This is a genomic window from Pseudomonas sp. NFACC04-2 (genome assembly GCF_900119265.1).
Lineage (GTDB): Bacteria > Pseudomonadota > Gammaproteobacteria > Pseudomonadales > Pseudomonadaceae > Aquipseudomonas > Aquipseudomonas fluorescens_AA.
Genome location: NZ_FPJC01000006.1, coordinates 110,992 through 168,239, shown reverse-complemented (window position 1 = coordinate 168,239; position 57,248 = coordinate 110,992). Strand labels below are relative to the sequence as shown.

General features: G+C 60.8%; 49 protein-coding genes and 2 pseudogenes (1 of these 51 running past the window's edge). 21 read left to right on the top strand and 30 right to left on the bottom strand.

What is annotated here, in order from left to right:
- The 8 genes from BT125_RS11120 to BT125_RS11085 all read left to right on the top strand — a co-directional run.
- On the top strand, positions 1-10 hold the final stretch of the coding sequence (locus tag BT125_RS11120) for a hypothetical protein (protein ID WP_072406878.1). Its footprint begins 230 nt before the window's first position; 10 of the gene's 240 nt are visible here — the last part of the coding sequence; its start codon lies off the left edge, out of view; the stop codon is at positions 8-10.
- Between the two features lie 129 nt (positions 11-139).
- A complete protein-coding gene (locus tag BT125_RS11115; protein ID WP_072406876.1) occupies positions 140-1,084 on the top strand; it encodes a fatty acid desaturase in 945 nt (314 codons plus the stop codon).
- A gap of 30 nt (positions 1,085-1,114) precedes the next feature.
- A complete protein-coding gene (locus BT125_RS11110; protein WP_072406874.1) occupies positions 1,115-2,146 on the top strand; it encodes an ABC transporter ATP-binding protein in 1,032 nt (343 codons plus the stop codon).
- The gene (locus BT125_RS11105) at positions 2,143-2,772 is read left to right on the top strand and encodes an ABC transporter permease (RefSeq protein WP_072406872.1); all 630 of its coding nucleotides are present in this window, start codon (positions 2,143-2,145) and stop codon (positions 2,770-2,772) included. The genes BT125_RS11110 and BT125_RS11105 overlap by 4 nt, the downstream gene beginning before the upstream one ends.
- Positions 2,772-3,455 carry an ABC transporter permease gene (locus BT125_RS11100; protein WP_072406870.1) on the top strand — a complete coding sequence of 228 codons (684 nt, stop codon included), beginning with the start codon at positions 2,772-2,774 and terminating at the stop codon, positions 3,453-3,455. Before BT125_RS11105 ends, BT125_RS11100 begins: the two co-directional genes overlap by 1 nt.
- 10 nt (positions 3,456-3,465) lie before the next feature.
- Entirely contained in the window at positions 3,466-4,410 is a 945-nt protein-coding gene (locus BT125_RS11095; protein WP_256573756.1) for an ABC transporter substrate-binding protein, read from the top strand.
- A gap of 36 nt (positions 4,411-4,446) precedes the next feature.
- Entirely contained in the window at positions 4,447-5,775 is a 1,329-nt protein-coding gene (locus BT125_RS11090) for an LLM class flavin-dependent oxidoreductase (protein WP_072406866.1), read from the top strand.
- A 35-nt stretch (positions 5,776-5,810) separates the two neighbouring features.
- The gene (locus tag BT125_RS11085; RefSeq protein WP_072406864.1) at positions 5,811-6,593 is read left to right on the top strand and encodes a phosphate/phosphite/phosphonate ABC transporter substrate-binding protein; all 783 of its coding nucleotides are present in this window, start codon (positions 5,811-5,813) and stop codon (positions 6,591-6,593) included.
- 36 nt (positions 6,594-6,629) lie between these two features.
- On the opposite strand, the gene BT125_RS30015 is transcribed toward BT125_RS11085, so the two are convergent.
- Together BT125_RS30015 and BT125_RS30010 are read right to left on the bottom strand one after the other, a co-directional pair.
- On the bottom strand, positions 6,630-7,397 hold the full coding sequence (locus BT125_RS30015) for a methyl-accepting chemotaxis protein (protein ID WP_371857799.1): 768 nt from the start codon (positions 7,395-7,397) through the stop codon (positions 6,630-6,632).
- Between the two features lie 93 nt (positions 7,398-7,490).
- A pseudogene (locus BT125_RS30010) lies at positions 7,491-8,492 on the bottom strand (cache domain-containing protein); the annotation flags it as partial.
- Between the two features lie 373 nt (positions 8,493-8,865).
- Here BT125_RS30010 and BT125_RS11075 point away from each other — a divergent pair.
- On the top strand, positions 8,866-9,909 hold the full coding sequence (locus BT125_RS11075; protein ID WP_072406861.1) for a GlxA family transcriptional regulator: 1,044 nt from the start codon (positions 8,866-8,868) through the stop codon (positions 9,907-9,909).
- Positions 9,910-9,997: 88 nt separating this feature from the next.
- On the opposite strand, the gene BT125_RS11070 is transcribed toward BT125_RS11075, so the two are convergent.
- Together BT125_RS11070 and BT125_RS11065 are read right to left on the bottom strand one after the other, a co-directional pair.
- Positions 9,998-10,411: a hypothetical protein gene (locus tag BT125_RS11070; protein ID WP_072406859.1), complete on the bottom strand. Its 414-nt coding sequence runs from the start codon at positions 10,409-10,411 to the stop codon at positions 9,998-10,000.
- Positions 10,412-10,701: 290 nt separating this feature from the next.
- Positions 10,702-11,904, bottom strand: a complete 1,203-nt coding sequence (locus tag BT125_RS11065; protein WP_072406857.1) for a YbfB/YjiJ family MFS transporter — start codon at positions 11,902-11,904, stop codon at positions 10,702-10,704.
- A 108-nt stretch (positions 11,905-12,012) separates the two neighbouring features.
- Between BT125_RS11065 and BT125_RS11060 the strand changes: the two genes are divergently transcribed.
- Positions 12,013-12,888, top strand: a complete 876-nt coding sequence (locus BT125_RS11060; protein ID WP_072406855.1) for a LysR family transcriptional regulator — start codon at positions 12,013-12,015, stop codon at positions 12,886-12,888.
- A gap of 92 nt (positions 12,889-12,980) precedes the next feature.
- Here the strand turns inward: BT125_RS11060 and BT125_RS11055 are convergent, their stop codons facing one another.
- On the bottom strand, positions 12,981-13,703 hold the full coding sequence (locus BT125_RS11055; RefSeq protein WP_072406853.1) for a pirin family protein: 723 nt from the start codon (positions 13,701-13,703) through the stop codon (positions 12,981-12,983).
- 309 nt (positions 13,704-14,012) lie between these two features.
- Between BT125_RS11055 and BT125_RS11050 the strand changes: the two genes are divergently transcribed.
- Positions 14,013-14,963 carry a GlxA family transcriptional regulator gene (locus tag BT125_RS11050; protein ID WP_072406851.1) on the top strand — a complete coding sequence of 317 codons (951 nt, stop codon included), beginning with the start codon at positions 14,013-14,015 and terminating at the stop codon, positions 14,961-14,963.
- A 184-nt stretch (positions 14,964-15,147) separates the two neighbouring features.
- Entirely contained in the window at positions 15,148-16,638 is a 1,491-nt protein-coding gene (locus BT125_RS11045; protein ID WP_072406849.1) for an ATP-binding protein, read from the top strand.
- Here BT125_RS11045 and BT125_RS11040 read toward each other — a convergent pair.
- Positions 16,585-19,389, bottom strand: coding sequence for an ATP-binding protein (locus tag BT125_RS11040; RefSeq protein WP_072406847.1), 2,805 nt, complete (start codon positions 19,387-19,389; stop codon positions 16,585-16,587). The two genes, BT125_RS11045 and BT125_RS11040, sit on opposite strands and share 54 nt — an antisense overlap.
- Positions 19,390-19,626: 237 nt before the next feature.
- Here BT125_RS11040 and BT125_RS11035 point away from each other — a divergent pair, with 237 nt between their 5' ends.
- The 7 genes from BT125_RS11035 (at position 19,627) to BT125_RS11005 (ending at position 26,404) form a co-directional block, all read left to right on the top strand.
- A complete protein-coding gene (locus BT125_RS11035) occupies positions 19,627-20,448 on the top strand; it encodes an alpha/beta fold hydrolase (RefSeq protein WP_072406845.1) in 822 nt (273 codons plus the stop codon).
- 183 nt (positions 20,449-20,631) lie between these two features.
- Positions 20,632-21,579 carry a LysR family transcriptional regulator gene (locus BT125_RS11030; protein WP_072406843.1) on the top strand — a complete coding sequence of 316 codons (948 nt, stop codon included), beginning with the start codon at positions 20,632-20,634 and terminating at the stop codon, positions 21,577-21,579.
- Positions 21,576-21,989 (top strand): DoxX family protein, encoded by a 414-nt coding sequence (locus tag BT125_RS11025; protein WP_072406841.1) that lies wholly within the window; start codon positions 21,576-21,578, stop codon positions 21,987-21,989. The genes BT125_RS11030 and BT125_RS11025 overlap by 4 nt, the downstream gene beginning before the upstream one ends.
- Complete coding sequence (locus tag BT125_RS11020; protein WP_072406839.1) at positions 21,982-22,617, top strand: antibiotic biosynthesis monooxygenase; 636 nt, start codon at positions 21,982-21,984, stop codon at positions 22,615-22,617. Before BT125_RS11025 ends, BT125_RS11020 begins: the two co-directional genes overlap by 8 nt.
- A gap of 118 nt (positions 22,618-22,735) precedes the next feature.
- Entirely contained in the window at positions 22,736-24,574 is a 1,839-nt protein-coding gene (locus tag BT125_RS11015) for an amidohydrolase (RefSeq protein ID WP_003203401.1), read from the top strand.
- Between the two features lie 147 nt (positions 24,575-24,721).
- Positions 24,722-25,351, top strand: coding sequence for an isochorismate family cysteine hydrolase YcaC (ycaC, locus tag BT125_RS11010; RefSeq protein WP_014337664.1), 630 nt, complete (start codon positions 24,722-24,724; stop codon positions 25,349-25,351).
- A gap of 174 nt (positions 25,352-25,525) precedes the next feature.
- The gene (locus tag BT125_RS11005; protein ID WP_072406837.1) at positions 25,526-26,404 is read left to right on the top strand and encodes a LysR family transcriptional regulator; all 879 of its coding nucleotides are present in this window, start codon (positions 25,526-25,528) and stop codon (positions 26,402-26,404) included.
- Positions 26,405-26,460: 56 nt separating this feature from the next.
- On the opposite strand, the gene BT125_RS11000 is transcribed toward BT125_RS11005, so the two are convergent.
- The 14 genes from BT125_RS11000 to BT125_RS10935 form a co-directional block, all read right to left on the bottom strand.
- A complete protein-coding gene (locus tag BT125_RS11000) occupies positions 26,461-26,937 on the bottom strand; it encodes a hemerythrin domain-containing protein (RefSeq protein WP_072406835.1) in 477 nt (158 codons plus the stop codon).
- 281 nt (positions 26,938-27,218) lie between these two features.
- Positions 27,219-28,682 (bottom strand): NADH-quinone oxidoreductase subunit NuoN, encoded by a 1,464-nt coding sequence (nuoN, locus tag BT125_RS10995; RefSeq protein WP_072406832.1) that lies wholly within the window; start codon positions 28,680-28,682, stop codon positions 27,219-27,221.
- Positions 28,683-28,689: 7 nt separating this feature from the next.
- The gene (gene nuoM, locus BT125_RS10990; RefSeq protein WP_060741543.1) at positions 28,690-30,222 is read right to left on the bottom strand and encodes an NADH-quinone oxidoreductase subunit M; all 1,533 of its coding nucleotides are present in this window, start codon (positions 30,220-30,222) and stop codon (positions 28,690-28,692) included.
- Between the two features lie 39 nt (positions 30,223-30,261).
- The gene (gene nuoL, locus BT125_RS10985) at positions 30,262-32,115 is read right to left on the bottom strand and encodes an NADH-quinone oxidoreductase subunit L (protein WP_072406830.1); all 1,854 of its coding nucleotides are present in this window, start codon (positions 32,113-32,115) and stop codon (positions 30,262-30,264) included.
- Entirely contained in the window at positions 32,112-32,420 is a 309-nt protein-coding gene (gene nuoK / locus BT125_RS10980; RefSeq protein WP_003180046.1) for an NADH-quinone oxidoreductase subunit NuoK, read from the bottom strand. Before nuoK ends, nuoL begins: the two co-directional genes overlap by 4 nt.
- 4 nt (positions 32,421-32,424) lie before the next feature.
- Complete coding sequence (gene nuoJ, locus BT125_RS10975; RefSeq protein WP_060741545.1) at positions 32,425-32,925, bottom strand: NADH-quinone oxidoreductase subunit J; 501 nt, start codon at positions 32,923-32,925, stop codon at positions 32,425-32,427.
- A 9-nt stretch (positions 32,926-32,934) separates the two neighbouring features.
- Complete coding sequence (nuoI, locus tag BT125_RS10970) at positions 32,935-33,483, bottom strand: NADH-quinone oxidoreductase subunit NuoI (RefSeq protein WP_003180051.1); 549 nt, start codon at positions 33,481-33,483, stop codon at positions 32,935-32,937.
- 11 nt (positions 33,484-33,494) lie between these two features.
- Positions 33,495-34,502, bottom strand: a complete 1,008-nt coding sequence (gene nuoH / locus BT125_RS10965) for an NADH-quinone oxidoreductase subunit NuoH (protein WP_025212983.1) — start codon at positions 34,500-34,502, stop codon at positions 33,495-33,497.
- The gene (nuoG, locus tag BT125_RS10960; RefSeq protein WP_072406829.1) at positions 34,499-37,213 is read right to left on the bottom strand and encodes an NADH-quinone oxidoreductase subunit NuoG; all 2,715 of its coding nucleotides are present in this window, start codon (positions 37,211-37,213) and stop codon (positions 34,499-34,501) included. Before nuoG ends, nuoH begins: the two co-directional genes overlap by 4 nt.
- 137 nt (positions 37,214-37,350) lie before the next feature.
- On the bottom strand, positions 37,351-38,709 hold the full coding sequence (gene nuoF / locus BT125_RS10955; protein WP_072406827.1) for an NADH-quinone oxidoreductase subunit NuoF: 1,359 nt from the start codon (positions 38,707-38,709) through the stop codon (positions 37,351-37,353).
- Positions 38,706-39,203, bottom strand: a complete 498-nt coding sequence (gene nuoE, locus BT125_RS10950; protein ID WP_072392829.1) for an NADH-quinone oxidoreductase subunit NuoE — start codon at positions 39,201-39,203, stop codon at positions 38,706-38,708. Before nuoE ends, nuoF begins: the two co-directional genes overlap by 4 nt.
- Before the next feature lie 2 nt (positions 39,204-39,205).
- Positions 39,206-40,990 (bottom strand): NADH-quinone oxidoreductase subunit C/D, encoded by a 1,785-nt coding sequence (gene nuoC, locus BT125_RS10945; RefSeq protein ID WP_003203370.1) that lies wholly within the window; start codon positions 40,988-40,990, stop codon positions 39,206-39,208.
- A 72-nt stretch (positions 40,991-41,062) separates the two neighbouring features.
- Positions 41,063-41,737: a NuoB/complex I 20 kDa subunit family protein gene (locus BT125_RS10940; RefSeq protein ID WP_030141322.1), complete on the bottom strand. Its 675-nt coding sequence runs from the start codon at positions 41,735-41,737 to the stop codon at positions 41,063-41,065.
- 10 nt (positions 41,738-41,747) lie between these two features.
- On the bottom strand, positions 41,748-42,161 hold the full coding sequence (locus tag BT125_RS10935) for an NADH-quinone oxidoreductase subunit A (RefSeq protein ID WP_003203367.1): 414 nt from the start codon (positions 42,159-42,161) through the stop codon (positions 41,748-41,750).
- Between the two features lie 651 nt (positions 42,162-42,812).
- Here BT125_RS10935 and BT125_RS30005 point away from each other — a divergent pair.
- A pseudogene (locus BT125_RS30005) lies at positions 42,813-43,832 on the top strand (methyl-accepting chemotaxis protein); the annotation flags it as partial.
- Positions 43,818-44,735, top strand: coding sequence for a methyl-accepting chemotaxis protein (locus BT125_RS30000; RefSeq protein WP_371857798.1), 918 nt, complete (start codon positions 43,818-43,820; stop codon positions 44,733-44,735). The pseudogene BT125_RS30005 and the gene BT125_RS30000, both read left to right, overlap by 15 nt.
- A 107-nt stretch (positions 44,736-44,842) precedes the next feature.
- Here BT125_RS30000 and aceA read toward each other — a convergent pair whose 3' ends face one another.
- The 10 genes from aceA to BT125_RS10880 all read right to left on the bottom strand — a co-directional run bounded on the left by aceA (position 44,843) and on the right by BT125_RS10880 (position 56,930).
- Positions 44,843-46,168 (bottom strand): isocitrate lyase, encoded by a 1,326-nt coding sequence (gene aceA / locus BT125_RS10925; RefSeq protein ID WP_014337679.1) that lies wholly within the window; start codon positions 46,166-46,168, stop codon positions 44,843-44,845.
- 456 nt (positions 46,169-46,624) lie between these two features.
- Entirely contained in the window at positions 46,625-47,386 is a 762-nt protein-coding gene (locus tag BT125_RS10920; RefSeq protein WP_072406823.1) for a secretin N-terminal domain-containing protein, read from the bottom strand.
- Between the two features lie 242 nt (positions 47,387-47,628).
- The gene (locus tag BT125_RS10915; RefSeq protein WP_072406821.1) at positions 47,629-48,054 is read right to left on the bottom strand and encodes a GNAT family N-acetyltransferase; all 426 of its coding nucleotides are present in this window, start codon (positions 48,052-48,054) and stop codon (positions 47,629-47,631) included.
- Positions 48,047-49,213 (bottom strand): ribosomal protein uL16 3-hydroxylase, encoded by a 1,167-nt coding sequence (locus BT125_RS10910; protein ID WP_072406820.1) that lies wholly within the window; start codon positions 49,211-49,213, stop codon positions 48,047-48,049. The genes BT125_RS10915 and BT125_RS10910 overlap by 8 nt, the downstream gene beginning before the upstream one ends.
- An 84-nt stretch (positions 49,214-49,297) precedes the next feature.
- The gene (gene purB / locus BT125_RS10905; protein ID WP_072406818.1) at positions 49,298-50,668 is read right to left on the bottom strand and encodes an adenylosuccinate lyase; all 1,371 of its coding nucleotides are present in this window, start codon (positions 50,666-50,668) and stop codon (positions 49,298-49,300) included.
- A gap of 168 nt (positions 50,669-50,836) precedes the next feature.
- Complete coding sequence (gene hflD / locus BT125_RS10900; protein ID WP_072406816.1) at positions 50,837-51,460, bottom strand: high frequency lysogenization protein HflD; 624 nt, start codon at positions 51,458-51,460, stop codon at positions 50,837-50,839.
- Positions 51,457-52,581 carry a tRNA 2-thiouridine(34) synthase MnmA gene (gene mnmA / locus BT125_RS10895; RefSeq protein ID WP_072406814.1) on the bottom strand — a complete coding sequence of 375 codons (1,125 nt, stop codon included), beginning with the start codon at positions 52,579-52,581 and terminating at the stop codon, positions 51,457-51,459. Before mnmA ends, hflD begins: the two co-directional genes overlap by 4 nt.
- 59 nt (positions 52,582-52,640) lie before the next feature.
- Positions 52,641-53,087 (bottom strand): NUDIX hydrolase, encoded by a 447-nt coding sequence (locus BT125_RS10890; protein ID WP_072406812.1) that lies wholly within the window; start codon positions 53,085-53,087, stop codon positions 52,641-52,643.
- A gap of 176 nt (positions 53,088-53,263) precedes the next feature.
- Complete coding sequence (locus tag BT125_RS10885) at positions 53,264-54,145, bottom strand: hypothetical protein (RefSeq protein ID WP_072406810.1); 882 nt, start codon at positions 54,143-54,145, stop codon at positions 53,264-53,266.
- Between the two features lie 559 nt (positions 54,146-54,704).
- Positions 54,705-56,930 (bottom strand): NADP-dependent isocitrate dehydrogenase, encoded by a 2,226-nt coding sequence (locus BT125_RS10880; RefSeq protein ID WP_072406808.1) that lies wholly within the window; start codon positions 56,928-56,930, stop codon positions 54,705-54,707.
- Positions 56,931-57,248 lie beyond the last annotated feature (318 nt).

Below are 57,248 nucleotides of genomic sequence, written 5' to 3'. Positions count from 1 at the left end.
CGCCATGTGACACAGCGCTGTTGGCACTTCCATACCGTAACGTCAGTCAGTCATCTCCAGGTAACACCCGTCCCGGGTGGTAGCTTGAAGTGTGAGTGATCGGGCGTCTGTTCAGCGCAGCCTATCGCGACTTACCACCATGCCAAATTATTTGGATGAAGCTCATCGAGCCGAAATCGTCAGGCTCAGCAGAACGTTGAGCAGCCAGACTGAATGGCCCACCTGGCTTTTACTGGTCGGCTTTTATCTGGCCTGGGCTCTTATTGTTTTTCACGGGCAGGCACTTGGCCAACTTATCAGCATTGTCTTGTTGGTTCCGCTGGTCGTGCTCTGGATGTCGATTCAGCATGAACTGATCCACGGTCATCCCACCCGATGGCCCATGATGAACAAAGCCTTGGGATTCCTGCCGTTTGCCGTCTGGTATCCCTACGACATCTACCGGGACACGCATTTGGCCCATCACAACGATGAAGTGCTGACTGTGCCCGGACAAGATCCAGAAAGTCGCTATGTCACCCGCATGTCCTGGGTGCAATCACCCCGTTATATGAAGGCCTTGTTGTGGGCGAACAAGACCTTGGGCGGGCGCCTGATCATCGGCGCGCCGTTGGCATTGATGACTCTTGCAAGTACCGCGTTCGGAGGATTGTTGCAGTCAGAGCGAAGCAGTTGGCGGATGTGGCTCATTCATCTCTTGAGCGTGGGGGTGTTGCTGGGATTGGTTGAACAATACAGCGCCATCAGCGCACTCCAGTACCTCTTGCTTGTGGCACTTCCAGCATTGTCCATTTCAATGGTCAGGTCGTTTTACGAGCATCGACCGTCAACGCTGCCAGAACACCGCACGGTGATCAATGAATCCTCAGGGCTTTTGAGTTGGCTCTTTCTTAACCTCAATCTTCACTTGGTCCATCACGATCTTCCCGGTTTGCCCTGGTTTTATTTGCCCCGGGTGTATAGAGCCAGGCGTGAACAATGGATCGCGCGAAACAATGGCTATGTCATCCGTGGCTACTTCCAGTTATTGCAGAGACATCTGGTCAATCCCGTGGATTGTCCTCGCCATCCTGCCAGGCACTAAAAATACTCAAGCCAATCTGGGCGTCGGAAAATGATACGTTTTGAAGCCATCAAGAAAACTCATAAAGGCAGCCCGCGAATGGCCGTGAGCGATTTAACGCTTCATGTCCGGAAGGGGGAGATCTGCGTATTTGTCGGACCAAGTGGCTGTGGCAAAACGACCATTTTGCGAATGATCAATAGACTGGACACCCAGGACAGTGGCCGTATCTGTGTCAATGGGGTGGCGACCGATGAGCTTGATGTCGTGACGCTTCGCCGTGGCATCGGTTTCATGATGCAAAGCTCAGCCTTATTTCCTCATCAAACCGTTGCAGAAAATATTGGCGCTGTTCCGCGGCTCCTGGGTTGGAACAAGCATCAGATCCGCCAGCGCGTGAGCGAGCTCATTTCCCTGGTCGGACTTCAGCCGGAATTTCTGGACAGGTACCCCAATCAACTGTCGGGCGGACAGCAAAGTCGTGTTGCCTTGGCGAGGGCATTGGCCTCGGACCCACCGGTTGTATTGATGGACGAACCCTTTGCCGCGCTTGATCCGGTGATCCGCGAGCGACTGCAGGACGAACTGGTTGCGCTGCAGAGGCGTTTGCATAAAACCATTATCCTGGTGACCCATGACATGGAAGAGGCCATCAAGATTGGTGATCGGATCGCCATCTTCGAGGGCGAAGGAAAGCTTGCTCAGTTCGATACACCTCACAATATCCTTGCCCATCCTGCCAGCGAGTTTGTGAAGAACTTCATCGGCAAGGATCCGCTGTTAAAAAGACTGTCGCTGATGAAGGTTTCTGATCTTCCTGTGGATGAAGTCAATTGCGAATTCAAACTTTTGCTGGATGATAAGTCCAATCCGCTGAAGTGGGTCAGCGAATCGGACTTGCCTGTCCCTGAACTTACCACGGTTTCGAATAATGACTCGTTGCATCACGCACTGGTTAAAATTCTAACGGCTCCGCTCGGTGTGGTTGTTCGAGTGGACGAGTCGGGCGGTTACGAAGGTTGCCTGTCGATTGCCAGCTTTCACAGCGCACTCAATGAGCGCCGCTTTGGAAGTGCGCAATGATTGACTGGTCCTGGATCGTTGAAAACTGCCAGCAGATCGGCCAGCTGTTATTTGACCATATTCAGCTAGTGACCTTGGGCTTGTGTATAGGAATGTTGTTAGCGGGCGCAATGGTGCTCTTGACGTTGTGGAAGCCAGGGTTGGCGCAGCCCATGATTTATGTCAGCGGAATACTTTTTACCATTCCGTCCCTGGCACTGTTCATTTTGATAATGCCCTTTACCGGTTTGTCCAAGACGACGGCGGTGATTGGTTTGAGCCTGTATGCCTTGCTCATTGTGTTACAGAACACTTTGGCGGGCCTTGCGAGCAACCCCCCGGACGTGCTGGAAGAAGCCCGCGCGCTAGGGTACACGCGAATGCAGAGATTTCTGGGGGTTGAACTTCCCCTGGCGCTGCCTTCGTTATTGGCAGGGCTGCGAACGACCGCAGTGACATTGGTCGGGCTGGTGACGGTTACTGCGTTAATTGGTCAAGGCGGATTGGGGCAGCTGTTCATTACCGGGTTGGCTCAAAGTTTCACTACGCCTGTGGCGGTCAGTTTGGTCCTGACGGTGATGTTGGCGTTATGTTTTGATTTTCTGTTTTATTCAATCAATAAATGGCTGGTCCCTTGGGTGCGCTAATGAACAGCATCGCAGATGTCTACCTCTGGTTTTCTCTTCCTGAAAACTGGTTCGGCGAAGACGGGATACTCAGTCGACTGGCGGAGCATATTTATTATGTGTCTTCGAGCCTGGCTATTGCTTGTGCGATAGCGTTGCCGCTCGGCGTACTCATGGCCAACTACCGCAAAGGCGCGCAAGTGGCGATAGGGTTGTTCAATATTGGGCGGGCATTGCCCTCCCTGGGTATTGTGATACTTGCAATCATGGTCATTGGTTATGAAACCAGCACGGTGATAATCGCCTTGGTCACCCTGAGCATCCCGCCGATATTGACCAATACCTATGTTGGCATCGATCAGGTGGATTCGTCTCTGAAGCATGCTGCCAAATCGATGGGGATGCGCAGATGGCAGATGTTTATTCAGTTGGAATTACCGTTGGCTTTTCCGCTGATCTTTTCTGGATTCCGATCAGCCCTGGTGCAACTTATTGCTACGGCCACCATCGCCGCCTATGCAGGGTTCGGCGGGCTGGGCAGGTTTCTCATTGACGGGCTTGGTCGAAATGATACCCCTCAAATCATTGGCGGTGCACTGCTGGTGTCGGCACTTGCGATAGTCAGCGAGTGGGTTTGTTCAATGATCGAAACATTCATGGTTCGAAAATGGCGAGCGGGGGATGTTGGACTGAGCGCTCCATGATCAGGGGCATATGAAAGTGCGTATTAATTCTGCAGAGGTACAAATCCAAATGAAAAACAAACAACGTTCGAAGACTCGTTCAGCGCACTCGGTTTCACTGTTGCTGGGATTAGGCTTGCTGGTGGGCAGCGCATTTGCCAGTGCCCAGTCCATCACCGTAGGCGGGGCCAATTTTTCCGAGCAGACGATTCTCGCAAATATCTATGCATCAGCTTTGAAAAAGGAAGGGATTGAGGTCAAGACCCGGCTCAATCTGGGGAACCGCCAGATCATCGCCAAGGCGTTGGAAAACGGGGATATCGACGTTGTACCCGAGTACATAGGATCACTGTTGAGTTTCTATGACGACAAGAGCGCCCTGACCAGCCAAAAGGAGATCGTCAGTGCCTTGCAACAGAAGTTGCCGGCGGGCCTCCAGTTGCTCGAACCTTCGGCCGCGGGCTCTATTACCGCTTGGGCCGTCACCCAGAAAACCGCAGAAAAGTACAACCTGCACACCTTGTCCGACCTGGCGCCCGTCTCCGGCGAACTCACGCTGGGTGGGCCTCCCGAAGTCACAACTGCCGCCTTAGGCCTGCCCGGGTTGAAGGCGGTCTACGGCATCAACTTCAAGAGCGTCAAATCGCTGGACATGGGCGGGCCCTTGTCGCGGCTGGCACTGAACTCAGGCGCTATCGACGTCGCCACGGTGGTCTCCACGCAAGGCATCCTGGCAAAAGAACCTTGGGTTGTGCTCGAGGACGACAAGCACCAGCAGCCCCTGCAAAACATTACGCCACTGGGGCGCAAGGCGTTGCTAACCCCAGAAGTCACCAAAGTGCTCAACGAGGTCTCTGCGAAACTGACCGATGACGACCTCAAGCAACTCAATCGCCTGGTTGATATCGATCACAAGGATCCCGCAAAAGTCGCGGCGCAGTGGGTCGCTGAAAATACCGTCAAGGCGGCCAACTGAACATGAATGCGATGTGGGTAAGGTCGCGGAGGCGTTATGTCCAATAAAAGTATGATTTTGAATTTGTTCTTTTTTAATCCCCAAGGGGATCATCGTTTTTCCTGGCGCCACCCACTGTCGCCGACCAAGGAAATATTGACGCTGGGCTACTACGTGAAACTGGTGCAGGCAGCCGAAGCGGCGAAGTTCGATGCGGTTTTTGTCGCGGATCACGTCGCGGTCTGGGACTCCGTCGCCAGTGGGTTGAGGCACTACGCCAACGCCCGCCTTGAACCGATTACGCTCTTGTCCGCATTGGCGGCTGTCACCGATCACATCGGGCTGATGGGCACCGCTTCAACGTCTTATAACGAGCCCTTCAATATTGCGCGATATTTCGCTTCGCTGGACTACCTCAGCGCAGGGCGAGCCAGCTGGAATATTGTGACGTCCTGGTTGGAAGAGGAGGCTTCGAATTTCGGATTGTCAGGCGTGACCAAACACGGCGATCGTTATCGGCGGGCGGAGGAGTTCATCCATGTCGCCAAGCAGCTTTGGGACTCCTGGGAGGAGGGGGCTCTTGAGTTTGACAAAGACAGCGGCGATTTTGCCGACCCGTCTAAAATTCACCCGATCCATCACAAAGGCGCACATTTCAACGTGCGTGGGCCGCTTAACGTGCCGCGTCCACCGCAAGGACATCCGGTCCTTGCCCAGGCGGGGTCTTCTGAAGCGGGCAAGGATCTGGCCGCCGCCCATGCGGACGTGCATTTCTGTTTTATCAATACGGTCGAAGAGGGGCTGGCCTACAGGGCCGATTTGAATCGCCGGCTCGAGTTGAAAGGCCGGCATTCCAGTGATCTGAAAATCATTACCGGGGTGCTTCCGGTGGTTCTGGAGAATGAGACCGAGGAGGCGCGACGTCGGCAACTGGAGGACAGCCTCATTATCGATGCCGTGGCGATTGATCTGGTCTCCAGCTACACCCGTCTTGATCTGACAGGCCTGTCGCCGGACAGCCCACTACCCGCGTTGCCGGATGAATCTGAGTTCGATGGCATTCGAACCGAGCTGGCCCTGCTCAAGAAGTACGACACCTCGTTGTCCATCCGTGAAATAGGGCGCCGGCTGGTCAAGAGTTCCAGTACCTGGCTGCTGATCGGAACGGCGGAGCATATTGCCGATAAGCTTTCAGCGTTGTACGAGTCGAATGCCGTCGATGGCTACAACCTCATGTTTCCGTTTTTGCCCACTGACTTCCAAACATTCACCCGTGGCGTGGTGCCTTTACTGCAAGCCAGAGGGGTTTTCCGCAAGGAATATGAACCCGGGACCCTGAGGGATCGCTTGGGTTTGAAGACGCCTGCCAATCGCTTCCTGCTGTGATCAGCGTCAATCACAATCCTCTGAATGGATTTCATATGATCAGCGATCTATCCATGTACCTCGCTCCCGCCAGGGTTTTACAGGCACAAGACGCCTGGCTCCAGCGCATCCTGGAGATTCTGGGTGAGCGCCGTGAGCAACAGCAGATCGTTGATCCCATGTCCCATTGGCTTTCCCCTGATCTGTTGTTATCCCAGACCTGCGGCTATCCCTTCGTCACGTCACTACGGGGAAAGGTGAGGCTGATAGGGCGTCCGAGCTATGAGCTTGCTCATAGCTCGGGGGGTGACCATTGCAGTTTGCTGCTGTGTAGAGCTGATTCGCCCGTGACTGATCTGGCGGGCTTGCAGGGCAGCCATGGACTGATCAACGCCCGGGATTCCAACTCTGGAATGAATTTATTGCGCCACACGTTGGCGGGGATCAGCGACCGTGGTTTTTTCTCGAAACTCACCTTCACCGGATCCCACAGGGAGAGCATGCGAAGACTGAAAAAGGGCGAGGGCGATTTGGCTTCCATCGACAGCGTCACCTACGACTATCTGGCGAGAGATAACAGTGCCGAGATCGACGGTCTTAGAATCCTGGTGCGAAGTGTGCGCAGTCCCTGCCTGCCTTACATAACGTCGATTCGTCGAACGGCGACGCAAGCAGACTTTATCAGGAGCGCAATGAACGAAGCCTTGGGCCAGCTTCCTGAGATTTCCCGTGACCTGGCGATCAGGGAAGTCCTGCCGGCCAGTGAGGCTGACTATGAGTGTCTTCTGGAGTACGAGCGCAGTGCGGCCAATCGCGGCTTTTCGTTTGTATCATCCTGAGCCGCGAGCCGTCCCTGGCTCGCCACCTCAAACAGGCTAGAACCTGAAGCGCCCAACCAAGCCCTTGAGCTGCCCGGAAATATCCGTCAAGCGTCCTGAGCCGGTCTGTGCCGAGTGAGCGAACTCCTCGACCAACTGGGCATCGGCATGAATCTGCGCGATGTGCCGGTTGATGTCTTCGGCCACCTGGTGCTGCTCCTCCGCCGCCGTGGCGATCTGGGTGTTCTGGTCGCGAATCGAGTCCACCGAATTGCGGATCTTGTCGAAGCTGTCACGGGCCTGTTGAATGCGCTCGACGCTGGTGTGCGACACCTGCAGGCTGCTTTGCATCTGCTGGGTGACTTCCTGGGTGCGCCGTGCGAGGTTGCCCAACAGGCTGTCGATTTCGCCGGTGGAGTCGGCGGTGCGCCGTGCCAGCGCCCGTACCTCGTCGGCCACCACGGCGAACCCACGACCTTGATCGCCGGCCCGTGCGGCTTCGATCGCGGCGTTGAGGGCCAACAGGTTGGTCTGTTCGGCAATCGAGCGAATGGTGTCGAGGATAGTGTTGATGTTCTTGCTGTCTTGCTCCAACGCCTGCATGGTCTGGGTCGATTTCTGCAGGTCTTCGCTCAGTTTCAGCACGCTGCCGGTGGCTTCGCCGATGTGATGCTGGCCGTCGTGTACATCGCGGTAGCCTTCGTCCGCACTGGAGGCGGCCTGGCTGCAAGAGCGGGCCACTTCGTTGGCGGTGGCAACCATTTCGTTGAACGCGGTGCTCACCAATTCCACGGCCTGGCGCTGGCGCCCGGCCGCATCGTTCATGTTCTGGGCCACGTGGCTGGTATCGGCCGCGGCGGTTTGCAGGTCGGAAGAGGCGCTGCCGATGCGTTGCATCAGTTGCGCGATCATGCCCAGGAACTGGTTGAACCAGCCCGCCAGGGTGGCCGTTTCGTCCTTGCCTTGCACGATGAGTTTGCGGGTGAGGTCGCCTTCACCTTCGGCGATTTCCTGCAGACCGTTGGCAACACCGCGAATCGGCCGCACGATCACGCTGGCGAAACTGGCGCCCACCACGGCGAAGACCACGGCCAGCGCGGCGGCGATGGCGGCGATCAGCCAAGTCAGGCTCGAGGCCTCGGACATCACTTCATCGCGCTTGATCAGGCCGATGAAGCGCCAGCCCAACCCTTTGGAGCTGACCACGTTGGCCATGTAGGGCACGCCGTCGATCTCGATTTGAGTCACGCCATCGCTGCTTTTGGCCAGCTCGGCATAGTGGGGGCCAAGGTCGGCCAGCGGCTTGAAGTTGTGCTTGGCATCGGCGGCGTCCACCAGGACGTTGCCGTTGGCTTCCACCAGCATCAGGTAGCCGCTGTCGCCCAGCTTGATGTTCTTGACCAGTTCAGTGAGCTGCTTGAGCGATACGTCCAGGCCAACCACCCCCACCAGCTTGCCGGCGGCGTCTGAAACCGTATGTACGATGCCGATCAATGAGACATCATCCGGCGCCCAATAATAGGCATCCGTACGCACGGTGGTACCCGGCGCGGCGATGGCGGCCTTGTACCATGGGCGCACCCGCGGGTCGTAGTTGGATATCTTGGGATCGTCAGGCCAACTGGCATAGCCGCCGTCGGCCAGGCCCAGGGAAAGATAGGCGGTGGTCGGGTGGCTCTTGGCGAATCTGTCGAAGATCTCCAAAAGCTGTTTGTTGATCTCGGGGAGAGGAATTTGTGCGGCGTCGGCACCGGAGTAGTTTTTCAGATCCTTGGCTGCGACGATCCGTGGATCCTTGGCGAAGAATTCGACGTTCTGGCTGATGCCATCGAAGAACTGCTTCATGCCGTTGTCGATCTGGCGGATTTCACGGCCGCTGCTGTCCAGGAAGTTGGCCTTTGCGGCGTCGCGCAGGTTCATTACGACAAGCACCGCTACCAGGATAACCGGGAGGCAGGCGATGGCCGCGAACGCCCATGTCAGCTTCTGTTTGATGTTCATGACTTCTCCCGCGGAATATTTTAAGTGTTGGAACGGCGGAAACAGCAGTGGTTGGCGTTGCGAGTCTCTGGAAGGGAAAAGCGCCCATGCCTACTGCCAGTGTATCGACCAAAGTCGTAGGCACTTGAGGCTTGCCATTTTGGCGCGGGACGATCGGTAGAGGGCGTAGGCGCGATTGCAGCCGACTTGACTAGTCTGGAAGATAGCGTGGTTTGCTCTGCGCCTTCGCCCTGCGGCTCAGGCACCCACGTGCAGCAAATCCTCATCGTCTTTAATGTATTAACGAGGCCCTATGCCAAGCGCATTCGAGAGCGTACTCAAAAACAAGAACATGGCTTATCGACCGCTCGGAGCGGCGCCCGCCAGCCAGGCGCCGATCCGTGTCGCGTTTGTATTGATGGACAACTTCTCGATGATGTCCTTCACCGGTGCGGTGGATGCGCTGGTGACCGCCAACCTGATGAGCGACATGCCCCTCTATGAGGTGCTGACGGTGGGGGTTTCAGGTGGGCAGGTGACGAGCGACCTGGGCATTGTCATCTCGACGGACATCGAACTGGCGCAGATGCCGGAAAACCAGGACGTGCTGATTGTCGCCGGGGGCTTTCGCGTGAAGTTGCAAGGCCATCCCTTGCTGCGCCGCAAGCTGCGCGCCAATGCGACGTCCGGGGCGATCCTGGGCGGGTTGTGGAACGGTGTCTTCTTCGTTGCCGATGCCAATTTGTTGGATGGTTTCGAATGCGCTGTCCACCCGGAAAGCCGAGCCATGATGGTGGAGGTGTTTCCCCATGTGAAGGTGTCCAGCCGGGCCTATGTGGTGGATCGGGAGCGGGTCAGTTGCGCGGGCGCCAACAGTTCGCTGCGCATGATGCTCCAATTGATTCGCCAGACGGGCGGAGCGGCGCTGGTGGGGGCCATCGAGGAAATTCTGCGTTGTGATGAGTCAGGTGACGACGCGACGGACTTGCCACCGGTTTTCGTCGAGACCGACCCGACGCTGCCGGAAAGCCTCAAGTTGGCGTTGGAGCTGATGTGGCAGAACGTAGAGGAGCCCTTGACCATCGATGAGCTGGCGGCGTGCGTGAAGATTTCCAAGCGTCAGTTGGAGCGACGTTTCTGCAGTTTTCTCGGTGCGACCCCAACGCGCTATTACCTGGAGCTGCGCCTGACGCGTGCTCGTCAACTCATCCAGCAAACCAATCGGTCCGTGACCGAAATCGCCGTGGCGACAGGCTTCGTCAGTTCCCCACACTTCCAGCGTCGTTTTCGGGATTTCTTTGGTGTGCCGCCTGGCAGTTACCGTTCGAAATCGGAGCGCAAGCAAGCCTTGCGCTGAAGGCGCTGACGGATTGGAAAGTGAGTTTTTGGGGGCGGGGAGGGCTACGAAGTTCAGCGGGAGCAAGCTCCCGCGTCACGGATACAAATCAGCTGTTATCGTCGGTTTGTGTTTCGGTGGGCAGGTCTTCGGTTTGCGGAGCGGCTTGCGATGCGGTCAAAGTCGTCTCCTTGCACAGCACCTTGCCTACCTCGTCGGCTATCGAACCGTCGATGATTCGCCCTTGCATCTGGTCGAACTGGGCTTTTTCCAGCACCGCGAGGCTGTTGTACATCCCCATGTGCCGTACATTGCGGCTGGCGCAGTCGAGTTCGAGTTTTGTGTAGTTGGTGAAGTAAGCACCCGATCTCTGCACGGTGGCCTGGATGGCTGAGCCGCTGTCGATAAACGACACGATGGAGTACACGGCATCCGAATCATCGTAAAGGTATTTGATGTTCTGAACTTCCGCGACCGCACTACACGCAATCGAGATTAAGGCGAGGGACATGACGGTTTTCATGCTTTCTTCCGTGAATAAGCAAGTCAGTAGATTAGTGGCAAATTGAGATCAGCTTGCCGGGATTCATGCATTGTGTCAATTTTCTTCGGGCGGCCTCGATGACCGCCGGTCAGAAACGAAATCCTTTCGGGAACTTTATAGATCCCTCCAGCTCGTGGCAACAGACGAGTGCATTTCAGCCGATTAATAGGCCCTGCCCGAAATGCACCGCAGCTCCATTAGATCAAAGCCTGAATTCGGCCAATCGCCTGACTTTTTTTAGAAGTTTTTCGTCTGAGCTGCGTCAGTAATCACGGTTTCAGGATTTTTCGAGCTTTTTGTGCGCCGAAAGGGAAATCGAGTATCAATGCAAAAAGAATCGCCCCGGCGGAGATCAGGAAAAGCAATCCGTGGTGTCCGCCACTGGCATTGAACAGTGCCGAGTAGGCAAGCCCGGCCAGCGCCTGGAAGGTGGCGAACGAAACGGTGGCCCGGCTCCAGGCCAGTTGTTGGCGATGATGGTCAGGAACCAGTTCATGCACTCGGGCCAGGGCCAAGGGCACGATGCCCGGCGGAAACGAACCGATGATCACGGCTAGCGGCGCCAGTGCCATGAAGGTGTGTGAAACCGTCAGCAAGACGAGAGCAATCGCTTGCACGGCCAGGACCAGTCGGATGCTCTTGCGCGCACCGAGGTGATCGGCGAGAAAGCCATAGCTCACCGGCCCGATAATCGCCCCGAGGCCATACATTACCCAGACCATTGCCCCGACATGTGCCCCGGCACCGAGGCTGCGCGCCACGTAGTCGACCAAAAAGACCATCGCAGGCACGAGCCCTGCGGCCATGAACGCATACTGGCCGAACAGCTGGAAAACCGCAGGAGGCAGGGGCTCGTCGGGCGCAGCGCTGGCTGTAATCTGCACCGTGTCCCGGGGCCAGCCAAACCAGCTCAACCCGGTCAATGCCAGCGAGAGGGCGCCAAGCCCCAGCCAGGTGGCCGGCAGGCCCAGGCTCAACAGCGGCGGCACAATCGTTCCTGAACCGGCGATGCCAAGGCCGATGCCAAGGAAAATCGCGCCACTGGCCAAGCCTTTGCGTGCCGCCGGTACATGGGGCAATGCAGTCGCCGCCACCAGTACCATGATCGCGCCGCCGGCGATCCCCGACAGCAGTCGCCAGGCGAAATACCAGGTCACCGACACCGGGAAGGCACAGGCGAAAAATGCGCCGGTCACGACGAGCATCATCAGCCGCAACGCGCTCCGGTTGGTCAGTCGGTGGGCCATGGGACGGCCGAGCAGGGCGCCGATCAGGTAACCGACCAGGTTCGCCGCTCCCAGGTAGACCACGTCGTTGGCAGAAAACCAACGGGCCTCGATCAATGCCGGGAGCAGTGGCGTATAGGCGAAACGCGCCAGGCCGATGCTGACGAGGCTGGCGCAGAGGCCGGCGAAAATGGGCAGCCAGAGGCTCGTGGGAGGTGATTCGAGCGCAGCGGATGAGGGAGTCATGACAGCGATCCTGTAAAGGTTTATAGCGACCAGCATATCGGCTATCGTTGCTGCGTTTGTGCAGCGATTTAGCTTCATGATGATGCATATGTGCAGCGTGGAGGGTGAATGAATTGGGATGATGCGCGGGTGTTTCTGGCCGTTTGCCGAGCGTCGACCTTGCGCGGTGCCGCGCGGGTATTGGGGGTGGATCAGGCGACTGTGGGGCGGCGCGTTACAGCGTTGGAGAAGTCCTTGGATGCCGCGTTGTTCCTGCGTACCCCAGACGGTTACGCATTGACAGCCGTCGGCGAGGCGGCGCTCAAGGCGGTGGAGAAGATGGAGCATTCGGCGCTGGAACTGGAGCGCCGAATACAGGGCCTGGACGATCGCCTGATCGGCAATGTCCGGGTCGCCACCACCGACTCATTGGCCATCGACTTCTTGATTCCGGCCATTGCCAGGTTGCATGGGCGTCATCCTGATGTGCGCGTGCAATTGGATGCGTCCACGCAGATCCTCAGCCTGGTCAAGCGCGAAGCGGACATCGCCGTGCGCAACACCCGGCCCGACAACCCTGACCTGATCGCTCGGCGAATCGCCCGTTGGCCAGTAGGATTGTTTGCGTCCCAAGCCTATGTCGATGCCCGTGGCGTACCATCGCCCGGCAGCGAGTTCGATGGACATGACTTGGTGGTTTATCAGCCTTACTGGCAGGGCAGCAAGGATTTCACCCTGGTCTCGGAGCCGATCAATCGCGGACGGATCGTGGCCAGCCTGAGTTCGAGCCTGTTGGTGCGCCGGTCGATTGCCGCGGGCCTCGGTGTCGGGGAAATTCCGCTGTACATGGGAGCGCGTGACGGGTTGCTGAGGATCTGGCCGGAGCGCACACGTGCGCTGCCTTACGAGGTCTGGCTGGTCACCCACGCGGACCTGCGCCACACCGCACGGGTGCGGGCAGTGATCGATGAGATTGTCGAGGTGTTCGCACAGGAGAATGAGTGAAGCGTTGGGGCTCCATTACGAAACACCCTGTAGACCCTGTGGGAGCTTCATAGCCTCTAGGACAATTTCTCCAACAGGGCCTAAAGGGTGTTTCATGGCATCTGTGGCAGTTCCTGCGGCCGCAGATCGAACACGAGCACCTCGGCAGCCTGGCCGTGACTCAAGGTCAGGACCTGCTCCTCGCGCACCCGCACACCATCACCTTCCTGTAATTGCACGCCGTTGAGCTCGACAGCGCCTCGGGCCACATGCACGTAGGCATAGCGATCCGGAGCCAGGGTCAGGGTGGCGCTTTGTTCGCCATCGAACAGCCCAGCATAGACCCGTGCATCCTGGCGCACCTGGAGCGAGCCGTCGGCGCCGTCCGGGGAGATGATCAATTGCAGGCGACCGCGTTTCTGCTCGCTGCTGAAATGCTCCTGTTGATAGCGTGGCGTGGCGCCACTGACGTTGGGCACGATCCAGATCTGCAGGAAGTGCACCGGCTCGTCCGCACTGTGGTTGAACTCGCTGTGGGCCACGCCGCTGCCGGCGCTCATCAACTGCACATCACCGGGGCGAATGACCGAGCCCGTGCCCAGGGTGTCCTTGTGTTCCAGCGCCCCTTCAAGCACGTAGGAAAAGATCTCCATGTCCCGGTGGGGATGCTGGCCGAAACCCTTGGCCGCGGCGACCCGGTCGTCGTTGATGACCAGCAGGTCGGAGAAGCCCTGTTCGTTGAGGTTGCGGTAGCTGGCGAACGAGAAGGTGTGGAATGAGGTCAGCCAGCCGTGGCGGGCAATGCCGCGGTCTGAAGCTTTACGAAGGGTCAGCATGAGGATTCTCCTGATGTCTATGGGCAGCGGCTGGGCCGTTCGCCGGGTTCAGAAGAAGGTTAATGGTTATCCTGAAGTTCAATAAGCAGGTGAAAAACGAAAGACTGTCCGTTTTTAGTGGACAATCGAGAATGCCTACCGGCGGATGCTTCGCTTCGACATAATGCTGACGAGAAACCCTGTGGAGCGAGTTTGCTCGCGATAGCGATGTGTCACTTACATCGATTCCAACTGATCCGACGCTATCGCGAGCAAGCTCGCTCCCACAGGGGGTATTTATGGTTTCTGGATTTTTTGGCGTCTTTTTAAATGAAAACCGTTGCAATGGTGCTGTTCCCGGATTTTTTGCTGCTCGACATGGCCGGGCCTCTGGAAGTGTTTTCCATCGCCAATCGTTACCTCGAAGGGGACCTGCGTTATCAACTGTTGACCCTGGGTACCGAGCGCGGGCCACTGCGAGCCTCCAACGGTGTGATGGTGCAGGCCGATATCCATATCGACCAGGCATGGGCAGCCTATGACGTGTTGCTGGTGCCGGGCGGGCCGGGGGCCTACAACGACCGGCATCCGGGGCTGCACACCTGGCTGCGGGCCGCGGCGCAACGGGCTACGCGCTACGGCTCCATCTGCACCGGTGCCTTCGTGCTCGGTGAGGCGGGCTTGCTCGACGGTTATCGCGTCACCACCCACTGGCATTACACCGAACGCCTGATACAACGTTTCCCCAAGGCCCAGGTGGAAACCGACAAGATCTTCCTGCAGGACCGCCGCCTGATCACCTCGGGCGGTGTCACCGCCGGGATCGACCTGGCCCTGTCCATCGTGGCCCAGGACCACGGCCGCAAAGTCGCGTTGGACGTGGCCAAGGTGTTGCTGGTGGTGATGAAGCGCCAGGGCGGCCAGGCACAGTTCAGCCCCTCGGTGGCGGCGGTGTCGACGCAGGAATCGGCCATCACCCGGGTGCAGAATCATGTGATGGAGCATCTGGAAGAACCCTTCACCATTGAGCGCATGGCCGCCCTGGCCTCCATGAGCGCGCGGCACTTCGCCCGGGTCTTTGCCCGGGAAGTGAAGATGACGCCCATGGAGTTCCTGCAGGGCGCGCGCATCGACAGGGCGCGTCAGTTGCTGGAAACCACTGATCTGCCGCTCAAGACCGTGGCGTTTCGCAGCGGCTTCGGCAGCGTGCGGCACATGCGCTTTTTGTTCGGTGAAAAGCTCGGCCTGACCCCGGTGCAATATCGTCAGCAGTTCAGTTGAGGCGTCAGTGTCCGTCCAGGGCACCGTGATGTCCGTGGCGCTCCCAGTGCCAGCATTGTCCTGACGCCTGCGCCTGCCAAGATTACGGCGAACCCTTTGGAAAGGATGCGCAGGAGCCCAGGGCAGACGTGTTCGGTGATCCGCACGCTGGCGCCCGCACCGGTTATCCAGCGCTGGATCGCCCATGAACAGTTTCGTCAAACCCGATAGCGAGCCGGCGGTAAGCTTCGGTCCGTTCGCCTTCTACCGGCAGCAACGGCTGGTCACCCGAGACGGCCAGCCCCTCACGCTGGGTGGCCGGGCCCTGGATGTTCTGCAGGTACTGGTGGAGCACGCCGGTCACTATGTCAGCAAGCAAACCCTCATCGCACACGTCTGGCCTGACAGCGTCGTGGAAGCCATCAACCTGCGGGTGCACATCGCGGCGCTGCGCCGGGCCTTCGGCGACGGGCGGGATGGCGCTCGCTATATCCTCAACCACCCGCGACAAGGCTATTGCCTGGCGATGCCTCTGGTGATGCAAGAAGGCGTTGAGTCGCCTTTGAGTCCCCGGGCCGAGCGACACAACCTGCCCACGCGCTTGAGCCCGGTGATCGGCCGCGACAGAGTCCTGGGACGGCTGCTGGCGCAAGTGCCCCGTCAAGCCTTGACCACCGTGAGCGGGCCGGGTGGGGTCGGCAAGACCACCGTGGTGTTGCGGGTGGCGGAGCTGCTGCTTGAGCACTTTGACGACGGGGCCTGGTTCGTTGACCTGGCGGACGTCAGCGATTCTTCACAGGTGATGGCGCGGGTGGCCGGCACGCTGGGCCTGGCGCCCGGTTCTTTGGGCCGGCGCCTTGAGTCCCGCCGCATGTTGCTGGTGCTCGACGGTTGCGAGCACGTGCTCGATGCCTGTCGAGAGTTGGCCCAGGCATTGGCTACGGCCTCGCCCGGGGTGTCGCTGTTGTGCAGCAGTCGCGAGCCCCTGGCCCTGCCAGGCGAAAAAATCGTGCCGCTGCCGGGCCTGGCCGTTGCATCGCCCCTGGAACCCGAGCACCAGATCGTGGCGTGCCCGGCGGTGCAGTTGCTGGTCGAACGGGTGGGCGCCCGGCAACAGGGTTTCCAGCCCGTTGGTCGCGACTGGTTGATCCTGGCCCAGATCTGCCAGCGCCTGGACGGCTTGCCGCTGGCGTTGGAACTGGCGGCGGCCCAGGTCGACGTCCTGGGGTTGGCCGGGGTCCTCGAACAATTGGATTACGGCTTGTCACTCTTGAGCCTCGGGCGACGTACGGCGGTGGCCCGGCATCGAAGCCTGGAGGCCGTGCTGGATTCGAGTGTCGAGCGTTTGAGTGCTGAGGAACAAACCGTGTTCCAGCGTCTGGCGGTGTTCGAGGGGCCGTTTACGCTCAGGGCGGCGCTGGCAGTGATCAGTTGCGCTGAGCTGAGTGTCGGGCAATTGCCCTCGTTGCTATTGCGGCTGGCGAGCGTGTCATTGCTGATGGTCGAGCCGCTGGCCGACGGAGGGGGTTTCCGACTGCTGCACACCACGCGCGCCTATGCCCTGGACAGATTGCGGCGCAGTGGTCAGTGGCCCGTGTTCCATCGGCGTTATGTGCTGCAAGGCGCTTGGGGCGCGGGTCATTCAAGGCCCCAACCGGCGAGTCAGTCCCTGGAGCAGCGCGCCGGCTTCCAATAGGTCGGGGGTGTTGAACCCCTCGCTGAAGCGTCCGTAGACCGGCCCGAGCAGTTCCTGCGCGGCTTGGACTTGCCCGCGGCGTTGCCACAAGCGGGCCAGGGACGTGGCGCTGCGCAGTTCCCAGGCCAGGGCATGATGACGACGGGCGACGGCCAGGGCGGCCAGCAGTTGCGTTTCGGCGGGGCCTTCCAGGGAGGGCTCGTTCCGGGCCAGCCATGTTTCGGCGCCGGCCCGCAGGAGCTCCGCCGAACACCAGCCCGCGGCGCCACTGCGGGCCCGTTCCAGTTGCGCCGGGCTGACAACGTCAGGGCGCAGGGTAACGGCGATGTCCTGGATCAGCCCGTTTGTTGGGCTCGTCTCCAGGGGCTGGTCGTTGAATACGCTGTCGTAATGACAGGCCCACTCATGGAACAGCATCACCGAATGTTTCTTGGCCTGCTGCTTCAACAGGTCGAGCCTTTCCCGAGCAGTCGGATGATCGCCGGTGTAGTGAGCAATCACGCAACCGGCCAGCGCCAAGGTGTAGCAGATCGAAATGCCGTGATTGATCTGCAAGGCGATCTGCAGCGCCAGGTTGGCGGTACGCCGGGCTTTCTCGGCAAAACCCTGCAGCCAGAGGATGCGCGCCAGAGTCGTCAGCGCGGCCACGCTCTGGTCGTATTGCACGCCGAAACCGTGGCTGAAGCGGCTGAGGTGGCCGCTCTGGGCCAGGCGCTGGATCACCTGTTCGGCCTCACGCCGCGCCGCGCCCTGGTCGCCGGTGAAATGCAGCGCGAGCACCCGCAGGCGTTGAGTGCTCAAGGACAGGATCGGGTCGCCCTGCAAACCGAGCCGGTCGAAATCCAGGCTGTGGGCCAGGGCCTGTTGGTAGTTGCCGCAGCTGAGGTCCACGGTCATTTGCCCGGACACGGCCCGCAGCTCGCTGGCCAGGTCCTGGCATTGGCGGGCCAGTTGCCGGGCGGTGGCGAAGGCTCGAACCGTGGCCGGCGTGCCGCCTTCGGTGTGGTAGTTGAAACTGGCGTGGGCCAGCTCCAGGGCCAGGGTCAAGCGTGGGCAGGGTGTGGGGCTGGCCCGCAACAATTGCAGCGCCTTGTTGACGTAGAGGCCATGCTCCTTGAGCAGCGACAGCTCCTGCCAGAGGGGCAGGGTGCGGGCGGTCAGGCGGATTGCCACGGCGTGTGAACCCTGCGGGCCCAAGCCGCGGTCGAGCGCCGCGCGGATGTCGTCGCGATAGTCGGCGTAGCGGGCGATCCACAGTCGGGTGGGGGTGTTCTCCCAATCGTTTTCCGCTTGCCCCATGAGGGCCAGGCAACGTTCGGCGTGGCGTTCCTGGCTGGCCGCCAATTCCCCGGCTTCGGCCAGTTTTTCCAAGGCATAACGGCGGGTGGTGTCCAGCAGGCGATAGCGCACCTCTTCATCGCCGACCTCGACGTTGAGCAACGATTTGGCGACCAACTGGCTGACCGACACCAGCACCTGGTCGGGTGCGACATGCTGGCCGACGATCACCGCCGCGGCCGAGGCCAGGTTGAAACTGCCCATGAACACTGCCAGCCGCCGCAGGCAGGTCTGCTCGCAGGCCGTGAGCAGCGCGAAGCTCCAGTCCAGCGTGGCGCGCAGGGTCTGCTGGCGGGGGGCGGCGTCGGTGTCGTTGTGGAGCAGGGCGACGCTGTCTTGCAGTTGCCGGTGCAGTGCTTCGAGGCTGAAGCGGCCGATTTGTCCGGCGGCCAGCTCGATGGCCAGGGGAATCCCGTCCAGCCGCTGGCAGATGTCGACCACCAACGGCACCTCGCGGTCGGTCAGTTCGAAGTCGTCACGGCTGGCCATCGCACGCTCGGCGAACAGTTGCAGCGCCGGGTACTCCAGGGCGGGATAACCCTCGATGGGCATTTCCCGGGGCGGGAATGCCAGGGCATCCAGGCGTTGCACGTATTCGCCTTCGGCGCGCAGGCCTTCGCGGCTGGTGGCCAGGATGTGCAGATGAGGGGCGCCGCGCAGCAAGGTTTCGCTGAGTTGAGCGGCGGCGTCGATCAAGTGCTCGCAGTTGTCGATCACCAGCAGCAGATGCCGCTCTTTGAGCGGTCGGGCAACGGTGTCCAGCGGATCACCGTCCTGCAGCGGCAGGTCGAGCAATGCGCACAGGTTGGGGACGATCATGGCCGCGTCGTTGAGCGATGCGAGGTCCAGCAGATGGGTGCCGTCACGGTAGTGGCCGATCAGCCGTTCAGCGACCCGCAGGGCGACGGTGGTCTTGCCGATGCCGCCGGTGCCGACCAGGGTAATGAAACGCTTTCGTGGCAACTGGGTCACCAGGTTTTCCACCAGGGCCTGGCGTCCGATCAGGCGCGTGCGCTGCAGCGGCAGGTTGCGCGCCAAGGACGGATGAGGGATGCGCGCCAATGGGTCGAGGGATCCGAATGACACCGGCGCGACAAAGCTGTAGCCGCGCTGCGCCACGGTGACGATGTAGCGCTGCCCGGCCTGGCCGTCTCCGAGGGCCTTACGCAGTGCCGCGACGTGTACGCGCAGGTTGGTGTCTTCCACCACGCTTCTGGGCCAGACCCGGGCGATCAGTTGCTGCTTGCTCACCACCTCGCCTGCGTGTTCGAGCAACATCAGCAGAATCTCCACGGCCCGCCGTCCCAGGCGCAACGGTTGCTCGCCCTCCAGCACCAGGCGCTGGCGCGGATGGACCCGGTAAGGGCCGAAATGCACCGTCTGTTCGACGGGCAGGCTGAGGTATTGGCTCATGGTGCTCTCAATGTTTTGGGCCCGATGCCTGGGCTTTACCCGAGCATATTCCTCAGGTTTGGCTTCAAGCGCAACGGCGCAGGCTTCCCTGCCAGGCACAGATCCCCTCGCCACAAAAGCAGTCTTAATCCGGGTTTTTAACACTCTCGTCCCGAAAAAATTAACAACGTTTAACTCACGCCCATGCCCCCTCTGACCAGACCATAAAGCGATCCACCCACCTCAAGGAATCATGTCATGAGCACCTTCATCACCCGCGACGGCACCGAGATCTACTACAAGGATTGGGGCAGTGGTCAACCGGTGGTCTTCAGCCACGGCTGGCCGTTGAACTCGGACAGTTGGGAGGCGCAGATGATGTTCCTGGCATCCAACGGCTATCGGGTGATCGCCCATGACCGCCGTGGACACGGGCGTTCCAGCCAGCCCTGGGACGGCAACGACATGGACACCTACGCCGATGACCTGGCCGAGCTGATCGAACGCCTGGACTTGAAGGACGCGGTGCTGCTCGGCTTCTCCACCGGCGGTGGCGAAGTGGCACGCTACATCGGTCGCCATGGCGCGGCCCGGGTCGCCAAGCTCGGCCTGATCTCAGCCGTGACGCCGCTGATGGTCAGGACCGCGGCCAATCCTGGCGGCTTGCCCATCGAAGTCTTCGACGGTTTCCGCCAGGCCTCCCTGGCCGACCGTTCTCAGCTATACAAAGATGTGGCCAGCGCGTTTTTCGGCGCCAACCGTCCGGGCGCCAAAGTCTCCCAAGGCATGATCGACTGGTTCTGGATGCAGGGCATGCTCGCCGGCCACAAGAACACCTACGACTGCATCAAGGCTTTCTCGGAGACCGATCTTTCCGAAGACCTGCGCAACATCGACGTGCCGACCCTGGTGGTCCATGGCGATGACGACCAGGTAGTGCCCATCGAAACCGCCGGCATCGCCGCCGCCAAATTGCTGAAAAACTCGCAGTTGCTGGTGTACCCGGGCGCGCCCCATGGCCTGACCGATACCCACAAGGATCGGCTGAACGCGGACCTGCTGGCGTTCATCCGGGGCTGAAGGGGAGGTGCCGGACTTGCCCTGATGCTATGAGGCAAGCACAGATCTCATGTGGGAGCGGGCTTGCTCGCGAAAGCGGAGTGTCAGTCGACGAAGATGTTGAATGTCGGTGCGCCTTCGCGAGCAAGCCCGCTCCCACAGGGACTCCACCAACCCTTGGCATTCAACAGGACCCAAAAACCCATGAACCGCAACGATTTACGCCGTCTCGACATGAACCTGCTGGTGATATTCGAGGCGCTGATGTTCGAGAAAAACCTGACCCGCGTCGCCGAAAAGCTGTTCATGGGCCAGCCGGCGGTGAGCGCGGCGCTGGGGCGGCTGCGGGATCTGTTCGATGACCCGTTGCTGATCCGTCACGGTCGTGGCATGGAACCGACCCCGCGAGCCCTGGCGATCCTGCGAGAGCTGCAACCGGCCATGGACACCATCTCCGGCGCGGTTAGCCGGGCCAAGGCGTTCGACCCGTCCACCAGTTGCGATGTGTTTCGCATCGGGCTGTCCGACGATGCCGAATTCGGCCTGTTTCCTCCATTGTTGAGCCAGCTGCGCGAAGAGGCGCCGGGGATCATCGTGGTGGTGCGCCGGGCCAATTTCCTGCTGATGTCGTCGCTGCTGGCCAGCGGTGAAATCAGCGTCGGCGTGAGCTACACCACCGATTTGCCGGCCAATGCCAAACGCAAGAAGCTGCGGGACATTCCTTGCAAGGTCTTGCGTGGCGACAAGCGCCCGGGGCCGCTGACCCTGGACGAGTACTGCTCGCGGCCTCACGCCATGGTTTCGTTTTCAGGCGACTTGAGCGGCAACATCGACCTGGACCTGGCCCGCATCGGCCGGACCCGCAAAGTGGTGCTGGCGGTGCCGCAATTCAGCGGGCTGCGAGCCTTGCTGGCCGGCACCGAGCTGATCGCCACCGTGCCCGACTATGCCGCCTGTGCGCTGGTGGAAGGCTGCGCACTGCGTGCCGAGGACTCGCCGTTCGAGATCAATGCGGCTGAACTGTCGATGGTCTGGAGCGGCGTGCATGACAACGACCCGGCCGAGCGCTGGCTGCGCTCGCGCATTGCCAGCCACATGTCCCAACCATTGCCGGCCGCTGCCTCGGCGGCACCGGACGGAGCCCACCGATGAACATGACCGATGAACGCCCGTGGCAGGACCTGGGTTTGTTGTTCCTGCGCCTGAGCGGCGGGTTGTTCCTGCTGTGGGTCCATGGGTTACCGAAGCTGTTGCACTACAGCGTCGAGCTGACCCGGATCGAAGACCCGTTTCACCTCGGCGCGGCACCCACCCTGATCCTGGCGATTTTCGCCGAGGTGCTGTGTCCGCTGCTGATCATGGCCGGCGTGCTGGTGCGCCTGGCGTGCTTGCCCATCCTGTTTCTGCTGGCGGTTGCGCTGCTGGTGGTGCATCCGCAGTGGAGCCTGGAAGAGGGGCAGTTCGGTTGGTTGCTGCTGATTGTATTTACCAGCGTGTTCATTGCCGGGCCTGGGCGCCTGGCGCTGAACGCGCGTTTTGATGGAGTGCTGCGCCATGCCTGAATCTCAAGCTGTTGAATCCACCGCGAGCCCATCCCGGCCTGGCTTCGACGAAATCGTGACCCTGGTGGTCAAGCACCGGATCAAGGCCGGCCAGGACGGTGCCTATGAAGCCTGGTTGCGGCGCATCGTCAGCGTGGCTGGCCAGTGGCCGGGGCATCTGGGGGTGGATGTGGTGCGGGGCAAGCAGGGCGGTTTGTCGCTGTTCACTTGTGTGCTGCGGTTCTGCTCCACCGAGGCCATGCAACGCTGGCTGGATTCGCCCGAGCGCCGCGAGCTGGTGGAAGAGGCCGCGCCGCTGTTGGCCGATGGCGACCAGACCGAAATCGCCTCCCACAAGGAATTCTGGTTCGCTCCGCTGGCCGATGCCGCCACGCCACCGCCGCGCTGGAAACAGTCGGTGGTGACGCTGCTGGTCATCCTGCCCCACACGCTGCTGGTGCCGTTGCTCTGGGGCCCACTGCTGCAACTCAACGCGTTTCTGTCCAACTACGTGGTCGCCACGTTCCTGATCACGCTGACCATTGTGCTCTCGGTGGTCTACGTATGCATGCCTTTGGCGACACGCCTGTTCGCGCCTTGGCTGGAACCGAAGACCCATGAGCACCTGGAGCCCGGCCATGGCCAATAAGGACGACCCGACCGACCCGCTGCGCCGCCAACTGCTGGCCGCCGGGTCCCTGCTCAGCGCGGCGGCGGCTTTTTGGCCTCGTCTGTCCCTTGCCTCTACTCATCCAGAAGGAAATCCGATGAACGCCGATCTGATTCTATTCAACGGTCAATTCCATACCGTCGACCGCGAGAAGCCTCGGGCCAGCGCAGTCGCCATCAGCCAGGGCCGCTTCGTCGCGGTGGGCACCGATGCCGAGGCCATGGCCCTGCGGGGCAGCGGCACCCAGGTCATCGACCTCAAGGGCCGTACCGTTATCCCCGGCCTCAACGACTCGCACCTGCACCTGATCCGTGGCGGTCTGAACTACAACCTAGAACTGCGCTGGGAGGGTGTGCCGTCCCTGGCCGATGCCTTGCGCATGCTCAAGGACCAGGCCGACCGCACGCCAACGCCACAATGGGTGCGTGTGGTCGGCGGCTGGAACGAATTCCAGTTCGCCGAAAAGCGCATGCCGACCCTGGAAGAACTCAACCAGGCGGCCCCCGATACGCCGGTATTCGTGTTGCATCTGTATGACCGCGCCTTGCTCAACCGCGCCGCGCTGCGGGTCGCCGGCTACACCCGAGACACGCCGAACCCGCCGGGTGGCGAGATCGTGCGTGACAGCAAGGGCGAGCCCACCGGCATGCTGGTGGCGCGGCCCAACGCGATGATCCTTTACTCGACACTGGCGAAAGGGCCGAAGCTGCCGCTGGAATACCAGGTCAACTCCACCCGCCAGTTCATGCGGGAACTCAATCGCCTGGGCCTGACCAGCGCCATCGATGCCGGCGGCGGCTTCCAGAATTATCCAGACGATTACGCGGTGATCGAGCAATTGGCCCGGGAACAGCAGTTGACGGTGCGCATCGCCTACAACCTGTTCACCCAGAAGCCCAAGGAAGAACTCAGCGACTTCAAGAACTGGACCGGCAGCGTCAAGTTGCACCAGGGCGACGACTTCCTGCGGCACAACGGCGCCGGTGAAATGCTGGTGTTTTCGGCGGCGGATTTCGAGGACTTCCTCGAACCGCGCCCGGATCTGCCGCCGGGCATGGAGCAGGACCTGGAGCCGGTGGTCCGGCACCTGGTGGAGCAGCGCTGGCCATTCCGCTTGCACGCCACTTATGACGAATCCATCAGCCGCATGCTCGACGTGTTCGAGAAGGTCAACCGCGATATTCCGTTCAACGGCCTGCCGTGGTTCTTCGACCACGCCGAGACCATCACGCCGAAGAACATCGAACGTGTGCGGGCGCTGGGCGGCGGCATTGCGATCCAGGACCGCATGGCCTTCCAGGGCGAATACTTCGTCGACCGCTACGGTGCCAAGGCCGCCGAAGCCACGCCGCCGATCAAGCGTATGTTGGCCGAAGGTGTACCAGTGGGCGCCGGCACCGATGCCACCCGCGTCTCCAGTTACAACCCCTGGACCTCGTTGTACTGGATGGTCAGCGGCCGCACGGTCGGTGGTCTTTCGTTGCACGAGGAGGGCCTGCCGCGCCTGACCGCTTTGGAACTGTTTACCCATGGCAGCGCCTGGTTCTCGTCGGAGCAGGGCAAGAAGGGCCAGATCAAGGTCGGCCAACTGGCGGACCTGGCGGCCTTGAGCGCGGACTTCTTCAGCGTCGAGGAAGAAGCCATCAAGTGGATTGAGTCGGTGCTGACCGTTGTGGACGGCAAGGTGGTGTACGCCGCCGGTGACTTCGAAAAACTCGGCCCGGCCAGCGTCCCGGTGTTGCCCGACTGGTCGCCGGTGGTCAAGGTGCCGGGCCACTGGCGCCCGACCTCACCGCTGCAGGCGCAGGTGCACCAGTGCAGCGGTCCTTGCACGGTGCATTCCCATAGCCATGAACGGGCGCGCCTGTCGAACGTTCCGGTCAGCGATTTCCAAGGCTTCTGGGGCGCGTTTGGCTGTTCCTGCTTTGCCTTCTGACTGATACACACAGATCTCCCCTGTGGGAGCGGGCTTGCTCGCGAATACGGACTGACATTCAGCATTTTCGTCGACTGACACACCGCTTTCGCGAGCAAGCCCGCTCCCACCAGGGTTTTGTAACATCCATCCCAAAGGAGTCATCCCATGAGCAACGTTCCCGCCTACAACCGTCTGAACAAAGACGACGCGGTGGTCCTGCTGGTCGATCACCAGACTGGCCTGATTTCCCTGGTCCAGGACTTCTCGCCCAACGAGTTCAAGAACAATGTGTTGGCCCTGGCCGACCTGGCGAAGTTCTTCGAACTGCCGACCATCCTGACCACCAGCTTCGAACAAGGCCCCAACGGCCCGATCGTGCCAGAGCTCAAGGAAATGTTCCCGGACGCCCCATACATCCCGCGTCCAGGCCAGATCAATGCCTGGGACAACGAAGACTTCGTCAAGGCGATCAAGGCCACCGGCCGCAAGCAACTGATCATTGCCGGCGTGGTGACCGATGTCTGCGTGGCGTTCCCGACCCTGTCGGCGCTGGCTGAAGGTTTCGACGTGTTCGTCGTGACCGATGCCTCGGGTACGTTCAACGAAACCGTGCAACAGGCCGCCTGGGTCCGCATGACCGCTGCTGGCGCACAGATGATGAACTGGTTCTCGGTGGCCTGTGAGCTGCACCGCGACTGGCGCAACGACATCGAAGGCCTGGGCAACCTGCTGTCCCAGCGCATTCCGAACTACCGCAACCTGATGAACAGCTACTCGGCGCTGACGGCCAAGTAAGCGGTTCATGCTCAATGACGCCCGCCTTGTGCGGGCGTTTTTGTGCCTGGGATCAGGTCCTTGCAAGCTGATCCGCCGTTATCGCGAGCAAGCCCATCCAACACCTTTCCAACCTGCCTTGCTCCATCCACAATGCCCAACTCATCCCCCTGACTGTCCACCCCAGGAATGACAATGAACCCCTTCGAAGAAATGCGCATCTTTGCCCAGGTCATGGAGTCAGGCAGTTTCACCGCCGCGGCGGACAAGCTGGGGCTGTCCAAGCAGTTCGTCAGCCGCAAGCTCATGGCATTGGAACAGCGCCTGGGCGTACGCCTGCTCAATCGCTCGACCCGCCGGCTGGACGTCACTCCGTTGGGCCAGCGCTATTACGAAGCGTCGCTGCGCCTGCTCAATGACGTCGAACAGGTGGAGCAGGGGATCAGCGGCCAGACCAGCGAACCTCGCGGGACCATTCGCCTCAGTGCGCCGCTGTCGTTCGCGGTAGCGCATCTGGGCAGCCTCTTGCCGGTTTTTCTGCAGCGCTATCCTGGTGTCAGCGTCGAAGTGGACCTGAGCGACCGTTCGGTGGACCTGCTGGGGGAAGGCTATGACCTGGCGCTGCGCATCGGCGTGCTGGAGGATTCGACGCTGATTGCCCGGCGCATCGCGACCATCGAGCGGGTGTACTGCGCCAGTCCCGCCTATCTGGCGCAAAAAGGCACACCCTCACGGCCTGAAGACCTGCGCCATCATGACTGCCTGCCCTATGGTCACAGCCGCCAGGTGCAGTGGCGTTTCGCGGGGGCTGGCAAACCGTTGACCCTGGAGGTCACTGGACGAATGCGCGCCAATAACGGCGATTTGCTCAGGGACGCGGCCATCGCCGCAATGGGGGTCACTTACCTGCCCACCTTCATCCTCGGCGATGCCTTGAAGGATGGTCGGTTGATCAAGGTGTTGGAGGGGTTCGAAACCGAGCCCTTGGCGCTCTCGGCGGTCTACCCGCAACATCGCCAAGGCTCACGCCCGGTGCAGGCGCTGGTGGAGTTTCTGCGCGAACAGATGCAGTAAAAACGCCGCAATGCATTCAGCCGTCACAGACGGACTAAAGCATTGCGGCGTTGGCGTCAGGCGGCGAGGTTGGCGCTGCTCAGTTCTTTTTTGTACTGCGCTTTCATGGTTTCCATTTCCTCACCCAGGGCATCGAGTTTGGCTTTGCCCAGCAGCTTTTTCGCTTGAGGGAACATCTCTTTCTCTTCTTCTTCGATGTGGTGCTCAAGCAGTTCCTTGACCACTTTCACGCGACCGGCAAATTCTGGCTGGGTTGGGTCGGTGGTTTTCAAGTCCGGCAGCACCAGCGAATCGACGGTGCGGTGTTCTTCCTTGGCTTCGTAATACATTTCCGCCTCATCCTTGCCGCCCGCCTGCTTGAAAGCCGGATAGAGAATCTCTTCTTCCAGGCGGGTATGGATGGAAATTTCCATTTCCAGTTTCGCCAACAGGTCAGTGCGTTTTTTCACGGCGCGTTCGGTCGACTCGCTCAGTTGAGTCAGGATGGCTTTGACGCGTTCATGGTCGGCTTTCAACAGATCGATGGCGTTCATAAGTAGCTCCAGGCAATTCACGGTTACGGGCCGGCTTCAAGCGCCAACGCCGCGTATGAGATGAATTGCATCAGCTGTGCCAGCTGAGCAGGGTTTTAAAGTCCTTTAAAAACAATGGGTTGAGAGATTCATTGTTTTCAGCGTCGTGCAAGCTGCATGAGCCGGGTAAGAAACGCGTTGCACTTTGCGCTGATGGCCTGCCATCCCTCGCGATGCAAAGCCAAAAAAAATGCCCGTATCTCGCGATACGGGCACTTTCGATAGCTACAGCGCTTAGACGATCAGCCCGTCAAGCCCGCCTGCTGAACCAGGGTCAGCAACGGCTGCGGGTACACACCGAGGAAGAACGCCAACACGGCGATGGCCAACAGCATCACGCCGCCTGCCTTCTGTTCCCAGTGCAGCTCGGCATCGTGACGACGCAGGTTCGGTTCCATCAGGTACAGGGTGACCATGACGCGCAGGTAGTAGAACACGCCGATGGCACTGCCCAGCACCAGGGAGCCGACCAGCCACCACTGGTGAGCCTCGACACCGGTGGCGATGATGTAGAACTTGCCGATGAAGCCGGCGGTCAGCGGGATGCCGGCCAGGGACAGCATCATCACGGTCAGCACGGCGGTCAGGTACGGACGGCGCCAGAACAGGCCGCGGTATTCGTACAGGGCGTCGGCGTCGCGGCCGTTGTACGGCGAGGACATCAGGGTGATCACGCCGAAGGCGCCGAGGCTGGTGATCACGTAGGTGACCAGGTACACGCCGATGGCTTCCACGGCCAGGCCCTTGCTGGCGATCAGGGCGATCAGCAGGTAGCCGAAGTGGGCGATGGACGAGTAACCCAGCAGACGCTTGAGGTTGCTCTGAGTCAGTGCCAGCAGGTTACCGAACAGGATCGACGCGATGGCGATGATGGTCAGCACGTTGCTCAGCACACCGCTGCTGGCCACTGGCGAGATCTGGAACAGACGCACCATCACCGCGAACACCGCCACTTTCGACGCGGTGGCCAGGAACGCCGCCACCGGCGCCGGGGCGCCTTCGTAGACGTCCGGGGTCCAGAGGTGGAACGGTACCAGCGACAGCTTGAACGCCAGGCCGATCAGCATCATGCCCAGGCCCAGTTGCGCGATCGGGCTAGGCAGGCCGGTGGCCGCCAGGGCCTGACCGATGCCGACGAAGCTCAGGGTGCCAGCTTCGGCGTAGAGCAGGGCCATGCCGAACAACAGGAATGCGGAACCGGCCGCCGACAGCACCATGTACTTGATGCCGGCTTCCAGGGAGCGCTTGTTGAAAAAGGCGTAGGCCACCAGGCCGTAGACCGGTACCGACAGCAATTCCAGGCCGATGAACAGGCTGGCCAGGTGCTGCGCGCTGACCAGCACCAGGCCACCGGCGGCGGCCATCAGGATCAGCAGGTACAGCTCTTCGCGGTTGCCCGGGTAACCCGAGCCGCCATCGCCAAGGTAGGCGTGGGCGAGGGTGACGCAGGCCAGGGTGGCAACCAGGATCAACGCCATGTAGAGGCAGGCGAAGCTGTCGACCTGCATCAGCGGCGTGACCGCCAGTGGTGCGACTTTCAGGGCCGGCAAAATCGACAGCAGGGCCAGGTTCAGCCCCGCCACCGACAGCAGGAAGGTCTGCGAGTGATTGCGCCGCCAGGCGATCGCCAGCATCACCACGATGATCGTGGCGCTGGTGATCAACAGCGGTGCAAGCGCGATAAAGTGTTGAATCGTGAATTCCATAGCGCTCTTACCGGGCCGAAGCGAGTTGAGAGAAGGCGGTGCCGAGCCACTGCTGCACGCCATGCATCGTGGCGGCAGAGGTGTCGAGGAACGGTTGCGGGTACACGCCGAGGTAAACCAGCAGCACCGCAAGGCCGAGCACCATGATCAGTTCGCGACCGTCCATGCCACGCAACACTTCGTCCGACTTGGCCGGACCGAAGTAGGCGCGGTGGATCATGATCAGCGAGTAGACCGAACCGAACACCAGGCCAGAGGTGGCAATCGCCGTGATCCAAGGCGCACTGACGAACGAGCCGATCAGGATCAGGAACTCACCGACGAAGTTGCCGGTGCCCGGCAGGCCCAGGGACGCGGCCGCGAAGAACAGGCTGATGGCCGGCAGGTAGGCGATGCGCGACCAGATGCCACCCATTTCACGCATGTCCCGGGTGTGCAGGCGCTCGTACAGCTGACCGCTGAGGATAAACAGCGCCGCCGCCGACAGGCCGTGGGCCAGCATCTGGATCACCGCGCCTTGCAGGGCCAACTGGCTGCCGGAGTAAATCCCGATCAGCACGAAGCCCATGTGCGAGACGCTGGAGAATGCGATCAGGCGCTTGATGTCGGTCTGGGCGAACGCCAGGAACGCACCGTAGAAAATCCCGATCAGGCCCAGGGTCATGGCAATCGGCGCGAACTCCGCCGAGGCATTGGGGAACAGCGGCAGAGCAAAGCGCAGCAGGCCATAGGCCGCGGTCTTCAGCAAGATACCCGCCAGGTCCACGGAACCTGCGGTCGGCGCCTGGGCGTGGGCGTCCGGCAGCCAGGAGTGGAACGGTACCACCGGCAGCTTCACCGCGAACGCGATGAAGAAGCCCAGCATCAGCACGTACTCGGTAGTGCGCGACATCTGCACTTTCAACAGGTCGGCGTAGTTGAAGGTAATCACGCCGGTGTTGTTGAAGTTGACCAGCACCAGGCCAAGGATCGCCACCAACATGATCAGGCCGGAAGCCTGGGTGAAGATGAAGAACTTGGTCGCCGCGTAGATCCGGGTTTTCTTGCCGTCCGAAGAACTGTGACCCCAGAGCGCGATGAGGAAGTACATCGGCACCAGCATCATTTCCCAGAAGAAGAAGAACATGAACAGGTCCAGCGCCAGGAACACGCCGACGACACCGCCCAGGATCCACATCAGGTTCAGGTGGAAGAAACCGACGTGACGCTGGATCTCTTTCCAGGAGCAGAGGACCGAGAGAATACCCAGCAGGCCGGTCAGCAGGATCATCAGCAACGACAGGCCGTCGAGGGCCAGGTGCACGCTGATGCCGAAGCGCGCGATCCAGGCGTGCTTGAACTCAAGTGCCCAGGTCGGATCGGCGCCAGGGGCCGGAGCGAATGAATAGTCGCCGGTCGCCCACAGCCAGAGGCCGAGCGCGAGTTCCAGGGACATGGTCAGCAGCGCAATCCAGCGCGGGAGCGTGGAGCTGGAGCGCTCCGCGATCCAGCACAGCAGGCCGCCGATGAAGGGGATCAGGATTAGCCAGGGCAGAATCATGACGGGCTCGTTTCCTTTCGCAAGTTCGCAAGGTTCATATCAGACCGCTACCAGCACGATGGCGCCGATAACCAGCACGGCGCCAGCCGCCATGGAAGCCGCATACCAACGCAGTTGACCGGTCTCGGTACGGCTCAAGGCGGTGTGACCGCCCTTGGCCATGCGCGGGATCAGGCCAATGGTCTGGTCGAGCGGGTCTTTGCGCAGAATGTGGCTGATCGCAAGGTATGGCTTGACGAACAGTTTGTCGTAGATCCAGTCGAAGCCCCAGGCGGCGAACCACCAGGCCGAAAGGAACCGCCCGATGCCGCTGTTGGCGACCGCCGTGACGAAACGACGCTTGCCCAGGAATAGCAGGGCGGCCAGCAGAATACCCGCCAGGGCGATGGCGCCGGAGGCGATTTCCAGGCTGTGCTTGGCTTCGCCGCCGGCATGGCCGACGCTTTGCGGCAGCACATCGGCCAGCGGTGGGGTGATCATGGCGCCGACGAAGGTCGACAGCACGATCAGCACCGACAGTGGCAGCCAGTGGGCAATGCCGTGGCCGGCGTGGGCTTCGGTCTTGGCTTCACCGTGGAACGCGATGAAGATCAGGCGGAAGGTGTACAGCGAGGTCATGAACGCACCCACCAGGCCGGCATAGAGCAGGCCTTGGTTACCGCTGGCGAACGCTTCCCAGAGGATCTCGTCCTTGGAGTAGAAACCGGCGGTGACCAGTGGCAGGGCCGCCAGAGCCGCGCCGCCGACGATGAAGCTGGCGTAGGCCAGCGGCAGTTTCTTCCACAGGCCGCCCATCTTGAAGATGTTCTGCTCGTGGTGGCAGGCCACGATCACCGCACCGGACGCCAGGAACAGCAGGGCCTTGAAGAAGGCGTGGGTCATCAGGTGGAAGATCGCGCCTTCCCAGGCACCGACGCCCAGGGCCAGGAACATGTAGCCGATCTGGCTCATGGTCGAGTAGGCGAGGATGCGCTTGATGTCGGTCTGCACCAAGGCGGCAAAACCGGCCAGCACCAGGGTCACACCGCCGACAATGCCGACCAGGTGCAGGATGTCCGGCGCCAGGGCGAACAGGCCGTGGGTACGGGCGATCAGGTAGACACCGGCGGTCACCATGGTCGCGGCGTGGATCAGGGCCGAAACCGGCGTAGGACCGGCCATCGCGTCCGCCAACCAGGTCTGCAGCGGCAGTTGCGCGGACTTACCGACGGCACCGCCCAACAGCATCAGGGTCGCCAGGACGATCCAGAAGTCACCGACCTTGAAGTGTTCGGGTGCCTTGACCAGCAGTTCCTGGATGTTCAGCGTGCCCAGTTGCTGGAACAGGATGAACAGGCCGATGGCCATGAACACGTCGCCGATCCGGGTCACGATGAACGCCTTGAGTGCGGCGTTGCCGTTGTTGCGGTTGCTGTAGTAGAAACCGATCAACAGGTACGAGCACAGGCCCACGCCTTCCCAGCCGAAGTACAGGAACAACAGGTTATCGCCGAGCACCAGGAACAGCATGCTGGCGATGAACAGGTTGGTGTAGGCGAAGAAGCGCGAATAACCGGCCTCACCGCGCATGTACCAGGACGCGAACAGGTGGATCAGGAAACCCACGCCGACCACCACGCCGAGCATGGTGACCGAGAGGCCGTCCAGGTACAGGGCGAAGTTCGGCGTGAAGCCTTCCACCGCCATCCACTGCCACAGCACTTGCACGTAACGGCCACCTTCCGGCGGGGCGACGTTGAATTGCCAGATCACGTAGGCCGTGACGACGGCAGACAGGCCGATGGAGCCCACGCCAACCAGCGCCGACAGGTTTTCCGACCAGCGTCCACGGGAGAACGACAGCAGCAGGAAACCGACAAGAGGAAATATGAAAGTCAGGAAGAGAAGGTTCATCCGCGCATCTCGCTGGCAGCGTCAATATCGAGAGTGTGGAAGCGGCGATACAGCTGCAACAGGATCGCCAAGCCGATACTGGCCTCGGCGGCTGCCAGGCTGATCACCAGGATGAACATGATCTGTCCATCCGGCTGCGCCCAGCGAGCGCCCGCGACGATGAAGGCCAGTGCGGAGGCATTCATCATGACCTCCAGGCTCATCAACACGAACAGAATGTTGCGGCGGACCATCAGGCCGACCAGACCGAGACAGAACAGGATGCCGGCAACCGCCAGGCCATGTTCGAGAGGGATAGCAGGCATGTGATTACTCCTTCGCCTCGTTACGGCCCAAATGGAACGCCGTGACGGCTGCGGCAAGCAGCAGCATCGAGGCGAGTTCGACCACCAGCAGGTACGGACCGAACAGGCTGATGCCCACGGCCTTGGCGCCTACGGTGGTGTGGCCGATGGCCTGGCCGCTCTGGTGAGCGAACAGCACATATAGCAGTTCACCCAGCAGCAGGGCGGCGAGAATCACCGGCCCCGCCCAGATGCCCGGCTTGAGCCAGGAGCGTTCCTGCTGGACCGCGGCCGGGCCGAGGTTGAGCATCATCACCACGAACACGAACAGCACCATGATGGCGCCAGCGTAGGCGATCACTTCCAGGGCTCCGGCGAACGGTGCGCCGAGGGCGAAGAAGGTCATGGCCACGGCGATCAGCGAAATGATCAGGTAGAGCAGGGCATGTATGGGGTTGGTGTTGGTGACCACACGAAGCGTGGACACCACCGCGATACCCGATGCGAAATAGAAAGCGAATTCCATCTTTCTTCCTTAAGGCAGCAAGCTCTTCACGTTGATCGGTTCGGCTTCATTCTGCGCGGCGCCTTTTGGCTTACCGGCAATGGCCATGCCTGCAACACGATAGAAGTTGTAATCAGGGTTTTTACCGGGACCGGAAATCAGCAGATCTTCTTTCTCGTACACCAGGTCCTGACGTTTGAACTCGGCCATTTCGAAATCCGGCGTGAGCTGGATCGCGGTGGTCGGGCAAGCTTCCTCGCAGAGGCCGCAGAAAATGCAGCGCGAGAAGTTGATGCGGAAGAAGTCCGGGTACCAGCGACCGTCTTCGGTTTCAGCTTTCTGCAGCGAGATGCAACCTACCGGGCACGCGACGGCGCACAGGTTGCAGGCCACGCAGCGTTCCTCGCCGTCGGGGTCGCGGGTCAGGACGATGCGGCCACGGTAACGGGGTGCCAGGTAGACCGGCTCTTCCGGGTATTGCAGGGTGTCGCGCTTGCGAAAGCCATGGCCGAAGATCATGACCAGGCTTCGCAGTTGGGTACCGGTACCCTTAACGATGTCGCCAATATATTTGAACATGGGTCAAATCCTCACTGAACCGCGGCCGCAGGCGCGTTCATCAAAACGATCGCAGCGGTCACCAGCATGTTGATCAGGGTCAGCGGCAGGCAGAATTTCCAGCTGAAGTCCATCACCTGGTCGTAGCGTGGGCGCGGGATCGAGGCGCGCAGCAGGACGAACAGCATGATGAAGAACGCGGTCTTCAGGGCGAACCAGACGAAGGACAGTTGCGGCAGGATGCCGAACGGACCGTGCCAGCCACCGAAGAACAGCGTCACCAGCAGCGCCGAGATCAGGATGATGCCGATGTATTCACCGACGAAGAACATGCCCCATTTCATGCCGGCATATTCAATGTGGTAACCGTCGGCCAGTTCCTGTTCCGCTTCTGGCTGGTCGAAGGGGTGACGGTGAGTCACGGCCACGCCAGCGATGAAGAAGGTACAGAAACCAAAGAACTGCGGAATGATGAACCACAGGTTCTGGGCCTGGTACTCGACGATGTCGCGCATGTTGAACGAGCCGGCCTGGATCACGATGCCCATGAGCGCCAGGCCCATGAACACTTCGTAGGACACGGTCTGGGCCGAGGCCCGCAGGCTGCCCAGCAGGGCGAACTTGTTGTTGCTCGACCAGCCAGCGAACAGCACCGCGTACACCGACAGGCCGGCCATGGCGAAGAAGAACAGCAGCCCGATGTTCAGGTCCGCCACGCCCCAGGTCGGGGTGATCGGGATGATCGCGAAGGCGATCAGCAAGGCGCTCATGGCCACGACCGGTGCCAGGGTGAAGATCACCTTGTCGGCAAACGGTGGTGTCCAGTCTTCCTTGAAGAACATCTTGATCATGTCGGCGGCGATCTGGAACATGCCGAACGGGCCGACGCGATTCGGACCGTAGCGATCCTGCCACCAGCCCAGCAGGCGACGTTCGACGAAGCTCAGCAACGCGCCGCAGACCACCACGGCCAGCAGGATCACGATGGCCTTGAGGACCGTCAGGATCACAGCGATCACTTCAGGGGTGAACCAGCTCATTGCGCCGCCTCCTGCAGACCGTCGACGGTTTTGCCGAATATCGCCGGTGGAATACCCGCCAGGCCGGCCGGCAGGGCCACCAGGCCGGCGCCCAGTTCTTCATTGATGCGCAGCGGCAGACGCAGGGTCTGGCCGGCCACGTTCAGGCTCAACAGGGCGCCGTCATTGACGCCCAGGCGGTCGGCTTCGGACTTGGCCAGCGCCACGTAGGCGGCCGGGATGCGCTCCTGCACCGGTGCGGCCTTGGAAGAGTTCTCTTCGCTGCCGAACAGGTGATGGAACGGCACGACCTGCCAGGTGCCCGGTGCCGGGTTGAAGGCGCGCGGCACGCTGGCGAACCAGCTCAGGCCATCACCCTGGCTTTCGATCAGGCGGGTGCCCGGGTCGCCAGCACGCAGGTGACCACCGACTTCGTCCTGGAACTTGTTCCAGGCTTGCGGCGAGTTCCAGCCCGGCGACCAGGCGAATGGCACTTGCGAGCGCGGTTCGGCGGAGCCCGAGTAGCCTTCCATGGAGAACGAGAACGCCGTGTCGTTGTCCTGGGAGGTCCGTGGTTCGTGGACGCTGATGTCGGCGCGCATGGCGGTGCGACCGGAGTAGCGCAACGGTTCGCGCGCCAGTTTCAGGCCCTTGATGCGGAACGAGGCCGATGGCGCGGCATCGACGATGCGAGCCAGTTGTGGGCTGCTCGAAGCGACGGCGGCGGTGACGTGGTCCAGTTGTGTCCAGTCGATCGGCTGGTCCAGCAGGGTAGCGCGCAGGGCATGCAGCCAGCGCCAGCCTTCGTGGACCAGGATGCTGGCGTCCAGGTAAGTCGGATCGAACACCTGGAAGAAGCGCTGGGCGCGTCCTTCCTGGCTGACCAGCGTACCGTCGCCTTCGGCGAAGCTCGCCGCCGGCAGCACCAGGTGGGCGCGGTCGGTGGTGGCGGTTTTCTGATGGTCGGCGACGATCACCACTTTCGCGGCGTTCAGGGCGGCGTCCACGCGGGCTTTGTCGGTGCGGGTGTAGAGGTCGTTTTCCAGCACGACGATGGCGTCGGCACTGCCGTCGATCACTGCTTGCAGGGCCGCGTCCACCGATTCGCCCCCGAGCATGGCCAGGCCGAGGCTGTTGGCCTCCGGCACGATCAGGCTGATGGAACCGTTCTTCTCGCGCAGCTTCAAGGCCTTGGCGATGTTGGCGGCGGCTTCGATCAAGGCCTTGGAACCCAGGGAGGTGCCGGCGATGATCAGTGGGCGCTTGGCCGCCAGCAGGGCGTCGGCGATGCGTTGGGCCAGGGCGGCGGCTTCGCTGTCCAGGCCGTCGACGGCCGGGGCGCTGGCGTCCAGGGCGTGGGCCACGGCGAAACCGATGCGGGCCAGGTCGTCCGGAGCGGCGTGGACGCATTCTTCGGCCACGTCGTCGAGCTTGGTTTCAGCGAGACTGGCGATGAACAGCGGGTTCAGCGCGTGCTGGCCGATGTTCTTCACAGCGGCGTCGAGCCATGGCTGCACGCGCATGGCGTCGGCCATGTCCTCGGCCTTGCCCTTGACCGATTGGCGCAGGGCCAGGGCCATGCGGGCGGCGGTCTGGGTCAGGTCTTCGCCAAGGACGAACACGGCGTCGTGGTCTTCGATGTCGCGCATCGTCGGCACCGGCAGCGGGCTGTCCTTGAGCACTTGCAGCACCAGGCGGATGCGCTCCAGCTCGCCGGCTTCGATGCCACTGTAGAAGTGCTCGGCGCCGACCAGTTCACGCAGGGCGTAGTTGCTTTCCAGGCTGGCCCGTGGCGAACCGATGCCGACGATGTTGCGACCGCGCAGCAGCTCGGCGGCCTTATCCAGCGCTTCGTCCAGGCTCAGCTTGGCGCCGCCCGCCAGCAGCGGTTGGCGTGGGCGATCCTTGCGGTTGACGTAGCCATAGCCGAAACGGCCGCGGTCACACAGGAAGTACTGGTTGACCGAGCCGTTGAAGCGGTTTTCGATGCGCCGCAGTTCACCGTAGCGCTCGCCCGGGGAAATGTTGCAGCCGCTGGAGCAGCCATGGCAGATGCTCGGCGAGAACTGCATGTCCCACTTGCGGTTGTAGCGTTCGGAGTGAGTCTTGTCGGTGAACACGCCCGTCGGGCAGACCTCGGTGAGGTTGCCGGAGAACTCGCTTTCCAGGGTGCCGTCTTCGACGCGACCGAAGTACACGTTGTCGTGGGCACCGAACACGCCCAGGTCGGTACCGCCGGCGTAGTCCTTGTAGAAACGCACGCAGCGGTAGCAGGCGATGCAGCGGTTCATCTCGTGGGAGATGAACGGGCCCAGTTGCTGGTTCTGGTGGGTGCGCTTGGTGAAGCGATAACGGCGCTCGTTGTGGCCGGTCATCACGGTCATGTCTTGCAGGTGGCAGTGGCCGCCTTCCTCACAGACCGGGCAGTCGTGAGGGTGGTTGGTCATCAGCCATTCGACGACGCTGGCGCGAAACACTTTCGCTTCTTCGTCGTCGATGGAGATCCAGCTGCCGTCGGTGGCGGGGGTCATGCAGGACATGACGATCCGACCACGCTTGTCGTTTTCGTCGGTGTACTGCTTGACCGCGCACTGGCGACAAGCGCCAACGCTGCCAAGGGCGGGGTGCCAGCAGAAATAAGGAATGTCGAGGCCCAGGGACAGACATGCCTGTAACAGGTTGTCTGCGCCATCGACTTCGAGCTCTTTGCCGTCTACGTGGATAGTGGCCATGGTTCAAAGTTCTTCGTTGGCCCGGTGTCAGCGGGCGTGGCTAATGGAATCTTGTTGTTCGTCCGAATCCAAACAGCCTCAGAGGCGTCATCGGACGAAAGGCGAAGGGCACGGACCCTTCGCCTTTTAAAGCGTCGTTACGCGCCGATCATGGTCGGCGTGACCACCTGATTGAGGTCCCCGGCGCGCGTTGGCGCGATGCCGGCCTCGAATTCAGGGCGGAAGTATTTGATCGCGCTGCCCAACGGCTCCACGGCACCCGGTGCGTGAGCACAGAAGGTCTTGCCTGGACCGAGGAAACCCACCAGACCCAACAGGGTCTCGATATCGCCGGCCTGGCCTTCGCCGTTTTCAATGGCCCGCAGCAGCTTGACGCTCCAGGGCAGGCCATCGCGGCAAGGGGTGCAGAAACCGCAGGACTCACGGGAGAAGAACTCCTCCATGTTGCGCAGCAGCGATACCATGTTGACGCTGTCGTCCACCGCCATGGCCAGGCCGGTACCCATGCGGGTACCCACTTTGGCGATGCCGCCGGCGTACATTTGGGCGTCCAGGTGTTCCGGCAACAGGAAACCGGTACCGGCGCCGCCGGGCTGCCAGCACTTGAGCGTGTAGCCGTCGCGCATGCCGCCGGCGTAGTCTTCGAACAGCTCGCGGCCGGTGATACCGAACGGCAGTTCCCACAGGCCAGGGTTCTTGACCTTGCCGGAGAAGCCCATGAGCTTGGTGCCCATGTCTTCACTGCCGTCGCGGGCCAGGGATTTGTACCAGTCCACGCCGTCGGCAATGATCGCCGGCACGTTGCACAGGGTCTCGACGTTGTTCACGCAGGTCGGCTTGCCCCACACGCCCACGGCGGCAGGGAAGGGCGGCTTGGAGCGTGGGTTGGCGCGGCGGCCTTCGAGGGAGTTGATCAGCGCGGTTTCTTCACCGCAGATGTAGCGCCCGGCGCCGGTGTGGACGAACAGCTCGAAATCGAAGCCGCTGCCCAGGATGTTCTTGCCCAGCAGGCCCGCGGCCTTGGCTTCTTCCACGGCACGGTTCAGGTGCTTGGCGGCGGTGGTATATTCGCCGCGCAGGAAGATGTAGCCACGGTAGGTCTTCAGCGCACGGGCGCTGATCAGCATGCCTTCGATCAGCAGATGGGGCAGTTGCTCCATCAGCATGCGGTCCTTCCAGGTGTTGGGTTCCATTTCATCCGCGTTGCACAGCAGGTAGCGGATGTTGATGGATTCGTCCTTGGGCATCAGGCCCCACTTCACGCCCGTGGGGAAGCCCGCGCCGCCACGACCCTTGAGGCCGGAGTCTTTCACGGTCTGGACGATGTCGTCGCCGGCCATGTCGGCAAACGCCTTGCGCGCGGCGGCGTAGCCGTTCTTGGCCTGGTACTCGTCCAGCCACACCGCTTCGCCGTCGTCGCGCAGACGCCAGGTCAGGGGATGGGTTTCGGCCGAACGCTGGATGCGGTTGGCGGGCCCGAAGGAAGTCAGGGTCATACGTAGCCCTCCAGCAGTTTGGCGACGCCGGCGGGTGTAACGTCACCGAAGGTGTCGTCGTCGATCATCAGCGCCGGTGCCTTGTCGCAGTTGCCCAGGCAGCATACCGGCAGCAGGGTGAAGCGGCCGTCGGCGGTGGTCTGGCCCAGGCCGATGCCCAGCTTGCTCTGGAGCTCGCCGACCACCGATTCGTGGCCGCCGATGTAGCAGACCATGCTGTCGCACACGCGAATGATGTGGCGGCCGACTGGCTGGCGGAAAATCTGGCTATAGAAGGTGGCGACGCCTTCGACGTCGCTGGCCGGGATGCCGAGGATCTCGCCGATGGCGTAGAGCGCGCCATCGGGCACCCAGCCACGTTCCTTCTGGACGATCTTCAAGGCTTCGATCGACGCCGCGCGCGGGTCTTCGTAGTGATGCAGCTCGTGCTCGATGGCCGAGCGCTCGGTTTCGCTCAGGGCGAAACGGTCTGTCTGGATAAGCGTGCTGTTCATGCTTAGCGGTCCACGTCGGCCATAACGAAATCGATACTACCCAGGTACGCGATCAAGTCCGCGACCATGCTGCCTTTGATCACTGAAGGGATCTGCTGCAGGTGCGGGTAGCTTGGGGTGCGAATCCGGGTGCGGTAGCTCATGGTGCCGCCATCGCTCGTCAGGTAATAACTGTTGATGCCCTTGGTCGCTTCGATCATCTGGAAGGACTCGTTGGCTGGCATGACCGGGCCCCACGAAACCTGCAGGAAGTGCGTGATCAGGGTCTCGATGTGCTGCAGCGTGCGCTCCTTGGGCGGCGGCGTGGTCAGCGGGTGATCCGCCTTGTACGGGCCTTCCGGCATGTTGCGCATGCATTGGTCGATGATCTTGATGCTCTGGCGCATTTCCTCGACGCGCACCATGCAGCGGTCATAGGCATCGCCGTTGGCCGCCAGCGGTACTTCGAATTCGAAGTTTTCGTAGCCGGAGTAGGGGCGCGCCTTGCGCAGGTCGAAGTCGCAACCGGTGGAACGCAGGCCGGCACCGGTGACGCCCCATTCCAGGGCCTCTTTGGTGTTATAGGCGGCGACCCCGATGGTACGACCCTTGAGGATGCTGTTCTGCAGGGCGGCCTTGGTGTATTCGTCCAGACGCTTGGGCATCCACTCGACGAAGTCCTTGACCAGCTTTTCCCAGCCGCGCGGCAGGTCGTGGGCCACGCCACCGATGCGGTACCAGGCCGGGTGCAGGCGGAAACCAGTGATGGCCTCGATCACCGTGTACGCCTTCTGGCGGTCGGTGAAGGTGAAGAACACCGGCGTCATCGCCCCCACGTCCTGGATATAGGTACCCAGGAACAGCAGGTGGCTGGTGATGCGGAAGAACTCGGCCATCATGATGCGGATGACGTCGACCTTCTCCGGGACCTTGATCCCGGCCAGTTTCTCCACCGACAGTACGTACGGCAGGTTGTTCATCACGCCGCCGAGGTAGTCGATACGGTCGGTGTACGGGATGAAGCTGTGCCAGGACTGGCGCTCGGCCATTTTCTCGGCGCCACGGTGGTGGTAGCCGATGTCCGGCACGCAGTCGACGATCTCTTCGCCGTCCAGTTGCAGGATGATGCGGAACGCACCGTGGGCCGAAGGGTGGTTCGGGCCGAGGTTGAGGAACATGTAGTCCTCGTTGGCGCCCGAACGCTTCATGCCCCAGTCTTCAGGCTTGAAGCGCGCGGCTTCTTCCTCGAGCTGTTGCTTGGCCAGGGAAAGGCTGAACGGGTCGAACTCGGTGGCACGGGCCGGGAAGTCCTTGCGCAGCGGATGACCTTCCCAGGTCGGCGGCATCATGATGCGCGTCAGGTGCGGATGGCCGGGGAAATCGATCCCGAACATGTCCCACACCTCACGTTCGTACCAGTTGGCGTTCGGCCAGATGCCGGTCACGGTCGGCACGCTGAGGTCGCTCTCGGACAAGGCGACCTTGATCATTACGTCACTATTACGCTCGATCGACATCAAGTGATAGAACACGGTGAAGTCGACGCCGTCGGGCAGCCCTTGACGCTTGGTGCGCAGGCGCTCGTCCACGCCGTGCAGGTCATAGAGCATGACGTACGGCTTGGGCAGGTTGCGCAGGAAAGTCAGGACTTCGACGAGTTTGGCCCGGGCGACCCAAAGCACCGGCATGCCGGTACGGGTCGGCTGGGCGGTGAACGCCTCGGGGCCAAAACGGTTGTTCAGTTCGACGACCACATCCTGGTCGTCTGCCTTGTAAGGCGGGATGTACAGAGCACTGCCTGTAGTCATGGTTATTTATCGCTTTCGGTCAACGTAAAGAATGAAGCCAGGTTCTCGTTTCTTGTACAGAGCAGAGCTGGATCAGACTTCGTCGGGGCTGCGCAGGTTGGTGACTGCGATACGCTGTTCGCGGCGCTGTTCCTTTTGCGACGGCATCTCGGCGCGATAGACGCCTTGATCGCCGACGACCCAGGACAGTGGGCGACGCTCCTGGCCAATCGACTCCTGCAACAGCATCAAGCCTTGCAGGAAAGCTTCAGGGCGAGGCGGGCAGCCGGGCACGTAGACGTCCACGGGCAGGAACTTGTCCACCCCTTGAACGACAGAGTAGATGTCGTACATGCCACCGGAGTTGGCGCACGAACCCATGGAGATGACCCACTTGGGCTCGAGCATTTGCTCATAGAGACGCTGGATGATCGGCGCCATCTTGATGAAGCAGGTACCGGCGATAACCATGAAATCCGCCTGGCGTGGCGATGCCCGGATAACCTCGGCGCCAAAGCGCGCGATGTCGTGGGGCGCCGTGAAGGCGGTGGTCATTTCCACGTAGCAGCACGAAAGGCCGAAGTTGTACGGCCACAGGGAGTTCTTGCGACCCCAGTTGACCGTGCTGTTCAGCACGTCTTCGAGCTTGCCCATGAAAATGTTCTTGTGGACTTGATCTTCTAACGGATCGGCGACGGTTTCCCGCTTGCCAATCGGATACTGCTCGTTAGGAGCATCGGGGTCGATCCTGGTGAGATTGTATTGCATTGCCAAAGCCTCATTGTTTCAGCTTCGCTTGCCGCTTGCGCCGAGCTTCCGGAGCCCAATCAAGTGCCCCCACCCGGTAAAGGTAGACAAGACCTGCCAACAGAATTGCTATGAAAACGAGAGCTTCGACGAATCCGGTCCAGCCGCTTTCGCGGACGGACACAGACCATGCAAAGAGAAAGAGGGCTTCAATATCGAAAATCACGAACAGCATCGCGACCAGATAGAATTTGGCTGAGAGCCGCAAGCGGGCGCCACCGGTAGGCAGCATGCCGGACTCGAACGGTTCATTTTTGCTGCGGCCCCAGGCTTTTGACCCAAGCAGGCTCGACACGCCGAGCATGAAAGCACACAGGCCAACAACGCCCAGAAGGAAAATGGCAAAGCCCCAATTGTGGGCCATGAGTCCTGTCGCTTCGGACATGCTGGAAATCCTTAACAGAGAGCAAAGGTCTCTGAGCTTGAATGAAATAACGCAGTGACGATATGTCGCAGCAATCAATCGCGGTGATTTTATGGCTAAACACCGGGCAAGTAAAATTCCTATAGCGAAATTATTTATTGGAATAAGGACATAGCGCACCTCCAGGACCCTGCGGCCCCGGCCCCGTGGGCGTTGGCCGGTTATTCATCAATAATATTTCGTGCGGAATGTAACAATGATAACGACTTCCAAATGATAATTATTATTATCTGTGCCGGCCTTTTCTACAGTGCACTTAGTATCGTGTCTGAAAGGCTGTCTACATCGTTGCTACTGCAATTGTCAGCGTCGGACGTTTTACTCCTTTTCGGACTGCCCAATACTGCGTTTGATCAATTTTTCTAGCGCTGCCTCGGAAGTTTTGTGGGGGGCGTGGCGCGGCCGGGGGATTTTGCGCGTTTAAGCGATGCCGCTTTGCGAGCAAAAAAATCGGCACGAGGCCGGGCCTAGAGCCTTGAAGATTTGATGGCAAATGGCTATCTTTGCGACTCACTCATCTAATCATCTATATCAATGCTGGTTAGACAGTGGCTCCTTCTTAGATAGCTGCGTCAGTTTTCATCGTTCGCGGCGGATTACCAAAGGATTGTCATGAACTCTTGGATCGCGAACATGAGCGTTATGCTCAAGCTGGCTCTGGGTTTTGCCGTTGTACTGCTTTTGACCGCTGTCCTTGCCGTGACCGGCTGGTTCAGCCTGGGAAAAATGATCGAGCGCACTGATCGAATGACCAGCATTACCGAGCTCGGCAACCGTCTTGATCACCTGCGCAGGGCTCGCTTGCAATACCAGTTGGACAAGGGCGATGAACAAAAGGGGGCATTGATCCAGGCGTCGCTGGAGCAGTTTGTCGCCCAGCAGAAAATCCTTGCGACCGAATTGAGAAAACCTGAAAACCAGAAAAAACTTGCGCTGATCGAGCAGGCCAGCATGCAGTATCAAGTGGCACTGAATACGATGCGCGAGGCGTATCGCAATGACGCAGCCATGCGCAAGGAGATGGGCGTCAATGCGGTCAAGGGCGCCGCGCTGATTGCCAAGGTCATCAATGACGTAGAAGCGATGCCTGCCTCGGATGAGCGCCGTTTCGAGTTGTACAGGATCATCCTCAAGGCCAAGGAGGACGTGGCGCTGGTGCGTTATGAAGTGCGTGGCTACACCGGCAATCCCAACAGCACCACCGAACAAGCCGCCAACCGTCAGCTCGAAAATGCGCTCAAGGGCATCGAAACCCTCAACAGCGCTTTCGGCCCGACCTATGCCGACACCATCAAGCAGCTGGAAACCGCACTGGTCGCTTACCGCCGTTCGGTGCAGCACTTCACCGCCAGTAACGAGGCCATTGGCAAGGCCGTGCAGGACACTATCGATCTGGGTGACACCATCACCCGTCTGTCTGAAGAAATGTATGCCGGCCAACTGGTCTCCCGTGACGAAGACAGCGCCCAGGCCCGCACCCTGCAACTGGGCTGTACTGCCTTGGCGATGCTGTTGGGGATTCTTGCGGCCATGATCATCACTCGCCAGATTACGCGGCCGTTGCAGGACACATTGGCGGTGGTGGATCGCATTGCAGCAGGCGACCTCACGCAAGACATGGTGGTGACCCGTAGGGATGAGCTGGGTGTCCTGCAGCAAGGTATCCAGCGCATGGGCACCACGTTGCGCGACCTGATCGGTGGCATCCGCGATGGCGTCACCCAGATCGCCAGCGCCGCCGAAGAGTTATCGGCCGTCACCGAGCAGACCAGTGCCGGGGTCAATAGTCAGAAGACCGAGACCGACCAGGTGGCCACCGCCATGCACGAAATGTCGGCCACCGTGCATGAAGTCGCGCGTAATGCCGAACACGCTTGCACCGCTGCATCAGAGGCCGATGCACAGGCGCGTATTGGCGATCAGGTCGTCGCGCAGGCCATCGTTCAGATCGAGCGTTTGGCCAGCGAAGTCGGGCGCTCCGTCGAAGCCATGGATGGGTTGGAACAAGAAAGCGCGCGCATCGGCAAGATCATGGACGTGATCAGGGCAGTGGCTGAGCAGACCAACTTGCTGGCCCTTAACGCCGCTATTGAGGCTGCCCGCGCGGGTGACGCCGGGCGCGGTTTTGCCGTGGTCGCCGACGAAGTGCGTGGGCTGGCCCAGCGTACCCAGCATTCCACCGAAGAGATTGAAAGTCTGGTGGCGGGTTTGCAGAACGGCACGCGACAGGTGTCGAGCATCATGCGAAATAGCCGCGAACTGACCGACAGCAGCGTGGAGTTGGCCAGCAAGGCTGGCATCTCCCTGGGCAACATCACCCAGGCGGTTTCTGGCATCCAGGCCCTGAATCAGCAGATTGCCGCTGCTGCGGTGCAACAAAGCTCGGTGGCCGAGGACATCAGCCGCAGTATTCTGAGCGTGCGCGATGTATCCGAACAGACCGCCTCGGCCAGCGAAGAAACCGCAGCCTCCAGCATCGAGCTGGCACGGCTGGGTAACCAGTTGCAGCAACTGGTCAGTCACTTCAAAGTGTAAAAGCCGGCAAAAAAAAGCCCCGAACCAGTCGGGGCTTCAGATCGTCGGCTTCGCGGTTAGTTTTTATTCAGTCCGCAAGGGCCGCTTACTCAAGGCAAGCATGTGAATCAGTGGAACTGTTCTTCTTCGGTGGAGCCGGTCAGTGCGGTCACCGACGAAGTGCCGCCCTGGATCACGGTGGTCATGTCGTCGAAGTAGCCGGTACCCACTTCCTGCTGGTGAGCCACGAAGGTGTAGCCCTTGGCGGCGTCGGCGAACTCCTGCTCTTGCAGCTTCACGTAGGCGGTCATGTCGTTGCGGGCGTAGTCGTGCGCCAGGTTGAACATGCTGTGCCACATGTTGTGGATGCCAGCCAGGGTGATGAACTGGTGCTTGTAGCCCATGGCGGACAGTTCGCGCTGGAACTTGGCGATGGTCGCGTCGTCCAGGTTTTTCTTCCAGTTGAAGGAAGGCGAGCAGTTGTACGACAGCAGTTGGTCCGGGTATTCCTTCTTGATCGCTTCGGCGAAGCGACGGGCTTCGTCCAGGTCCGGCTTGGCGGTTTCGCACCAGATCAGGTCGGCGTACGGCGCGTAGGCCAGGCCGCGGGCAATGGCCTGGTCGAGACCGGCGCGCACCTTGTAGAAGCCTTCCTGGGTGCGGGTACCGGTCACGAACGGCTGGTCGTACGGGTCGCAGTCGGAGGTCAGCAGGTCAGCGGCGTTGGCGTCGGTACGGGCCAGGATGATGGTCGGTACACCGGCAACGTCGGCGGCCAGGCGGGCAGCCGTCAGCTTCTGCACGGCTTCCTGGGTTGGAACCAGAACCTTGCCGCCCATATGGCCGCATTTCTTCACCGAGGCCAGTTGGTCTTCGAAGTGAACGCCTGCGGCGCCTGCTTCGATCATGCTCTTCATCAGTTCGTAGGCATTCAGGACGCCGCCGAAACCAGCTTCGGCGTCAGCCACGATCGGTGCGAAGTAGTCGATGTAGCCTTCGTCGCCCGGGTTCTTGCCGGCTTTCCACTGGATCTGGTCGGCGCGACGGAACGAGTTGTTGATGCGCTTGACCACGGTTGGAACCGAATCCACCGGGTACAGGGATTGGTCGGGGTACATCGACTCGGCGGAGTTGTTGTCCGCAGCCACTTGCCAGCCCGACAGGTAGATTGCCTGGATGCCCGCCTTGACTTGCTGCACAGCCTGGCCGCCGGTCAGGGCGCCCATGCAGTTGACGAAATCTTTCTCGGGACGGAAGGCTGGCTTGGCGCCCTGGGTGACCAGGTTCCACAGCTTCTCGGCGCCCATTTTCGCAAAGGTGTGCTCAGGTTGAACCGAGCCACGCAGACGGACGACGTCAGCAGCGGAATAATTGCGCTTCACGCCTTTCCAGCGCGGGTTTTCAGCCCAGTCTTTTTCAAGGGCTGCAATTTGCTGTTCGCGTGTCAGTGCCATGGAGATAAACCTCGTCGCATAGGTCTTGGTGGAAAATTCCTGCTCCTGCCGACCAGGGGTTGGTGTACAAGTCGGTTCAGGCGAGGCGGCGACGGGATGAACGATGGGCTCGAGGGGAAAGTGAGCAGGTAGGGGGCGAACTGCGGGCGCATTCGGGCGTCGTGGGCCTTCATACGAACTCAGAGTGATGCCGGGTTACCTAGTTACGCTTCCGTCCCTCGGGACAACTTCGTTCCAGTCGCAACCTCGTCAAACACACCTTGTGGGCGGTACAGACACGAATCGGCTCGCAGGGTAGTTGCAAGCGTCGACCCGAAGGCCCTTGCCAGGGCCCCTGATTAGCGGGAGCGAGGCCATCATGCCTTCGGTTTTTTGGCTCGTCAAACGTTTTGTAGTGCTTTTTTTATAGCACTACATCTTTGGTCTAATACGACTCATCAGTCAGTTTTTGGTGCTTCAGTTCAGGGTATCGACCTTGACCCGCAAAATCATGTCGTCGCGGCCCTGGGTCGAGTAGCTGCGGGTCAGGCCTTGTTTGTCGGCCTGAGTCTGGCGATTCACGCCGGCCAGGGTGATCCATTCGCCGAGGCGTCCGCTGACAGTTGTGTCGGTACTCTGAACGTTCACTACATCGGGACGCTCCTGGCTCATGCGGTCACGGTTAGTACTGATGTTCAGATGAACGGTCTCGCCGGTGACGCTCGCCGTGACATAAAAACCCTGGGTGACGTTGCGGTATTCGGTCTGGCTTTGCATGCGCCCGTAGGTGTCGGTCTGGTTGCTGGTGAACGGCACGCTCTGGCCTACCTGGATCAGCGCCGGCTGGCCTTCGCTGGCTTGTACCTGTTGCACGCCGCCGTCACGGCTGGCGGTGCTGCGGTTGATGATGCGGGTCTGGCTGGGGGGCGCGCCGTTGATGGAGTACCCCTGGTCGCCTTGCAGGTTGTTTTCGTTGGTGTCGACCGTGATCAGCAGGCGCTTGGGCGCGGTGTCCAATTGGGCCAGGAATTGCCGGAGTTCTTCGATCTTGCCGGGCTCGGCGTTGACGATCAGTTGGTTGCCATAGGCGCTGACCTGGCCGTCCTTGCCGATGAAGTTCTGCGCCACTGGCAACAGGTCGGCGCTGGTGCGGTAGTTCAGCGGCACGATTTGCGTATCGGCCATGACCGACAGGCTGCAACCGAGCAGCAGGGTGACCAGGAGGGTGCGTAGAGGCATGTCCATTTCTCCGCGAGACAAAGGCTTGATATTGCCAGTTTGTCGGCCCCGGATGGGGCAAGTTGAATGGTAGACGGCAAAACGCCCCGGCATCGGGGGATGGCGGGGCGTTTTTTGGTAAGGCTTGAGGGCCTCATCGCGAGCAAGCTCGCTCCCACATGGAGGGCAGGTGTACATGAATCATGGGTTCACCGCCGGCCTCCTGTGGGAGCGAGCTTGCTCGCGATGGCCGCACTGCGGTTTCAGGCCGAATGCCGCACCATGTCCACATGGGGAATCCCAGCTTCCAGGAACTCCTCGCTGACCACTGCAAACCCCAACCGCTCGTAGAACGGCGTGGCATGGACCTGGGCGCTGAGCATCTGCTGCTTGAGCCCACGTTTCTCGGCTTCGGCGATCACTGCATGCATCAACGCATCGCCCACCTTCAGGCCGCGCCAGTCCTTGAGGACCGAGACACGGCCGACGTGGCCGTCGGTCAACAGGCGCGCGGTGCCGATGGGGAAATCGCCCTCAAACGCCAGGAAATGCACCGCGCTCTGGTCGTCGGCATCCCATTCCAGCTCGGGCGGGACGGACTGCTCGGCAATGAACACGGTCTCACGAATGCGCCGGATCTCGGCGTTATCCTTTTGCCAGTCTGCGACACGAACGTGAATTTTATTCATCGGCGAACCCCAGGCTGCCTTGCTTGACCAGCTCGCAGATCAGGCCGCGACCGTCTTCGTCGGCCAACCATGGGCCGAGGTTTTCGATGTGCAGGGCGTCGGCGGCGCAAATCATCTTCAGTAGTTCGCGCAGCTTGCCCGGCAGGTAACGGCTCTGGCCGCTGGCGAACAGCAGCAGGTCATCATCGACTTCCGACCAGGCCAGGCGCGCGCTCGGGTTGCGAATGATCACCGCGCCTTGCTCCAGGCCAGCCAACAGCTCGTCATCTTCCATTTCCGGACCTACCACCAGTTCCGGGTAGCGCGGCTCGGTCATGAACTGGCCGAACCAGGTCAGCAGCAGGCGCTCGTCGCTCATGTGCTCGGCCAGCAGGCCCTTGAGGCGGTCGAGGGCGTCTTGCTGGATCTGGTGCGGGTCGGCCGCCGGACGCGCGTCGGCGTCGGTGTAGCGTTCTTCGTCCGGCAGGAACTGGCTCAGGAAGTCGGTGAAGTGGGTCAGCACTTCAGCGGCGCTTGGCGCACGGAAGCCCACCGAGTAGGTCATGCAGTCGTCCACGGCCACGCCGCAGTGCGCCAGGCGCGGCGGCAGGTAGAGCATGTCGCCCGGTTCCAGGATCCACTCGTCGGTGGCTTCGAAGTCGGCGAGGATGCGCAGGTCGGCGTGCTGCAGCAGCGGGCTTTCGGAGTCGCACATCTGGCCGATTTTCCAGTTGCGCTGGCCATGGCCTTGCAGCAGGAACACGTCATAGTTATCGAAATGCGGACCTACGCTGCCACCCGGAGCGGCGAAGCTGATCATCACATCGTCGATGCGCCAGCTCGGCAGGAAGCGGAAGTTCTCCAGCAGTTCGCTGACTTCCGGTACGAACTGATCGACCGCCTGCACCAGCAGGGTCCACTCGCGCTCCGGCAACTTGCTGAATTCGTCTTCGGCGAACGGGCCGCGACGCATTTCCCAAGGGGTTTCGCCGTGTTCGATCACCAGGCGCGATTCGACTTCTTCTTCCAGGGCCAGGCCGGCCAGTTCATCGGCGTCGATCGGGCTTTGGAAGTCAGGAATCGCCTGACGGATCAGCAGGGGTTTTTTCTGCCAGTAGTCGCGCAGGAATTCCCGTGCCGTGATGCCGCCCAGGAGTTGCAGAGGAATATCAGGATTCATGTGTAACCTATTGAAAAAATATACTTTTCAGACGCGAATAAAAACGCCCGGCGCGGCCGGGCGTCTCAAAGGTAAAGCCGTGGATCAGATGCGCTTGGCTTGTGCCGCCGCGTTGCCGATGTAGCTGGCCGGCGTGAGCTTCTTCAGTTCTGCCTTGGCATCGGCAGGCATGTCCAGGCCATCGATGAAAGTCTGCAGCGCTTCCGGGCTGATGCCCTTGCCGCGGGTCAGTTCTTTCAGCTTTTCATACGGGTTTTCGATGTTGTAGCGACGCATCACGGTCTGGATCGGCTCGGCCAGGACTTCCCAGCAAGCGTCGAGGTCGGCGGCGATTTTCTGCTCGTTCAGTTCCAGCTTGCTGATGCCCTTGAGGCTGGCTTCGTAGGCAATGACGCTGTGGGCAAAGCCCACGCCCAGGTTGCGCAGCACGGTGGAGTCGGTCAGGTCGCGCTGCCAGCGGGAGATCGGCAGTTTGCTCGCCAGGTGCTGGAACAGCGCGTTGGCGATGCCCAGATTGCCTTCGGAGTTTTCGAAGTCGATCGGGTTGACCTTGTGCGGCATGGTCGAAGAACCGATTTCGCCGGCGATGGTGCGCTGCTTGAAGTAGCCCAGGGAGATGTAGCCCCAGATGTCACGGTCGAAGTCGATCAGGATGGTGTTGAAGCGCGCGATCGCGTCGAACAGCTCGGCGATGTAATCGTGCGGTTCGATCTGGGTGGTGTACGGGTTGAAGCTCAGGCCCAGCTCGTCTTCGATGAAGGCGCGGGCATTGGCTTCCCAGTCGATGTCCGGGTAGGCCGACAGGTGGGCGTTGTAGTTGCCCACGGCGCCGTTGATCTTGCCCAGCAGCGGCACGGCGGCCACTTGGGCGATCTGGCGCTCCAGGCGGTAGACCACGTTTGCCAGTTCCTTGCCCAGGGTGGTCGGCGAAGCCGGTTGACCGTGGGTGCGCGACAGCATCGGCACGTCGGCGAAGCGGATCGCCAGTTCGCGGATGGCTTGGGCGGTCTGGCGCATCAGGGGCAGCATCACCTCATCACGGCCTTCGCGCAGCATCAGGGCGTGGGACAGGTTGTTGATGTCCTCGCTGGTGCAGGCAAAGTGGATGAACTCGCTGACATTGGCCAGCTCCGGCAGCTTGGCCGCCTGCTCCTTGAGCAGGTATTCGATGGCCTTGACGTCGTGGTTGGTGGTGCGCTCGATCTCTTTGACGCGCTCGGCGTGCTCCAGCACAAAGTTTTCCGCCAGTGCGTTCAACACCGCGTTGGCTTCGGCGGAAAACGCCGGTACTTCGCCGATGGCAGGGTGGGCGGCCAGGCGCTGGAGCCAGCGCACTTCAACCAGGACGCGGGCACGGATCAGGCCGTACTCGCTGAAAATCGGGCGCAGGGCCTGGGTTTTGCCGGCGTAGCGGCCGTCAACAGGGGAAACCGCAGTGAGCGAAGAGAGCTGCATGGGGTGTTCTCGGACAGTCGGGCAACGAAATGGGGCGCGTATCATACATGAAAACACGTGCCGGTCCGTCGCCAACTGACCGGCGTGCTACGCGTAACAAGCTAAAACTGTTTATTGCCTGTGGCGAGGAGCAAGCGCCCCCGCCACAAAAAAGCAGGTCGAGGCGACTTATTCGTTGCGCATCAACGGGTAAAGCTCTTTCAGCAATTTGCGGCGGCTGATCACCAGTTGCCAGCGATGGCCACCCAATTGCCGCCACAGCCGTGCCGAGCGAATCCCGGCCAGCAGCAGGGCGCGGATCTTCGAGGCATTGCTTGGCTGTTGCAGGTTGCGCATGTCGCCATGCACCTGGATGCGCTGGCGCAAGGTGCTCAGGGTGTCCTGGTACAGCGAACCGCAGGCCGCAACGACGTTTTCGTGAGCCGGGCCGAAATGCTCGACCTGGGACTGGATCTGCGGCAAGCGTTTGCCGATGGTCTCCAGCAGGTCGTCGCGCTTGGCCAACTGGCGCTCAAGGCCCAGCATCGACAGGGCATAGCGCAGTGGCTCGCGTTGCAAGGCGCTGGGATCGCGCTCCAGGGCGCCGATCAGCGCACGATAGCCTTCGCGCAGGTTCAGGTCGTCGCCGCCATAGACTTCCAAGGTGTCCTTGGGGTCGCGAACCAGCAGGCTGCCGAGCATGCAGGCCACGCCCGCTTCGGTGGCCTGGCCGGTCTTGGCGATCTTGTCCACCAGCACGGCGGCGAGAAACACGCCGCCCAATGCCGTCAGTTGTTCCTGGATTGGGTTCATGCCTGGCTGCTCCAGGGCTCTGCGACTTCGATCACGCCGCCGCCCAGGCAGATGTCGCCGTCATAGAACACCACGGATTGGCCGGGTGTGACCGCCCGCTGCGGGTCATCGAAGGTGGCGCGGTAACCCGTGGCGGTTTTTTCCAGGGTGCAGGGCTGATCGCTCTGGCGGTAGCGAACCTTGGCGGTCAGGCGGCGTGGCTCGCCGAGGTCGATCGGGTTGACCCAATAGATCTCGGAGGCGAGCAGGGCGCGGGAAAACAGCCAGGGATGGTCGTTGCCCTGGCCGACGATCAACTCATTGTGTTCCAGGTCCTTGACCAGCACGTACCACGGCTCTTCCCCGGCGTCTTTCAGCCCGCCGATGCCCAGGCCCTGGCGCTGGCCGATGGTGTGGTACATCAGGCCATGATGGCGGCCGATGACTTCGCCTTCAGTCGTCTTGATCTCGCCCGGCTGGGCTGGCAGGTATTGCTTGAGGAAGTCGCTGAAACGGCGCTCGCCAATAAAGCAGATCCCGGTGGAGTCCTTCTTCTTGGCGGTGGCGAGCTGGTGTTTTTCAGCAATCGCGCGCACTTCGGGCTTTTCCAGTTCGCCTACCGGAAACAGGGTCTTGGCGATCTGCTCGCCGCCGACGGCATGCAGGAAATAGCTCTGGTCCTTGTTCGGGTCCAGGCCCTTGAGCAGTTCGGTGCGGCCATCGATGTCGCGGCGGCGCACGTAGTGGCCGGTGGCGATCAGGTCGGCGCCCAGCATCATGGCGTAGTCGAGGAACGCCTTGAACTTGATTTCGCGGTTGCAGAGGATGTCCGGGTTCGGCGTGCGCCCGGCCTTGTATTCGGCCAGGAAGTGCTCGAACACGTTGTCCCAGTACTCGGCGGCGAAGTTGGCGGTGTGCAGCTTGATGCCGATCTTGTCGCACACGGCCTGGGCGTCCGCCAGGTCATCCATGGCGGTGCAGTATTCGGTTCCGTCGTCTTCTTCCCAGTTCTTCATGAACAGGCCTTCCACCTCGTAACCCTGCTCGATCAGCAGAAGGGCGGAAACGGAAGAGTCCACGCCGCCGGACATGCCGACAATGACGCGCTTCTTGGGTGTGTCAGAAGGGGCTGGATCACGCATAGGGATTCAATGAGTGTCTTGAAAAAGGACGCGATTCTATCAGGCCCGGGCGCGCAAGGCTAAAGAGAAGGACGGATCAGCGTCAGACTGTGGCAATGGCCGGCCAGATAATCGTCGATGCAACGGATGATCAGCTCGCTGCGCCAGTGCTCGCGCCGCTGGAGCAATTCGTCGCGGGTCAGCCATTTGGCGCCGAGGATGCCGTCGTCCAATTGATACTCGGGGTGGTGTTGCAAGGCCTTGGCGGCGAAACAGACGCGCTGGTAGGTCACGCCGTTGCTGGGGGCGGTGTACAGGTAAATGCCTACCACACCGGTGGGCTCGACGTCCCAGCCGGTTTCTTCCAGGGTTTCGCGCACGGCGGCTTCGATCAGTGTTTCGTCCGGGTCCAGGTGCCCGGCGGGCTGGTTGAGCACTGCGCGCCCGCCCTTGGATTCTTCCACCATCAGGAAGCGGCCGTTGTCCTCGACGATGGTGGCGACGGTGATGTGGGGTTGCCAGTCCATGGGGTTCCTTTATTTCTCGTAGGGAATATGGGCCACCGTGGAAGCGAGCTTGCTCGCGATAGCGGTGGGTCAGTCGATATTAAATGAATGACCAATCGCCGTCCCGAGCAAATGTCCATGCCTATGCTCATGTTTCCCTGGTCAGCGATGCTGGCCCGTGCAAGGTTTGGACGTCCTTAAAGGGCAATGCATATCGCATTGGGAAAGTGGTGTTCGTTGTAGGTGAATGCTCGGATATCGCACAGTCTGCTGGTAAAGGATTTAATTGTCATGGTGACCTGTTTATTGCGCGTGTCGTGATCGAACTCAACGATAGCCGTCGTTTCCGAAAACCCGTCTTTTATAGTCAGGCTTGTGATTCCAGGGGGATAGCCCTTGTCCGGTGTAAGGTAGTAGTTGGTGGCCGCACTTGGATTGCCCTCGCCGTGACGATCAACTCTTTTTACTTTTCCTGGGGACTCTTCCAGGTATACATCGCAGCCCGAAAAATAGAGATTGACGTTGGATAAAAAAGAAAATTTATCCGTGTCTGCGAAAACGATTTGCGACACCTTTTTTGGGGGGGCGGGATGCACAGGGTCGGCTGAAGAGCATTGAATGGTCTGGCCGTTGATCTGAGCCTCGCACTCCCTGTCGGCCTCATGCCTCTTGCCCTCGGCGGGTTCTCCGGGCTCGCGCATTGTAAGTTCGATCATGCGGACAAAATCATCGAATATGAAATAGAACGCTTCGACGGAGGCGTCCGGTGAGTTGGTGGAATAGGTGACCTGATTTCCAAACTTGGTCGCATTGAATCGGTATTCGGCGGATGCGCTTTTAAACAGTAATTCATGGGAGGCAGTGGCGTAGCTGTATCGCTGGCCATAGTCATTGGTACGAACATCGGTAGAGTATCTTCCACCCGTAGAGCTGATCTTGCTCACTTCATAATAGGCAAAGGGCTCATTGTCATGGTCTCTTTTATAGAGGGTTGGGGAAACTGTCAGCTCCAGAAAGCTCCAGTTACCAATAGAGAAGTGCCTTTGGGCGGGTAGGGTTATTTGCGCATTGTTTTTCATGGTGTGCTTCCTCAACGGATGCGAATCAGGTAATGAGTTTTTAGCGTGTCGTTCGTTAAAAACTCAAACCAGGAAGGATTGCTATCGCTACGCAGGCGATTCGAGCAACCCGGTTTCGCTCCACTTGAGGTCGATACAGCTGTAGGCAGTTCAGAATGCTGCCCGATTTGACGCTCTCTCGTTCTCTTGCCGAGACATCTCGCATCCATAAACGCTGAAAGGGTGTGCTTGGATCAAGCCGTGGCTTTCGGCGCTCATGCTTTACTTCATGCGCCTTCAGTGAAGAGGGCGTACTTAGAACGATGCTTTTAAGGCTAGGCTGTCTGATTGTACTGTCAAGGTCAGCCTGGGCAGCCAATGGGGTGGGTCAAGAGAGGTTGGAGAGCGCCTGTGCTCGTGTGGGAGCTGAGCTTGCTCGCGATAGCGGTAGGCATGCTTGCATCGCGGTTGAGCATGCAGCCGTCATCGCGAGCAAGCTCGGCTCCCACAGGAGGGCTTGGTATGTCTGGAAACACAAACCCCGGCACTAGGCCGGGGTTTGTGGTGTTCCCTTACAACCTTACACCAGCGCAGCAATCGCCGTGTTGAAGGTGTTGCTCGGGCGCATGGCCTTGCTGGTCAGCTCCGGGTTGGCGAAGTAGTAACCGCCGATCTCCACGGGCTTGCCTTGGACAGCGTTGAGTTCGGCAACGATTTTTTCTTCGTTGTCGGTCAGCGTCTTGGCCAGGGAAGCGAACTGAGCCTTGAGGGCCGCGTCGTCGTTTTGAGCGGCCAGCGCCTGGGCCCAGAACAGGGTCAGGTAGAAGTGGCTGCCACGGTTGTCGATGCCGCCGACTTTGCGCGAAGGCGACTTGTTGCGGTCCAGGAACTCACCGGTAGCCTGGTCCAGGGTCTTGGCCAGCACCAGGGCTTTCGGGTTGTTGTAGGTCACGCCCAGGTGCTCGAGGGATGCAGCCAGGGCCAGGAACTCGCCCAGGGAATCCCAGCGCAGGAAGTTCTCTTCCAGCAGCTGCTGGACGTGCTTGGGGGCCGAGCCGCCAGCGCCGGTTTCGAACAGGCCACCGCCGTTCATCAGCGGCACGATCGACAGCATCTTGGCGCTGGTGCCCAGTTCCATGATCGGAAACAGGTCGGTCAGGTAGTCACGCAGCACGTTGCCGGTCACCGAGATGGTGTCCTTGCCTTCGCGGGTACGGCCCAGGGTGAACTTCATCGCGTCGACAGGCGACATGATGCGAATGTCCAGGCCGCTGGTGTCGTGGTCCTTCAGGTAGGTCTGGACTTTCTCGATGACTACGCCGTCGTGGGCGCGCATCGGGTCCAGCCAGAAGATCGCCGGGGTGCTGCTGGCGCGGGCGCGGTTGACGGCCAGTTTGACCCAATCCTGGATCGGCGCGTCCTTGGTCTGGCACATGCGGAAGATGTCACCGGCTTCGACGTTCTGCTCCAGCAAGGTGCGACCGGTGTTGTCCGAAACGCGGACCACGCCGTTGGCCTTGATCTGGAAGGTCTTGTCGTGGGAGCCGTACTCTTCGGCTTTCTTGGCCATCAGGCCGACGTTCGGCACGCTGCCCATGGTGGTCGGGTCGAAGGCGCCGTGTTGCTTGCAGTCTTCGATCACCGCCTGGTAGATGGTGGCGTAGCAGCGATCCGGGATCACGGCCTTGGTGTCGTGCAACTGGCCATCGGTGCCCCACATCTTGCCGGAGTCACGGATCATGGCCGGCATCGAGGCGTCGACGATCACGTCGCTCGGCACGTGCAGGTTGGTGATGCCTTTGTCGGAGTTGACCATCGCCAGGGATGGGCGCGCCGCGTAGACCGCCTGGATGTCGGCTTCGATCTGCGCCTGTTGCTCGGCCGGCAGGGCCTTGATGCGGGCGTACAGGTCGCCGATGCCGTTGTTCAGGTTGAAGCCGATCTGCTCCAGCACTTGTGCGTGCTTGGCCAGGGCGTCTTTATAGAACTCGGCAACGATCTGGCCGAACATGATCGGGTCGGAGACCTTCATCATGGTGGCCTTGAGGTGAACCGACAGCAGCACGCCTTTTTGCTTGGCGTCTTCGATTTCAGCGGCGATGAAGTCGCGCAGGGCGTTTTTGCTCATCACGGCGCAGTCGAGGATCTCACCAGCTTGTACGGTGGTTTTTTCCTTCAGGACAGTGGCAGTGCCGTCCTGGGCGATCAGCTCGATTTTCACACTGCCGGCGGCGTCGATCAGGGCGGCTTTTTCGCTGCCGTAGAAATCGCCGGTGCTCATGTGGGCTACGTGGGACTTGGAGTCCGCGGCCCAGGCGCCCATCTTGTGCGGGTGCTTGCGCGCGTAGTTCTTGACCGACGGCGGTGCGCGGCGGTCGGAGTTGCCTTCGCGCAGGACCGGGTTCACGGCACTGCCCTTGACCTTGTCGTAACGGGCGCGAGCGTCTTTCTCGGCGTCGGTGGTCACGGTTTCCGGGTAGTCCGGCAGTGCGTAGCCCTGGGCCTGCAATTCCTTGATCGCGGCCTGCAGTTGCGGCACCGAGGCGCTGATGTTCGGCAGCTTGATGATGTTGGCTTCAGGCGTAACGGCCAGGTCGCCCAGTTCGGCGAGGTGGTCGGCTACGGCTTTGTCACCCAGTTGCTCGGGGAAGCTGGCCAGGATGCGCCCTGCGAGGGAGATATCGCGGGTTTCCACGGCGATATCGGCCGAAGCGGTAAAGGCTTCGACGATCGGCAGCAGCGAATAGGTGGCGAGGGCAGGCGCTTCGTCGGTGAAGGTATAGATGATCTTCGAGCGGGTGGGCATATTCGGATTAACTCTCTTCTTTGCTAAAGCATGCGCAGAAACTCGAGGGGCGCCGGGTAAGCGCGTTCGTTCAAAGTCATCCGTGAACCGAATGTCGAGGTTTCTTCGCGGTGATGTTGGGTGCATCAGTCGAGCGTCAAGCGGTTGGGCCGCGGTAACGGTCCGGCTTTTAAATTGGCGGAAAGTCCTGTGATAGAGCCGTCAGCCGTCGTGACCCTGTGGTCAGCGGCGGCATTATACATAGGTAGCTGGCGATCTGCCGATGGTTCATAGACTTCCGTACACGTCCATTGGTCTAAACGTCGCAGTACCCTTGGG

Coding starts and splice junctions, on each gene's coding strand:
- BT125_RS11115 (WP_072406876.1), top strand. CDS start 140: ATGCCAAATTATTTGGATGAAGCTCATCGAGCCGAAATCGTCAGGCTC.
- BT125_RS11110 (WP_072406874.1), top strand. CDS start 1,115: ATGATACGTTTTGAAGCCATCAAGAAAACTCATAAAGGCAGCCCGCGA.
- BT125_RS11105 (WP_072406872.1), top strand. CDS start 2,143: ATGATTGACTGGTCCTGGATCGTTGAAAACTGCCAGCAGATCGGCCAG.
- BT125_RS11100 (WP_072406870.1), top strand. CDS start 2,772: ATGAACAGCATCGCAGATGTCTACCTCTGGTTTTCTCTTCCTGAAAAC.
- BT125_RS11095 (WP_256573756.1), top strand. CDS start 3,466: ATGAAAGTGCGTATTAATTCTGCAGAGGTACAAATCCAAATGAAAAAC.
- BT125_RS11090 (WP_072406866.1), top strand. CDS start 4,447: ATGTCCAATAAAAGTATGATTTTGAATTTGTTCTTTTTTAATCCCCAA.
- BT125_RS11085 (WP_072406864.1), top strand. CDS start 5,811: ATGATCAGCGATCTATCCATGTACCTCGCTCCCGCCAGGGTTTTACAG.
- BT125_RS30015 (WP_371857799.1), bottom strand. CDS start 7,397: ATGAACGATGCGGCCGGGCGCCAGCGCCAGGCCGTGGAATTGGTGAGC.
- BT125_RS11075 (WP_072406861.1), top strand. CDS start 8,866: ATGCCAAGCGCATTCGAGAGCGTACTCAAAAACAAGAACATGGCTTAT.
- BT125_RS11070 (WP_072406859.1), bottom strand. CDS start 10,411: ATGAAAACCGTCATGTCCCTCGCCTTAATCTCGATTGCGTGTAGTGCG.
- BT125_RS11065 (WP_072406857.1), bottom strand. CDS start 11,904: ATGACTCCCTCATCCGCTGCGCTCGAATCACCTCCCACGAGCCTCTGG.
- BT125_RS11060 (WP_072406855.1), top strand. CDS start 12,013: ATGAATTGGGATGATGCGCGGGTGTTTCTGGCCGTTTGCCGAGCGTCG.
- BT125_RS11055 (WP_072406853.1), bottom strand. CDS start 13,703: ATGCTGACCCTTCGTAAAGCTTCAGACCGCGGCATTGCCCGCCACGGC.
- BT125_RS11050 (WP_072406851.1), top strand. CDS start 14,013: ATGAAAACCGTTGCAATGGTGCTGTTCCCGGATTTTTTGCTGCTCGAC.
- BT125_RS11045 (WP_072406849.1), top strand. CDS start 15,148: ATGAACAGTTTCGTCAAACCCGATAGCGAGCCGGCGGTAAGCTTCGGT.
- BT125_RS11040 (WP_072406847.1), bottom strand. CDS start 19,389: ATGAGCCAATACCTCAGCCTGCCCGTCGAACAGACGGTGCATTTCGGC.
- BT125_RS11035 (WP_072406845.1), top strand. CDS start 19,627: ATGAGCACCTTCATCACCCGCGACGGCACCGAGATCTACTACAAGGAT.
- BT125_RS11030 (WP_072406843.1), top strand. CDS start 20,632: ATGAACCGCAACGATTTACGCCGTCTCGACATGAACCTGCTGGTGATA.
- BT125_RS11025 (WP_072406841.1), top strand. CDS start 21,576: ATGAACATGACCGATGAACGCCCGTGGCAGGACCTGGGTTTGTTGTTC.
- BT125_RS11020 (WP_072406839.1), top strand. CDS start 21,982: ATGCCTGAATCTCAAGCTGTTGAATCCACCGCGAGCCCATCCCGGCCT.
- BT125_RS11015 (WP_003203401.1), top strand. CDS start 22,736: ATGAACGCCGATCTGATTCTATTCAACGGTCAATTCCATACCGTCGAC.
- ycaC (WP_014337664.1), top strand. CDS start 24,722: ATGAGCAACGTTCCCGCCTACAACCGTCTGAACAAAGACGACGCGGTG.
- BT125_RS11005 (WP_072406837.1), top strand. CDS start 25,526: ATGAACCCCTTCGAAGAAATGCGCATCTTTGCCCAGGTCATGGAGTCA.
- BT125_RS11000 (WP_072406835.1), bottom strand. CDS start 26,937: ATGAACGCCATCGATCTGTTGAAAGCCGACCATGAACGCGTCAAAGCC.
- nuoN (WP_072406832.1), bottom strand. CDS start 28,682: ATGGAATTCACGATTCAACACTTTATCGCGCTTGCACCGCTGTTGATC.
- nuoM (WP_060741543.1), bottom strand. CDS start 30,222: ATGATTCTGCCCTGGCTAATCCTGATCCCCTTCATCGGCGGCCTGCTG.
- nuoL (WP_072406830.1), bottom strand. CDS start 32,115: ATGAACCTTCTCTTCCTGACTTTCATATTTCCTCTTGTCGGTTTCCTG.
- nuoK (WP_003180046.1), bottom strand. CDS start 32,420: ATGCCTGCTATCCCTCTCGAACATGGCCTGGCGGTTGCCGGCATCCTG.
- nuoJ (WP_060741545.1), bottom strand. CDS start 32,925: ATGGAATTCGCTTTCTATTTCGCATCGGGTATCGCGGTGGTGTCCACG.
- nuoI (WP_003180051.1), bottom strand. CDS start 33,483: ATGTTCAAATATATTGGCGACATCGTTAAGGGTACCGGTACCCAACTG.
- nuoH (WP_025212983.1), bottom strand. CDS start 34,502: ATGAGCTGGTTCACCCCTGAAGTGATCGCTGTGATCCTGACGGTCCTC.
- nuoG (WP_072406829.1), bottom strand. CDS start 37,213: ATGGCCACTATCCACGTAGACGGCAAAGAGCTCGAAGTCGATGGCGCA.
- nuoF (WP_072406827.1), bottom strand. CDS start 38,709: ATGACCCTGACTTCCTTCGGGCCCGCCAACCGCATCCAGCGTTCGGCC.
- nuoE (WP_072392829.1), bottom strand. CDS start 39,203: ATGAACAGCACGCTTATCCAGACAGACCGTTTCGCCCTGAGCGAAACC.
- nuoC (WP_003203370.1), bottom strand. CDS start 40,990: ATGACTACAGGCAGTGCTCTGTACATCCCGCCTTACAAGGCAGACGAC.
- BT125_RS10940 (WP_030141322.1), bottom strand. CDS start 41,737: ATGCAATACAATCTCACCAGGATCGACCCCGATGCTCCTAACGAGCAG.
- BT125_RS10935 (WP_003203367.1), bottom strand. CDS start 42,161: ATGTCCGAAGCGACAGGACTCATGGCCCACAATTGGGGCTTTGCCATT.
- BT125_RS30000 (WP_371857798.1), top strand. CDS start 43,818: ATGGTGGTGACCCGTAGGGATGAGCTGGGTGTCCTGCAGCAAGGTATC.
- aceA (WP_014337679.1), bottom strand. CDS start 46,168: ATGGCACTGACACGCGAACAGCAAATTGCAGCCCTTGAAAAAGACTGG.
- BT125_RS10920 (WP_072406823.1), bottom strand. CDS start 47,386: ATGCCTCTACGCACCCTCCTGGTCACCCTGCTGCTCGGTTGCAGCCTG.
- BT125_RS10915 (WP_072406821.1), bottom strand. CDS start 48,054: ATGAATAAAATTCACGTTCGTGTCGCAGACTGGCAAAAGGATAACGCC.
- BT125_RS10910 (WP_072406820.1), bottom strand. CDS start 49,213: ATGAATCCTGATATTCCTCTGCAACTCCTGGGCGGCATCACGGCACGG.
- purB (WP_072406818.1), bottom strand. CDS start 50,668: ATGCAGCTCTCTTCGCTCACTGCGGTTTCCCCTGTTGACGGCCGCTAC.
- hflD (WP_072406816.1), bottom strand. CDS start 51,460: ATGAACCCAATCCAGGAACAACTGACGGCATTGGGCGGCGTGTTTCTC.
- mnmA (WP_072406814.1), bottom strand. CDS start 52,581: ATGCGTGATCCAGCCCCTTCTGACACACCCAAGAAGCGCGTCATTGTC.
- BT125_RS10890 (WP_072406812.1), bottom strand. CDS start 53,087: ATGGACTGGCAACCCCACATCACCGTCGCCACCATCGTCGAGGACAAC.
- BT125_RS10885 (WP_072406810.1), bottom strand. CDS start 54,145: ATGAAAAACAATGCGCAAATAACCCTACCCGCCCAAAGGCACTTCTCT.
- BT125_RS10880 (WP_072406808.1), bottom strand. CDS start 56,930: ATGCCCACCCGCTCGAAGATCATCTATACCTTCACCGACGAAGCGCCT.